Genomic DNA, 56,040 nt, shown 5'->3' with positions numbered 1-56,040 from the left:
GCCCTTCGCGCGGTTCGCGGGCGCGGGACGCTCGGCCTCGGCGGGCAACCCGTCACCGGACTGCCGACCCCATGGGGCCAGCAACGGCACCTCGGTCCCGTCGATGCGTTTGATCGTGTCGCCGATGTCCATGGCCATGCGGGCCGAGATGTTCAGATCATCGCGCCCGGCCTCGTGGTCCGTCAAAGACGTCAGCCCACCCGCAGGCTCGGAGGCATAGCGCCCGTTCTGCGGCCCCGGTGTCGGCACCTCCCCGCGCGCCATGGCGTCGATAATCCCGGCGAAGCTTTCCGCCGTCAGATCCTCGTAATAATCCTTGCCAATCTGGGCCATCGGCGCGTTGGAACACGCCCCCAGACACTCGACTTCTTCCCACGAGAACTTGCCGTCGGCGCTGATCTGGTGCGGCTTGGCGGCGATCTTCTCTTTCGCCACGGCCACCAGGTCTTCCGCGCCACAGATCATGCACGACAGCGTGCCGCAGATCTGGATGTGCGCCACCGCGCCCACGGGGGCAAGCTGGAACATGAAGTAGAACGTCGCCACCTCCAGCGCGCGAATGTGCGCGAGGTCCAGCATATCGGCCACGTGTTCGATGGCGGGGCGGGTCAACCAGCCCTCTTGCTCCTGCGCGCGCCACAGCAGCGGAATGATCGCAGACGCCTGTCGCCCCTCGGGGTACTTGGTGATCTGAGCTTCCGCCCACGCCTGGTTGTCAGACGTGAAAGCAAAGCTATCGGGTTGCTCGGGGTGGAGGCGTCGCAGCATCAGTGTCGTCCCTGGCGGTCATTCGTTGGGGGTGGTTTCGCGCAAACGGGCCGGGATGTCCATGCGCGCCCCAGCCGCAGGCTGGAAATCTGGCCGTTGGGCCGCAGGCTGGAAATCGGGCAGCCAAGCCGCAGGCTGGAAATCGGGCTGTCACGCCGTCACCGCTCGGACCCATGGTGTGGCCTATGGCGCTGGCCTACCCCTCCGCCGTCCGCCCCGCACCCTACTGTGTGCCGATGAGGTAGGGGCGCAGATTGATTTGGTGCGATGTCGGTGCCGGCTCGCAATCGCGCGCCAGCCACATCCGGCCCTCAACCTCCACACGGCCACCCGTCACCATGTCGCCCGTGATTTCATCCACGATCAGGGCGGCATATCCTACCTCTGCGGCCTGTGGATGGGTCGAGGTTGACCCAAGCCGCCTGTCCGCCATTGCCACGATTGCCGCGTCGGGCCCCATCGGCAGCCCGCTGTCGGTCAGGATCCGGTCCAGCATCATCGCCTGAAACGCAAAGCCCATGTCCGACGGGATCATGCATTCGATCTGCGTGAAAAGCTCGGCCTCCACGGCGATCAATTCTTCCCGGCCGTAGCCAAACAGCGCCGCGTTGACGGCGGCCGTATCGATGACGGCAGGTGCTGCATCGACGCCCGTGCCGCCCATGCCCGCCGTGCAGCCGATCAGGCGATAGACGCCGGGCGTCGAATCGTCGATCCGGCCCGCATCATCCAGGTAGGCCCCGCCCCGGTTGCCCAATTCGTCGACCGCATCCAGAAACGCCCCGTAGGCATCGCGCGACAACGTCGCCACGGGCCCCGGCAGTTCGACACCATTGAAGATCGCGATATTGCGCGCCACGTTCTCTTCGAACGCCTCCGCCGTCTCATCCGTGATGGCACAGCCCACGGCGGCCAGTTCCAGCTCCAGAAACGCGGCGGCATCGGCCGCGCTCAGGGCGTTGGCCCACTGGGTTGCCACAAATACGTCGGCGGCCGCCCCGCTTGCCCCACCGGCGCACTCCCCGGTCGTCAGCAGCAGGCCATCGTCGCCCATCACCACATCGCCGGTTGCCATCATCGCTTCTACGGCGGCCCCGGCCTCATCTTCGGTCAGGCCCGCGGCCTGCAGGATCACGTCGCCGTTGGCCCCGTTGGCCAGGCATCCCGCAGCCGCCATCGCGGCGGCAAGACGCTGCACTGCGTCGCCCGATTGCGCGCTTGCCGGCCCCGCCAGGGCCAATGAAAGGCTCAACGAAAAGGGCATGATCAGGCGGAGGGAGAATGTCGAAGAGTGCATGCAATACCTATGGAAAATAACTGGAAAACAATGGGCTGACAGAAGTAGGGCGTCTTTCCTGACAAAATGCAAGAAAGACGCCCTCGCCCGGGTCGGACCCCTTCTTTCCGCCGGGCTAACGGGGCTGCGCCGAACCAACCGGGGAGGCGGCGGGCAAAGCACAGGGACTGATTTTGAGGAGGGCCTGTCGGATCGGCGCGGCAGGGAGGGAAGGCCGTGGTGATCCGGGAAGGGGGTGGCGTCTCCGATCAGCGGGATAAGGTCGATGTGTCTGTCACATCAATCTGCCGTCCGAGCCGCCGCACCACAACGGAGGGAATCCGTAGCTTACTCGGTCTCGGCTTCCGTGGTCTCACTACCCGGTTGGGCTGCCGCCTCTGCCAGGGCCTCACCAATGCACAGGCCCCAGTTGGTCAGCGTCATCGTGCCCTCGCCGCTGGGGCGCAGATATCCGTCGCGCATCAATGGCACGGCCATTTCCGGGAACTGCGCGTTCTCCAGCCCAGCCTCGGCCAACAAAGGGTTCACGTCGTCCTGATGCAGCACGCAGCCTTGGGCGGCAATCGCCTCGGCCAGCACGAAACCGGGATGATCGGCGGGCACAACCGCCTGCGCGCCCGCAGCAAAAGGGGCACCTGCGAGGAGCGCAGCGAGGAGGGGGGGAATAAATCGGGTCAAAGCGAAGCGTCCTTAGGTTGTTATCCCGCCAACACTATCACGCCGCCCCGATAGCAAAAGGGCAGGCAACCCACCGGCCCCCTGCCCCTTTTTATCACAAACCCGTGCGCGCCTTAGCGGTCGACTTCGCCAAACACGATATCAAGCGAGCCCAGAACCGCCGACACATCCGCCAGCTGGTGGCCCTTGCACAGGTGATCCATCGCCTGAAGGTGCGCAAACCCCGGCGCGCGCAGCTTGGCGCGATAGGGCTTGTTGGTGCCATCCGCCACCAGGAACACGCCGAATTCGCCCTTTGGCGCTTCGACACAGGCATAGATCTCGCCCTCGGGCACGTGGAAGCCCTCGGTATACAGCTTGAAGTGGTGGATCAGCGCTTCCATCGAGGTCTTCATGTCGCCCCGCGTCGGCGGCGCCATCTTGCCGCGTGCCATGACCGGGCCCGGCTCATTGCGCAGCTTTTCCACGGCCTGATGGATGATTTTGGTCGATTCGCGCATCTCTGCCATGCGGCACAGGTAGCGATCATAGCAATCGCCGTTCTTGCCCACGGGGATCTGGAAATCGAACTCGTCATAGCATTCATAGGGCTGCGCGCGGCGCAGGTCCCAGGCAAGGCCCGAGCCGCGGACCATGACGCCCGAAAAACCCCAATCCTGAATGTCTTCTTCCGTGACCACGCCGATATCGACGTTGCGCTGCTTGAAGATGCGGTTCTCAGACAACAGCCCGTCGATATCGTCGAGCATGTTGGGGAATTCCGTCGCCCATTGATCGATGTCCTCGATCAACTGCGGCGGCAGGTCCTGATGCACCCCGCCGGGGCGGAAATAGGCCGCGTGCAGGCGTGCGCCGCTGGCCCGCTCGTAGAAGATCATCAGCTTTTCGCGTTCTTCAAAGCCCCAAAGCGGCGGCGTCAGCGCGCCCACGTCCAAGGCCTGCGTCGTGACGTTCAGCAGGTGGTTCAGGATACGCCCGATCTCGCAGTACAGCACGCGGATCAACTGGGCGCGGCGCGGCACTTCCGTGCCCGTCATCCGCTCGATCGCCAGGCACCACGCGTGTTCCTGGTTCATCGTACCCACGTAATCCAGCCGGTCGAAATACGGCAGGTTTTGCAGGTAGGTCCGGCTTTCCATCAGCTTCTCGGTGCCACGGTGCAGCAGGCCGATGTGCGGATCACAGCGCTCGCAAATCTCGCCGTCCAGCTCCAGCACCAGGCGCAACACGCCGTGGGCGGCGGGGTGCTGGGGGCCAAAGTTGATGTTGAAGTTGCGGATCTTCTGCTCGCCGGTCTCGAAATCGGTCGAGCCGTCGTCGTAGGTATTCACCCGGATATCGCCGTCCATCATGCTTCATCCCCCGGCCATTTTTTCAGTGCCAATACCCACAACAGTACGAATGGCACGAACGGAAGTATTGCGAAGAGGGCGACCCAGGAAGCGATCCCGGCACGCGGCAGAATCTTCCAAAACGGAACCACGATCAATACCAGCATGATCAGAAGGATCAGGCCTGATGGACCAATATTATTCAGCATTATGCCTTCTCCCCCGCCTTTGCATCGGCCTTCTCATCGCCCGGAAGCACGTATTGCGCGCCTTCCCACGGGGACATGAAATCGAACTGGCGGTATTCCTGAACCAGGCTCACCGGCTCATAGACCACGCGCTTTAGCTCTTCATCGTAGCGCACTTCGGTGTAGCCCGTCGTCGGGAAATCCTTGCGCAGCGGGTGGCCGCGGAAGCCATAGTCCGTCAGCAGGCGGCGCAGGTCCGCGTGGCCGGTGATCAGGATGCCGAACATGTCGTAGATCTCGCGCTCGTACCAGCCAGCGCCCGGATGCACGTTCGAGATCGAGGGTAGCGTCTCATCCTCACGGATCGCCGCGCGGACGCGGACCCGGTGGTTCTGGTACATGCTGAGGAAGTGATACACGACATCGAAGCGCCGATCGCGTGAGGGGTAATCCACCGCCGTGATGTCGATCAGGGTCGAGAATCGGCAGGTCCGGTCGGTCTTGAGGAACTCGATGAACTCCACCAGTTGCGCGGGCGCGACGGTGACGCTCAACTCGCCCATGGCGTTGATGTCCGTGGACACCACATCATCGGGGCGCTTTTCCGTCAGGTACTCGGCCAGTTCTTGCAGGGCTGCACTCATGTTGCTGTCTCCACTAGGACCCGATCATGAAACGTGGCCCGGGTGTCATAGTCTGGAAAGAAAGGCTCCATGAAATCCGGCAAGACCGTCTGTGCGGGGTCATCCCCGGCAAAGGCCCGGATCGCGTCCATGTCATCCCATGTCATCAAAACGGTTACTCGGCAGGGGTCATCGTCACGCTCCGCAAGGAAGGTGACGTCCTGAAACCCCGGCACGGCGCGCACGTGGTCAAGCACCCGGTCGCGGTAGGTCTTCACCCATCGCGCAATGTCGGCGCGTGCGATGGAAGCTTCCCATTTCCGAACGACCGGACCACTCATCGCGCAATCGTCCCGGTGCGGCGGATCTTCCTCTGCAACTGCAAGATGCCATAAAGCAGCGCCTCTGCCGTCGGCGGGCAGCCGGGCACATAAATGTCAACGGGCACGATCCGGTCACAGCCCCGCACGACACTGTAGGAATAGTGATAATAGCCGCCGCCATTGGCGCAGGACCCCATGGAGATCACGTAGCGCGGCTCGGGCATCTGGTCGTAGACCTTGCGCAGCGCGGGCGCCATCTTGTTGGTCAGCGTACCCGCCACGATCATCACGTCCGACTGGCGCGGAGAGGCGCGCGGCGCGATCCCGAAACGCTCGGCATCATAGCGCGGCATGGAGGTGTGCATCATCTCGACCGCGCAGCACGCGAGGCCGAAGGTCATCCAGTGCAAGGATCCCGTGCGGGCCCAGTTGATGATGTCCTCGGACGAGGTGACGAGGAAGCCTTTGTCCTGAAGCTCTGCATTCAGAGCCTGAGTGGCGACCTCCCGGTCGGCCCCGGCATGGTTCGGAGTGGTTGCAACGCCCATCGTGGCTGATCCCTCAGTGTGGTTCGCTATCGGAGATACGTCTGCAAGGCGTCGGGGTCAACGTGAGCGCGCCATTTGAGCGGCGTGACCTTGTCGCACCCAAAAGCAATGCGCAGCATTGCGAAGGGCCCAAAAGCAATGCGCAGCATTGCGAAGGGCCCAAAAGCATCGCACAGCCGTGCGTTGGGCCCCATTCCTCATCCGAACAAACTATTCAGCGGGCGTTACCGGCTCTTCTCTTGACGTCAGCCGCAGGGCGATATCCTCCAGCAAGCTCGCTTGCCCGGCCGAGCGGTTGGCCCGCAGGGTACGTTCCTCGGCCCGGTCGATCTCGTCGATCAGGTAATCCGTCCCGTCATCCTGCCACCAGAAACCCAGGGCAAACCCCCTTGCCATGGGCGCGCTGCGCTCTTCCATGGTGACAAGCGTGCCCTTGCCCTTGGGCGTGAACGTCATCCGTGTGGCCGTCGTCTCCCGGGTGTTTTCATCCAGCACGATCACGTCGTGACTTGTCGCGTCGGAATGGCTGACGATACCGATCAGGTGCAGGTCATGGGCGCCCTCATCGGGTGGGGCGGCCTCAAACGAAATCTCGATGTCCTCGGCCCCGATCTCCTGCAATTGCGCGCTCATCTCGGCCATGGCGGCCTGGATGTCGGCCTCGTCTTCCACATGCACATCCACATCCACGTCGAAATCGGCGCCCTCGTCCCCCATGGCACAGGCAAAGGTGGGGCCGTCCAGATGCATCGTCACCTCGAAAATGCCCTCCTCATTGGCAGGCCCGCAGGTGATCTTGTCGTCCTCGCGTTCGGGGTAAAGCGTCACCGCCCGCTTCAACGCCACTGGCGACAGCCGCGACCAGCGCCGCGCGCGGGTCGTGATCGGTTGCGCCGGTCCCGCTGAAATCGCACCGAATCAATACGGTGGAGAACGCCAGGACCAACAAGCCCCCCAGAACCGCAATACCCGCAAGGCGCAGCGCCAGGCCCACCAGGCCCACGTCCGGCCCGATCATACCCCCCAGGATCAGCACGAAGCTCAGGCTGATCGAGACGGGCAGCGTCTCCATCCGGGCATTGGGATACCATAGCACATGGGCGACCGGCACCAGCACCGCGATCGGGGCCAGCGCCAGCGCCACCGGTCCCTTCAGCAGATAGACGATCGCAACGCTCAGCATCGGCAGTAGGATCGCCACGCAGATCAAACGACGCAGGCGGAACAAACGGTAAAGCAAAGCATGCATGGCGAAAGGTCCTGATGAATACGGTCAACCTTCGCGCTATCGGGGGAGTTGAGATTTTTATGGCGCGCAGGGCAAAGGACTTCCTGCGGTGACGGTCCCTTGGCCCTCCGATACGCATGCCAAAGCCCCCTTCCACAGGCCAATACCCCATGATGTTCACCTTCGCGCCCCCCCCTTTCGAGACCCCGTTCAAGGTCGCGTTCAAGGGCTATGCAAACAACCCCGAAGGCGCGAAAACCTTCCTGACCGACGCGATGCGCTCCTGAAGATCGGCCGACACCATGGCCAAGGCCTCGGCGCAAATGCCTATGTCGCCGGATTTCAGAGAAATTCCTGCTACAAGGCACGCCACGCGCCATTCATCGGAAATGTCTGCTAAGCGGACTTTGTTAGCTTTCGCTGCGGCTGCTCCAAGGTCGGCTCCACCGATAGACATAAAGAACCCCATGTGTCACTAAAGGTGCATGAATACTGTCGTTCAGAACTTTGGTCGTCAGGACCAAAATCGAATTACCTTCCCGGTCTGATTACCGGGCCGGGCTAATTCGGATTTGAACGTCAACTGCGCGCGTCGCGCTGAACAAGGGTATTCATATGTCCTCGACGACACCAACTCTGCACTTGTTGTGCGGAAAAATTTCTTCTGGAAAATCCACTCTGGCTGTCCAACTTAGTCGCACGGCTGGAACGATTGTGATTGCTGAAGATGAGTGGCTGTACGGTCTTTTTTCTGAAGAAATGGCATCGATTTCGGACTACATGCGGTGCATGTCAAAGTTTCGCGAGGTCATGGGACCACACGTCGTCTCATTGCTAAATGAGGGAATCTCAGTTGTTTTAGACTTCCAAGCAAATACAATTGCTTCGCGTGATTGGATGCGGAGCATCTTGGAACAGACAAAGGCTGCACACAAACTTCACGTTTTAGATGTCCCTGATGAAGTCTGTATCGCACGGCTTCATGCTCGCAACGCGCAAGGTGATCATCCGTTTGCGGCAACAGAAGAGCAATTTCGACAGATTTCGAAACACTTCGTTGCCCCTTCATCCGAGGAAGGATTCAATTTGGTGATGCATCATGTTGACACGAAACTCTGAGTTGACCGGACCTTCGTTGATGGTGCAGCAGTCGGTAAAATGGGCTCACAGCTGCCGCTCTGTGCACTTGGCCGCGCTCTGGCGCTTTGCCTCTCCGGGGCAGGCGTGTAACGCGCTGGTCATCCCCATGCCGCGGCTTGGTCGCGCAGGCCATCATGGCATTGGGGCGGGATCGGTTGCACCCCATGGGCCCACAAGCCGATTTGGGATTAAAAAAACGTAAACGAAATCGGCTTATTCGTTTTCAATCAACTACTTGGCTACTATGCTCAAGCTTGAGCACTAGAGCCCCGGACCAGTTATTCCCAGTCCAGCGCGCCCTTCTTCCACTCATAGGCGAAGCCGATCGTCAGCACGCCAAGGAAGACCATCATCGACCAGAACGCGAGGTCACTCAGCCCCGGAAACGCCGTGGCCCAGGGGAACAGGAACGCGATTTCCAGATCAAAGATGATGAACAGGATCGCCACCAGGTAGAAGCGCACGTCAAACTTCATCCGCGCGTCATCGAAGGCGTTGAACCCGCATTCATAGGCGCTGACCTTTTCCGGGTCCGGGTTGCTGACCGCAACCACGACCGCCGCCAGGATCAGCACCAGCGCCAGGCCAATGGCCAGACCCAGGAAGATCAGGATCGGGGCGTATTCTGTCAGAAGCTCGGTCATGGTCGCGTCCGTCGTTTGTGTCTTCCCGAGGTCTACGCCGCCGCCGCGCAGCGGTCAACGGGCCAAGGCTGCGGCAAAGGCGTGCGGTGACAGAGGCGAGTGGCGGGTTTGAGCCCGAGGTCCCCGACGCTGCAATCTGAATGAACGGCTGCTCCTCGGTTCCTGTAACACAGCAGAAGTCGGTTCACCGAATACGGAAGCAGGACCAGCTGCGGCGGGTATCACCGCAGCTTGCCTTGGATCGACGCTGTGGTGGTTATTCGTTTTTCATTGGGCAGGTGCTGATCCCCAGAATGGAATACACTGGGCAACTGCCCATCAGCCCGGTCACCAAGGGCACAAGGCCGATCAGACCCCACCACGATTGTGGTCCAACGAATACGAGTGACAATAGCACGAGACCAAGAACAACGCGTAGAACGCGGTCAATGGTACCTTCATTTTTGGACATCGCTTGGCCCTCCATTCATGAGTTTCATGCCCAATGTTATCGCGATATGACGGCGCTACGCGGTGACAATGTCACCGCAAACATGCGGCAACTTGCTCCAATTCGCGCAAGTTCAGGATTTCGATACCGTCATCTTTCTGTTTGACCCAGCCCTTCTTCGCGAATTCAGCAAGTTTGCGTGTCACATACGCCCGCCCCGAGGCCGTCTCCGTCGCCAAAGCCGCGTGCGTTGTCTCGACCACGCCTGTGGGCCCGACCATCCGTAGAAGCACATTGGCAAGCCGTGCATCGAAGCCTGTCAAAGCGATTTCTTCCACGAGTTGCTGGTATTCGGCGAACCGCGTCGCGACAGACGACATGATCCCGTCGCGAAACACCTGATCGTCAGCGAGTTTCTTGTGGAAATCGCTGGCAGGCACCAATTGGCCGGCAATCTCTGTCTCGGCAACACCCTCGGCACCATAGGGTTGGTCATTGATCAAGCAGGACAGTGTTTGCAGACAAACCTCTCCGGGGCGAACCCTGTACAGAACGACTTCGCGACCACTTGAGCCTGTCAGCGTCACCTTGATCGAACCCTTGGAAAGGACAATGAATCCAGGACAGGATTGCCCAGGCTGGAAAATCACTTTGCCCTTCGGCGCCACCAGACTTCGGACCACTGACATTTTTTTCCTTCAACGCAAAGTGTTCAGGTGCGTCGGAGTCTAGTCACCCTCTGGATCAAACGGAATACCGTCGGTCGCATTCGACAGGGGGTGATCCAATAGCGGCCATTGACATGGGCGCAACCAAAGTCCGCCCCGTCCCGTACAGCCGTCATTGGCCTTTACCGCAAGCCTGCGCCCCCCTCACAGCTTGTCGCGCAATTCCCGGCGCAGGATCTTGCCGCTGGCGGATTTCGGAACGCTGTCGACGAACCGATAGTCCACAGGATGCTTGTAGTGGGCCAGGCACCCCTCGCAATGGGCGCGCAGCGTGGCCTCTTCCACCTCGGGGGCCACGACGAAGGCGATCGGCACTTCGCCCGCCTCTGCATCGATGCGCCCGATCACGGCGGCATCGGTGACACCCTCACAGGCGCACAGCGCGGCCTCCACCTCGGCGGGGGCCACCTGGAAGCCCTTGTATTTGATCAGTTCTTTCAGGCGGTCCCGGATGTACATGAAGCCTTCTTCGTCGATCTCGGCCAGATCGCCGGTGCGCAGCCAGTCGCCCTCTGCCATCGTCTCTGCCGTGGCGTCGGGATTGTTCAGGTAGCCTTTCATCACCTGCGGGCCGCGAATCCACAGCTCTCCTTCCAGACCTGCGGGCAGGTCCTCCAGTGTCTCCGGATCCACGATCCGGCATTCGGTCGAGGGCACCGCCTGCCCGCTGGAGCCATGGCGGATGCTGTCGCCCTGTGTCATGTGGCTGATCGGGCTCAGCTCCGTCATGCCGTAGCCCTGCACCGAATTTGCGCCAAATCGCGTGCCCACGGCCGCCTCGATCTCGGCCCCCATCGGGGCGGCGCCCGAGAAGATCTGTTTCACCGAGGACACGTCGTAATCATCCACCATCGGGTGTTTCGCCAGCGCCAACGCCACCGGCGGCACGATATAAAGCCGCGTCGCGCGGTGCTCCTGGATCAGGCGCAGATACATCTCCAGATCGAAGCGCGGCATGGTGATGATCATGGCGCGCTGGTTGAGGAACAGGTTCATCAGCACGGTCATGCCGTAGATGTGGAAGAACGGCAGGAAGGCGATGGCCTTGTCGTCCGGGGTGATGTCCGCCACGGCGGCGGATTGCGTGACATTCGCCACCAGGTTGCGGTGGGTCAACATCACGCCCTTGGGCCGCCCTGTCGTGCCGCTGGAATAGGGCAGAACGACCACATCCTTCGCCCAATCGCCGGGCGCCTGCTCGGGCAATTCCGCGCCCATTACGTCGGCCATCCCCAAGGCGCCATTGCCGCCGCCGTCCAGCACAACCAGATCGCGACAGTCGGTGCCGACCATGGCCGTGCGCGCGACCTCCTCGAACATCGAGATCGTGACAAGCATCACCGCGCCCGCATCCTGCAACTGGTGCTGGATTTCAGGCGCCGTGTAGGTGGGGTTGATCGTGGTGACGGTCCCCCCGCCCCAGGCCACACCATGGAAGACGACGGGGTATTCGGGAATGTTGGGGGCCAGGATCGCAATGGTGCCGCCGGGCAGGATGCCCCGTGCCGTCAGCCCGCCCGCAAGCGCCTTGATTTGCGACATCAACGCCCCCGCCGTCACCGTCCGCCCCGAAGGACCGTCGATCACGACAACTTTGTCTTCACGGCCTGTCAGCCCCTCGAAGAGGGTCTGGGTCACCGAGGTATCGGGCACCGAAACAGGCGCGCGGGGGCTTGCGAATATGGCCATGTCAAATCTCCCTGGTACGGCAGCTCTGACGGCGCCGCTAAGGGCTACGATGGGCGATATTCCCGCACCCTGTCCAGAGGGTGCGCCCGCCGCAGCGCGGCATGAACCCGGCGCAGGCCCTGTGCCACCCTCACCAGCTTGGCTTGCGTTTGTCGAAGAACGCCGCGATCCCTTCGCCCGCTTCGTCGGATTCCCACCGCGCCACCAGCGCGGTGATGGAGGCCTCTACATCCGCCGCGCTGACGCCGCCTCCCAAGGCCGCAACCAGGGCCTTGCCCTCGGCGACCGCGCCGGGGGCCGCGGCCAGATAGGGCGCGATTTCGGCCTCCACCGCGTCATCCAGGGCCTCCGGCGCCACGACCTTGGCCAGAAGGCCAAGGCCCGCCGCCTCCGCCGCACCAAACAAGCGCCCCGAGAAGAACACCTGCCGCGCCCGCGCGGCGCCCATGCGCGCCACCACGTAGGGCCCGATGGTCGCCGGGATCAACCCAAGCCGCACTTCCGTCAGCCCGAACTTCGCGCCCTCGACACCCACGGCCACATCGCAGACCGACATCAACCCGACACCGCCCCCAAAGGCTTGCCCCTGGATCCGGCCGATCAACGGCTTGGGCAGGCGATCGAGCGTCCCCAGCATCGCCGCCAGGGCCCGCGCCTCCCGCGCGCGCGTCGGCCCATCGGCAGCCATTTGCGCGCGCATCCAACCCAGATCACCGCCCGCGCAGAAGCTGGCCCCCGCCCCTGTCAGCACTACGACCCGCACCGCCGGATCGCCGCCCAACGCCTCGGCTGCCGCCGTCAGATCCGTAATCATCGCAGCGTTCATGGCGTTGTGCACATCGGGGCGGTTCAACCGCACCGTTGCGACACCCCTTTCGTCCCGTGTCACTTCCAGCGTGTCCATGCTCAGCCCTCCCTCAGGCGCCGCGCCATGTCGGCGGCCTGCGCCAGTATTTCGGTGTCGAGGCCCGTTTCGAAGCCGCGTTTGCGCAGATGTGCGTCCAAAGCTTCCGTCGCGACATTGCCCGCCGCCCCCGGCGCATAGGGACAGCCGCCAAGCCCGCCGACAGCCCCATCGAAGACCCGCAGCCCCCGCGCGAGGGCGACATCCACATTCTCCAACGCGCGCCCGGCGGTATCGTGGAAATGCCCGGCCAGCTGCGCGGCGGGCAGTTCCTGCAACACCGCTTCCAACATCGCATCGACCTGCGCGGGCCAAGCATGCCCCAAGGTGTCACCAAGCGAGACCTCGTAAGCCCCCATGTCCCGTAGCGCTGCCACGAGGCGGGCGACCTGTGCGGGCGCTGTCTCTCCATCAAAAGGGCATTGCGTGACGCAAGAGACATAGGCCCGCATCGGCATGCCATCGGCCCGGGCGGCCTCCGCCACCTCCGCGAACCGCGCGAGGCTCTCTTCGATGGTCGCGTTCAGGTTCGCCTTTGAAAACCCCTCCGAGGCACTCGCGAAGATCGCGATCTCGCTGGCCTTGGCGGCAAGGGCCCCCGCGTAGCCCCGCATGTTGGGCGTCAGCGCCGCGTAGCTCACACCGTCCATGCGCGTGATACCTGCCAGTACGTCGGCCCCGTCCGCCATCTGCGGCACCCATTTCGGGGACACGAAGGACGCAACCTCGATCCGCGCAAACCCCGCGCGCGCGAGATGGTCGATCAAAGCGACCTTGTCCGAGGTCGCTATCATCCGCGCCTCGTTCTGCAACCCGTCGCGGGGGCCAACCTCGAAGATCTCGGCGCGCTCAGGCATCGTCGCGCCCCCCTGCCCTCTTTGTTCCCTGAAAATGCAATCCTGCCACCAGCCACACATCCCTACGCATCGGTCGGCACCTCATAGAAATCACGGGCATAAAACACTTGCGGCCCCTCGATCGCGGCGGCGGCCTGAAACGCCGGGCGCGCTTGCAACCGCGCCCAATAGGCCTGCAGCTTCGGCCAGGAGTCGAGGCGCACGTAGAAGGGCGCGGCGAACAGGTTGAACCCCATCATCGCATCCGCCGCCGAAAAGCCCGACGGCAGAATATATTCGTCCGCGATCATCCCATCCAAGGCGCGCAATGTGTCCGCCAGACGCAGCGTGTTCAGCTTGATGACCGTGGCCGAGGGCTTGGCAGGCGGGCGCAGGAACAGGTGGTTCAGGTTGAGCTGTTCGATCAGCGAGGCCATCGTTTCTGCAAACCCCATGGCTTCCAGGTAGGCGACCCGGTCCGGGTGGCCCGGAGGGCGGCCAAAGCCGAACGCGGGACGGCTTTCGCAGAGGTACTGAAGGATCGCAGCGGACTCGAAAACGGTGATCCCGTCAATCTCCAAAGCCGGGATCCGACCGGCGGGGGACCGCTCCAGGAATTCGGGCGCTCGCATGCCCCGACTGCCGATCTGATAGCGCAGGACCTCTGGGGTGATCCCCATCTCCTGCAGCAGCCACAGGACCCGGAACGACCGTCCCCACGGCACATGATGTAGACGGATCACGGCGCTGCCCCCACGCTTGAAGAAAATTCCTTGCAAGGAATTTGACAGAGCCTTGCAAGGCTCTGCGCGCGCCCCGGCGCGCCCGCAAACCTTTGCAAAGGTTTGCCCAGACTTTTGCAAAAGTCTGTTCCCCCGCTCATCCCTCGTCCTCCAGCACGATCAGCGTCGCCCCCGCATCCACCTGTGCGCCTGCCACCGCCAGGACCTCCGCCACCACACCATCGCGCCCTGCGGTCAACACATGCTCCATCTTCATCGCCTCTAGGATTGCCAAGCGATCCCCGGCGTGCACCTCGGCGCCGACTTCCACGAAGACTGCTTTCACCAGCCCCGGCATCGGCGCTTCGATCCGGCCCGCCAAAGCCCCCGGCCCCACGGCCACATCAAGCGGATCGGGCAGGGTGAAATGGTAGTTGTTGCCCCAGAACACCGACACGCCCGCAGAATGTCTGACAACCTCGGCCGAAACCGGTGTGCCATCGACGGCCCAACCTCCGCGCCGCAACGTGACCTCATGGGTCCCGTCTTCACCGCGCACCACGGCCGTGCCGGGGCCATCCACGGACACTTTCAGCACCTCGACCCCATCGCCATGGCCCAGTGTGACCGAGCGTTCCAACGGCGCCCAAAGGCTGAACCCTTCCGCCTCTGCGCCGTCCATGCTCATCGCCGCCGCCGCGACCGCGCGGCAGCGCGTGCAGGGGGCCGGGCTACGCGACAGGGCCTCGACCTCCCGGTCGATCAGGCCCGTATCGACCTCTCCCCGCCCGAAGCCCTCATGGCGCGCCAAGGCCCGCAAGAACGCGAGGTTCGTGACAGAGCCCGCCACCTGAGTACCCGACAACGCCTGATCCAACCGGGCCAACGCGATCGCGCGCGTGGGGCCGTGAACGATCAGCTTGGCAATCATCGGATCATACCAGTGGCTGATCTCATCACCCAGCCGCACCCCCGTATCGGCGCGCGCATCATCGGGAAACGCCAGATGGGCCACGGTTCCCGTGGCCGGAAGGAAGCCCTTAGGGACGTCCTCCGCATACAAGCGCGCCTCGAACGCATGGCCGTCGATGGACAGATCCTCCTGTGCGCAGGGCAGCGCCTCTCCGCTGGCCACCCGCAACTGCCATTCAACCAGGTCGATCCCCGTGATCGCCTCCGTCACCGGATGCTCCACCTGCAAACGCGTGTTCATCTCCATGAAGTAGAACCGGTCGGCGCGCAGGCCTTCGCTGGCATCCACAATGAACTCGACCGTGCCCGCGCCCTTGTAGCCAATCGCCTCCGCCGCGCGCACGGCGGCCTGCCCCATGGCGGCGCGCATCTCGGGCGTCATGCCCGGCGCCGGGGCTTCCTCGATCACCTTCTGGTGGCGCCGTTGAAGGGAGCAATCGCGCTCGAACAGATGCACCGCCCTCTCGCCATCGCCAAAAACCTGCACCTCGATATGCCGAGGGGTAGCGACGTATTTCTCCACCAAGACCGCGTCATTGCCGAACGCCGTTGCGGCCTCGCCCCGGGCGCTGGCCAGTGCCTCGGCAAACCCTGCCGCAGAATCCACGCGGCGCATCCCCTTGCCGCCGCCCCCTGCCACGGCCTTGATCAACACCGGGTAGCCGACCTCTTCGGCGCGCGCGGCCAGATCATCCTGCGCCGCGCCGTGGTAGCCCGGCACCACGGGCACGCCCGCCTCTTCCATCAGGGCCTTGGCCGCGTCCTTCAAGCCCATCGCCCGGATCGCCGCCGCGCTTGGTCCGATGAACACCAGTCCCGCCGCCTCCACAGCCTCAACGAACTCGGGGTTTTCACTCAGGAACCCATAGCCCGGATGAACCGCTTCCGCGCCCTTCTCCAATGCCGCCGCGATGATCACATCGCCGCGCAGGTAGCTGTCCTTGGGGGCGGGGCCGCCGATCCACACCGCCTCATCCGCCATCTCCACATGGCGCGCGCCCGCGTCGGCGTCCGAGTAGACCGCCACCGTCCGCACACCCATCGCGCGCGCCGTGTCGATCACCCGACACGCAATCTCGCCGCGGTTTGCGATCAGAATCTTCTTAAACATCACAACATCTCGCTTGGCGTAATCATCAGGCTTGCACCGATGTTCGCCCCTATGAATTCATCAATCTCGCCATCCACCTCAAGCCCCCATGACAGGGGGCGATCAAGGCACCCGACGCGTCGGATCACCCGCGCCTTAGGGGGTGGCATTCCCCGGGGACAGGTCAGTTCCCCAAAAGCGGCGCTGTCCCCAACCTCGATGCGGCCCGGGTCCCCATCGACGATGATCAACGTCCGTCCCCCATCAAGGGGGCTGGCATGCTGAATGCGCGTGAAAAACCTGTCACGGCGCTGCGTCTTGGTCATCACGATCAACCGCCCCCAAATCCTCGACCACCTCGAACCGCTCCCAGATCAATTCCATCTGCGGCTCGAAGATCCCCAGCCGCCGGTAATACCGCTCATGGCCAGCTTTCCACCCGGCCAGATCCTCATCCTCGCCCTCGGCCAGCGCCATCTCTTCCGTCATGTCGCAGAACCGCACCAGCCGAAGCTCCATGGTCCGGTTCACCAGCGCGGGCCACCCGTCGAAGGTTGTGGCGATGTCACACCGTCCGATCTGCGGCACCACCTCCCCGCCCGCGACCTCGGCCATTGACAGGCAGGTCGCCCGCTTCTTCCCCGCCCGCACCAGTGCCAGCAACGCTGCTGACAATTGCGCGCTGTCCCCGAAGATATAGGTCTGCGCGTCCGGATACCTCTCTCTCACCGCTTCAAGGGTCACGCCGCCTCCCCCTTCATCTTGCCCAATACAACTCATTCCCACATCCGCCCCCATCACATCCGGAAGACACCGAAGCGCGTTTCCTCGATCGGCGCATTCAACGCCGCCGCCAGGCTCAGCCCCAACACTTCGCGCGATTTCCTTGGATCCACGACCCCGTCATCCCAAAGCCGCGCGCTCGCGTACAACGGATGCGATTGCTCTTCGAACATCTCCACCGTGGGCCGTTTGAACTCTGCCTCGTCCTCCGCCGACCACGCCTCTCCGCGCTTCTCCATCGCGTCGCGCTTCACGGTCGCCAGAACCCCCGCCGCCTGCGCGCCGCCCATCACGGAAATCCGCGAACTGGGCCATGACCACAGGAAGCGCGGCGAATAGGCCCGCCCCGCCATGCCATAGTTCCCGGCCCCGAACGATCCGCCCACCAGCATCGTCACCTTCGGCACCGCCGTGGTGGCCACCGCCGTCACCATCTTGGCCCCGTGACGGGCAATGCCTTCGTTCTCGTACTTCCGGCCCACCATGAAGCCGGTGATATTCTGCAAGAAAACCAACGGGATCCTGCGCGAGGCGCACAGCTCCACGAAATGCGCCGCCTTCTGAGCCGCCTCAGAGAACAACACGCCATTGTTGGCGATGATGCCCACCGGCAGGCCCATGACCTCGGCAAAGCCGCAGACGATCGTCTCGCCGAACCGCGCCTTGAACTCGTCGAAATAGCTGTCGTCCACCACACGGGCGATGAGCTCGCGGATATCGTAGGGCGTGGTCAAGGCCGCAGGCACCACGCCCAGTAATTCCTCCGGGTCATAGGCCGGGGGACGCCCGCCCAACGTCACGCCATACCGCTCACTGAACCCATCCAATGATCCCACCGCGCGCCGTGCAAGCGCCAGCGCGTGTGCGTCATCTTCGGCCAGGTAATCGGCCACACCCGACAAACGCGTGTGCACCTCTCCGCCGCCCAGATCCTCGGCCGTCACGACCTCTCCGGTTGCCGCTTTCACCAAGGGCGGGCCGGCCAGAAAGATCGTCCCCTGCTCCTTCACGATGATGCTCACGTCTGCCATCGCAGGCACATAGGCCCCGCCCGCCGTGCACGAGCCCATCACCACCGCGATCTGCGCGATGCCCTTGGCGGACATCTGCGCCTGATTGTAGAAAATCCGCCCGAAGTGGTCCCGATCCGGGAACACCTCGTCCTGGTTCGGAAGGTTCGCACCGCCCGAGTCCACCAGATAGATACAGGGCAGCCTGCATTCCTCGGCGATTTCCTGGGCGCGCAAATGCTTCTTCACCGTAATCGGGTAATACGTCCCGCCCTTCACCGTCGCATCATTGCAAACGACCATGACATCGCGGCCCATGACCCGGCCGACACCGGCGATGACGCCGCCACAGGGTGCTGCGCCATCGTACAGGCCATGGCCCGCCAGTGCGCCCACCTCCAGAAACGGAGACCCCGCGTCCAGCAAGTTCGCCACCCGCTCGCGCGGCAGCATCTTGCCCCGTGACAGGTGCCGCTCCCGCGACCGCGCCCCGCCGCCCGCCGCCGCCAGATCCGCCGCCTCCCGGACGACACGCAAGGCGTCCAGATGCGCGTCACGGTTGGCGCGGGCGTCCTCGGACCCCGCCACAAAGGAGGATTTCAACTTCATTGCAGTCTCTCCAGATCAATCGGGTCATGGCCGACCAGATCGACCGCCCCCTCCCGGCGCGCCATGCGCCACGCCCCGTAGGCATCTTCCAATGCGACGCCCTCGGACACGATCTCGCAATAGCGCTCCCGCTCCGCGTCACTCATATGATCGCATGTCGTCGTGTCAGCCTCTGCCCCGGCCCGTGCCAGGGCAGCGGGCTCGGATAAGGTGACGTCCGCCAGACGCGCCACGATCGCGGCGCGATGCGTCCGCACCCATGCGGCCAGATCGCCCAGACACGCCACGCCCGCCTCCTGCCATTCGCAGATCTCCATCGACAGGCCGAGGCACTCGAACGTGGCCTGCTCGAAGGTCTCCACAAGCACCGCCTGATCCGCCTCCGCCAGATCGTCGGCCAGGGACTGCTCGATCGCGGCATCGCTCAGGCGCAGGCATTCCTGCGCGATCCCGCTGGCAATCGCCGCCGGGCGCGGCCCGTCCTGCGCCACGGCCCCGCCCGCCGCAAAAGCCGCCATCACAACGCCCAGGATCCCCCGTGCGCAAATCCCCTGTGCGCAAATCATCGGTGCGCAAATCATCGGTGCGCAAATCATCGCGCATCCCCCAAATCCGCCAACGCGTCCCAATCCAGCGGCCCCATGACCCCCATCAGCCGCGCCAACTGCCAGGCCCATACCGCCTCTTCGAACTTCAGCGCCGCCTGAAAACTGTCGCACCAAAGACCGCGTCGATAATCCCACCCGGCGCAATCATCCCCCGCATTCGTCCCATGGGCCAGCGTGTGAACCCTTGCGTACAAGGGCGCCAGCGGCCCCTCGACCCCGTCCGGCGCGGACAACAGCGCCCGCATCTGCGCCGCACGCGCCTCGAACGCGGCGCGCAGGCGGCGCTGGCAGATCAGCGAGTTGTCCGAGACCTGGCAGATCCCCATCGCCAGATAGCCGCAATGCTGCACCCAATGGACATTGATCGAGCCCACCGCCCAATCCGCCCCATAGCCGGGCGTCTGCAAGGCCTGCTCGAAGGCGGCCATCTGCTCGGGCAGGCACACCTCGAAACGCGGCGTATCCGGCGCACCGTCGCCCCAGCTTTGCGCCGCCAGAGGGCCTGCCAGCAGCGTCAGGATCAGCGCCAGCGCCCTCATGTCGTCCCCTCCTCGAACAAAACCGCCGCATCGACCGGCTCGCCGCGGTCGTCGACGGCCACGAACCAGGCCTCGGATCCTTCCGCCTCGCAAATCACGATCATCCGCACCCCCTCCACACCCGCAGGCACCGCGTAGCAATCTGTCCGCGCGCGGCCCGTCTGCGCCACGTAGTCCGCTGCGTGACGCTCGATGATCTCGCTTTCGCTCAAGGGTGCCGAGGCCACGCCCAGGTACAGCCCGACCACGCCCGCCAGCGTCAGGATCAAGGCCAACGGCAAGGCGATCTGGCGCATCATGCCCAGGCCCCCGCGCGGCCCTCACACAAGCGCGCCGACGCTTCCCCTTTCATCTTGCTCAAAAAACTCAAATCCCCACACCCGCCAAATCTCACATCATTCCCATCAACTCGCGGCCGACCAGCATGCGCCGGATCTCGGACGTGCCCGCCCCGATCTCCATCAGCTTGGCGTCGCGGAACATGCGGCTGACCGCCGAGTCGTTCATGAACCCCGCCCCGCCCATCGCCTGCACGGCCTGATGGGCGACCTTCATCCCCCCTTCCGAAGCATATAGCACGCAAGCCGCCGCGTCCTGCCTCGTGACCTGCCCCCGGTCGCAGGCCTTGGCGACCTCATAGGCATAGGCGCGGGCCGAGTTCATCGACGTGTACATATCCGCGATCTTGCCCTGCATAAGCTGGAAATCCCCGATCGGCTTGCCGAATTGCTTGCGCTCTTTCAGGTAGGGCATCACCTCGTCCAGGCAGCCCGCCATGATGCCGATGTTTACCCCCGACAGCACGACGCGCTCGTAATCAAGGCCCGACATCAGCACGCGCACGCCGCGTCCTTCTTCGCCGAGGACATTCTCGAACGGCACTTCCACGTCCTCGAACACCAGCTCTGCCGTGTTCGACCCGCGCATGCCCATCTTGTCGAAATGCGGCGAGGTGCTGAACCCCTGCATCTCCTTCTCGATCAGAAACGCCGTGATCCCCTTGGACCCGGCCTCCGGGTCGGTCTTGGCATAGACCACCAGCGTATCGGCATCCGGCCCGTTGGTGATCCAGTATTTCGTGCCGTTCAGCACATAGCGGTCGTTCCGCTTTTCGGCCCGCAAAGACATGCTGACCACGTCCGAACCCGCGCCCGCCTCGCTCATCGCCAGCGCACCCACATGCGCGCCACTGACCAGCCTCGGGAGGTACTTCGCACGCTGCTCATCCGTGCCGTTCAGCTTGATCTGGTTCACACAAAGGTTGGAATGCGCCCCGTAGGACAACCCGATGGAGGCCGACACGCGAGAGATCTCTTCGACCGCCACCAGATGCGCCAGGTATCCCATCCCCGCGCCGCCATATTCCTCGTCCACCGTGATGCCCAGAAGGCCAAGCTCTCCCATCTCGGGCCACAGCTCGTTGGGAAAGGCGTTGTCGCGGTCGGTTTGGGCGGCCAGCGGTTTCACCCGCTCCTGCGCCCACGCATGCACCAGGTCGCGCAACGCGGCGACATCTTCCCCCAGATCAAAGTTCATCGAGCCCAGAAACATCGCCATCCCTCCCGGTAATTGAACGCTTGTTCATTTAAACTGAGCGCACGGCCCATGTCAAAGCCAATCCCTTGCCGCTGCTTGGCCTGCACCACGCTTGACGGCGATCAGTTCGGTCCCGGTTTGCCGGGTCCACCCGCAAGACATGTCATCGCTTCGTCGAAGATCTCATCCACGATTTCCGCCGCCCCTTGCACTTCACGCACAAGCGCCACACCCTGGCCCGCCCAAAGCGACATCGCTTCGACATCGCCGGTCGTTCCGGGCAACGGCGTGTAGCTTTGATACCTGACAACCGGATCGCCGCCGGGACGCGTCCCGATGATCTCGTGCTCGTTGGGACGCTGGCCCGGGGGCGCCGCGCCAGCGTCCCGCCACGCCCGAGCGGTCGAGTTGCTCAAGGCCCGGTGCGGCGCGTTCGGCCATGCCACGTCATATAGGTCGTGATACCATTCCGTCTGCGCCTCGGATGCCCCGAGGACGTGGGTCAGATAATCAGGATGGATCGTCGCCTCCCGGCTGGCTAAGAAGCGTGTGCCGATCCAGACGCCAGAGGCCCCCAACATGAAGGCCGCCGCCATGCCGCGTCCGTCTGCGATGCCGCCCGCCGCGACCACGGGCACCCCCACGGCATCGACCATGGCAGGCACCAGCGCCATCGTGCTGACCTGCCCCCAGACATGCCCGCCCGCCTCCCACCCCTGTGCGATGATGATATCGGCACCCGCCGCCTCTGCGGCCTGGCCCTCGGCGACGGAGCCGACACTGGACATGACCACGAGACCGCCCGCCTTGGCGCGCGCGATCGCCGAGGGCTCCATCCCCCAAAACAGCGAAACGCCATGGACACCAGCCTGGATGCAGGCCTCCAGCGCGTCTTCATAGGCAAACGACAGGTTCAGGTTCACGGCAAAACGTCGATCCGTCAGCGCCCGGATCTGGTCAATGCCCGCCGCCACCTGATCTACCGGTTTGCCCCAAAGCGGAATGACGCCGTAAGCCCCCGCATTGCAGACCGAGGCGACAAGATCAGGGCCAGCCGCGCCTCCCATCGGGGCGGAAAAGATCGGCTTTTCGATGCCAAGCAAACTGCACAAATCTGACCGCATGTCTCACGCTCCCCGCTGTTTCAGGGTCAAGTGGGTCGAAACCCGGGCGACGTGTCAACTCTTGCGGGCCACATTTCAGGCTCTTTGCACCAAGCGCCGCCCTCCCACCGCGCGCACCTGCGCGTTTTCGCGCAACACCCCTGCGACCCGCGCTATACCCTCGCCTCGATGATCATCACCGCCCGACGTGACCCCTCAAAAGGCACCTTGGGCAAAGCCAGACGGATGCGGCGGGCGCCTCAGACCACCTCCAACAAGGTGCAGGCCCCCGTCAGGATCGCGCAACACGTCCTTCCCACCGGCTTCACACCCCGGCGGGTTGCCCTTCCGTTGTCTCAAGCGGCGCCGCTTACTTACCCTTGGCCCCTTACGACACGCCACGATCACGGGCCCCACAACGGCCCATCACAGATCGTCATGCGAACCGCCCTTGTCCTCCGGACCACGGACGCGCACCCTTGTTTGCATCCATGCAAACGGGGCCAAAGCCATGCTCGATTTCCACATCTACGACGTCTTCACCGACACGCCTTTCACTGGCAATCCCCTGGCGATTGTCGAAGGGGCCGATGGCCTGAGCACGGCGCAGATGCAAACCATCGCGCGCCAGTTCAACCTGAGTGAGACGATCTTCGTGCAGACCCCCGATGATCCCGCCCATACCGCCAAGGTCCGCATCTTTTTCCCCACGGCAGAGATCCCCTTCGCAGGTCACCCCACCATCGGCTGCGCCCTGCACATGGCGGGCAATGCCTCCGAGGTGATCCTGGAAGAAGTCGCGGGCCTCGTGCCGGTCACGATCGCAGGCGGCATGGCGGAATTCACCGCCCCCAAGCTGCCCCGCGCCCTCCCCTCCGCTCCGGATCGCGCCACCCTCGCCGCCGCCCTGGGGCTGGCGGACGAAGACCTCGCCCCCACCCCTTTCGGCAATTTCGAAGGCGGCCCCAGCTTCCTGTATGTAGAGGTCACGTCCCTAGAATCGCTGGCGAAGATCACGATCCAGGAGCCTGCCTTCACTCAAACGCGACAGACCGCAGGCGATACAGGGGCGATCTACGCCTATGTCCTCACGGGCCCGGACAGTATCCAGGCCCGCATGTTCGATCCCCCCGCAGGCATCGCCGAAGATCCGGCAACCGGCTCTGCCACGGCGCTTCTGGCGGGCCAACTCCACGCCAACGGCGCCTTGCCTGCCTCCGGCACCACGACCTTTCACCTCAAGCAAGGCGTCGAAATGGGCCGCCCTTCGGACCTGCGCCTGACCGTCGACACCGACGGTGCGCAGATCACCGCCATCCGCGTGGCGGGTCAGGCCGTCAAGATCGCCCAGGGCCAGATCCGCGTGCCCCCGAGCTGAGTCCGGTGCCCACGCGTCGGCCCAAATCCTTGCAAGGATTTGTACAGAGCCTTGCAAGGCTCTGGGATCTTTCCTTGCAAGGAAAGAAGAAGGCTTTTGCAAAAGCCTTCCCCCCCGGCGCAGCCGGCGATATACCGGTCGGATGATCGCAGATATCCTCAAACGCCTCGCCGCGCCCGCCCCGGAACCGCTTACGCCTGCTGATGCGCGCCTTGCGCTTGCCGCGCTTCTGGTCCGCCTTGCCCGCTCCGACGGCGACTATGCCGCTGTCGAAATCGCCCGCATCGACGCCTTGCTGGCCGACCGCTACGGCCTTTTGCCGGGCCAAGCCAAGACCCTGCGCGCCCAGGCCGAGGCGCTGGAGGCACAGGCCCCCGACACCGTTCGCTTCACCCGCGCCATCAAGGATGCCGTGGACCACGACGATCGTCTGGATGTGATCGAGGCCCTGTGGGAGATCGTCCTGGCCGATGGGGCCCGCGACGAGGATGAGGATGCGCTGATGCGCCTCGTGGCGCCGATGCTCGGCATCACCGATCGCGACAGCAATCTGGCCCGCCAGCGGGTCGAGGCAAACCTGTAAGCCCCAACACCATGCTCGCCACCTTGCCCATGTACCTGCGTCCCGAGACGCGGGCCGCCCATGATGCGCTCTGGGCCCTGGTCCGCGACGCCCTGCGCGACCATGGCCAGGACGCGCCTGCCGCGCTCGACCATACCATTGCGCACACGCAAACCTGGACCCGGCCCGATCTGCTTCTCGGCCAGATCTGCAACCTGCCCTACCGCACCCACGTCCATGCCCACACACACCGCATCGGAACCTGCGACTATGGCCTGCCGGACACGCCACGGGGCCACTACGTCTCGTATTTCGTCACCCGCAAGGACGACCCGCGCGATGCGCCCGCAGCCTTCGTCACGGCCCGCCTTGCGGTGAATGAGGCCGACAGCCATTCCGGCTGGGGCGCGGCCTGGGCCTACGCCCACAACCGTGGCTTTGCCTTCACCCATGCCCTCCTGACAGGCGCCCACAGCGCCTCGGCCCGTGCCATCGCCGAGGGGCACGCCGACATCGCCGCGATCGATGCGATCAGCTGGCACATGATCCAGCGCTACGACGCCTCCGCCGGACACCTGCGCATCATCGCCAGCACCGATGCCGCGCCGGGCCAAACGCTGATCACCGCCCGTACCAACGATCCCGCCCCGCTCCATGCCGCCGTGACCCAGGCCCTCGCGGCCTTGCCCCCGGCCCATCAGGACACGCTCCTGCTGCGCGGTCTCGTGGCCCTGCCCGATGCCGCCTACTTTGACCTGCCCCTGCCCGATCCGGCGCCAATCGCCCCAAACGCCGCCGAAAACGCCAGGGAAAACGCTTGAATCGCCCGCATTCCCCTAGGGAAACTACACCATGACCGTTGCAATCACGCGCCGCTTGCGCACAAATCTCTGTGATACGTGAGGGACCTGCACCCGTGACCACCACTCCCCCCCCGGTGATCGAGATCACCGGCCTGCACAAAAGCTTCGGCGCGCTCGAAGTGCTGAAGGGCATCGACCTGACGGCCTGCTCCGGTGATGTCGTGGCGCTGATCGGCTCGTCGGGGTCCGGCAAGTCCACGCTTCTGCGCTGCGCCAACCTGCTGGAAGACAGCCAACAGGGCGAGATCATCTTCGAAGGTGACCCGATCCGCTGGAAAGGCACCGGCCACCACCGCCGCCCGGCGGATGCCGAACAAGTCCGCCTGATCCGCACCAACCTGTCGATGGTGTTCCAAAGCTTCAACCTCTGGTCCCACATGACCATCCTGCAAAACGTGATGGAGGCCCCGGTCACGGTTCTGGGCGAGGACCGCGCCGAGGTCGAGGACCGCGCCCGCAAGATCCTCGACAAGGTTGGCATCGGCGCGAAATGCGACGCCTGGCCGTCCGAGCTGTCGGGCGGGCAACAGCAACGTGCCGCCATCGCCCGCGCGCTCTGCATGGAACCCCGCGCGCTGCTGTTCGATGAGCCGACCAGCGCGCTTGACCCGGAACTGGAGCAAGAAGTGATCCAGGTGATCCGCGGCCTCGCCGAAGAAGGCCGCACGATGATCCTCGTCACCCACGATATGCGCATGGCCCGCGATCTCTCGTCCCACACGATCTTCCTGCACCAGGGCCTGATCGAGGAACAGGGCCCGCCCTCGCAGATCTTCGGCAACGCGGAAAGCGCCCGCTTGCGCCAGTTCCTCAGCCACTCCGGCACGGGGTAGTCGATGATCCGCGCGTTCCTCCTGCTTGCCACCCTCGCCACCCTCGCCGCCCCGGCCAACGCCCAGGAGGTGGTGATCGGCACCTCCTCGACCTACCCGCCGATGATCATCCACACCGGCCGCGCCCCCGTCACCGGACTGGAGGGGGACCTGTTGGCCGAGCTCTGCACCCGCGCGGGCTGGACCTGCCGGTGGGAGTTCATGCCCTTCGACGTCATCTTCCCGGCCCTGGAAGCGGGCCGCATCGACATCGCCGCCAATGCCCTTGGCTATTCCGAGGAGCGGGCGGCGCGGGTCCATATGACCTGCCCCTACCGCCCGCTGTCCCCGGGCGGGATGCATGGCACGTTCTTCACGCGCGACCCGTCCCACGATCCGCGCTCTGGCCCCATCGCCGTGCTGCGGGGCACGCTGCACCACGCCGCCCTGGCCGAGGCCGGGCTGGACCTGCGCCTGTTTTCCGAGGATGACGCCGCCATGGATGCCGTCGTCTCGGGCGCGCTGCAGGCCTATTTCGGCCCCACCCCGGCGGTGGAAAACTACCCCAACCGCGCCGCCCTGATCCCCGCCGGAGAGATGCCGATCCGCAGCGGCGGCACGTCGATTGCGGTATCGCCCGAACGCCCTGACCTTGCGGCAGCGCTTGACGCCCAGCTGATCGACCTGTCCCATGACGGGATCATCACCGCGATCACCCGCCAATGGTTGAGTGACGCCGTAGACGACCCGATCGCCCTGTGCGACACAGGCCCACCCCTGAGTTAACCCCTCAAGAACCAACCCAACGGGAGATACCAAAATGAAAAAACTGATCCTTGCCACCACCGCCCTGACGCTCACCGCAGGCATGGCGTTTGCCGACGCCCACTCGGTCGTGCGTATGGGCACCGAAGGTGCCTATGAGCCCTATAACTTCATCAACGACGCAGGCGAGCTTGACGGGTTCGAGATCGTCCTCGGCAACGAGCTCTGCGCGCGCGCCGAACTGACCTGCGAATGGGTCAGCAACGATTGGGACAGCATCATCCCGAACCTGACGTCCGGCAACTACGACACGATCATGGCCGGCATGTCGATTACCGCTGAGCGCGATGAAGTCATCGACTTCACCCAGGGCTACACGCCGCCCGCCTCGTCGCTGTTTGTCGGCATGGACGACGGCATGTCCATGGAAGGCGCCGTGATCGCGGCCCAGACCAACACGATCCAGGCGGGCTATATCGCCGGGCTCGACGGTGTGACGCTGGTCGAATTCGCCACCCCCGATGAAACCGTCGCCGCCGTGCGCAACGGCGAGGCCGACGCCGTCTTCGCCGACGGTGATTTCCTCGTGCCGATCGCGGACGAAGACGCGGACCTGATGGTGATCCTCGACCCCGTGCAACTGGGCGGCGGCATCGGCATGGGCCTGCGCGAAGGCGATCCGCTGATCGCGCAATTCGACGCGGCCATCACCTCGATGAAGGAAGACGGCACGCTGAACGCGCTGATCCTGGAATGGTTCGGCGAAGACGCCGCGACCTGGTAAAGCGGTGACGGAACGCACCCGTTCCATCTACCGGCGCGGCGCCCTCACCTGGGGCGCCGCGTTCTGCATGGCGGCGCCGATCTGGCCCGGCCTGCATCTTGGCCTGAAGACCCTGGAGTGGCACAATCGCAACTTCGCGGGCTATTTGACGGTCCAACGCACCATTGTGGACTGTCTGGAACCAGAGACGCTGCCACCACCCTGCGTCGACGCCTTCGCGGCAACGCCTGCTTGGGCCAGCGAAAACATGTTGCGTGTTGCCCGCCTCAGCCTTCGCGACGGACCTCCCTATTCTCCTTGGGTGACGCATATCTCTGCCGCCCTATACCCGCTCTCGATACCCGTCCTTTTCTTCTCGACACTGGCCATTGCCCTCGACACGCGCCGCCAGACCCACGCGGCACAACCTCCTGAGCCCAACGACACCCCTTGACCCCGGTCCCCGCCTCGCACCACGCTCTCCCCTTCATCTTGCCAAATACAACTCAATCCCAAGGCCCGCCCCCCCACACCCCATGTTCAGCTTTTGCTCAGACCCCTCCACTCTCGCCACTTTCCAATGGTTCAGCTGCTACCTGACCAATGGCGTGCATATGCTGTTCTACCAGTCGTTCCTGACGGTATTCGCCCTGCTCGCCATCGCCGCTCCGCTGTCGCTGGCCATGGGCTTCGGCGCCGCCTCCGCGTCGCGCGCGCGCACCCTGCCGCTGCGCCTGATCGGTAAGGGCTACACCGCCATGGTGCGCGGCGTGCCGGACATCGTGTTCTTCCTGTTCTTCGTGCTCGTCCTCGACCAGGGGATCGAGTTCCTCCGCCACTCGATCAATTGCCCCGACTGGGACGAGCCGATCCGCCAGGGCGCCAATTTCCTTGTCTGCGACGCCGGCCGCACGCCCCAGGGCAGCGCGCCGCAATGGGTGCACGAGGCCTATAACTTCGGCCTTGCGGCCTTCACCTATGCCATCGTCTTCGGCGCCTTCTGCGGCAACGTGCTCTACGGCGCCATGGGGGCCGTGCCCAAGGCGCAACTGGAAACGGCCGCCGCCTACGGCATGTCCCAGCGCCAGACCTTCTGGCGTATCCTGGTGCCGCAGATGTGGGTCTACGCGCTGCCGGGTCTTTCCAACATCTGGATGATCCTGATCAAGGCGACGCCGCTGCTGTTCCTTCTGGGGATCGAGGATATCGTCTACTGGGCGCGGGAAATCGGCGGCTCGCGCAATTCCCGCTTCGCCTATCCCCACCCCGATTGGCGGTTCTGGTACTTCCTGGGCCTGCTGGTCTTCTACCTCTGCTTCACCCGCGTCTCGGAAATCGTGCTGACCCGCCTTACCGCGCGGCTCTCCAAGGGCCAGGCCACCGCAGGCGGTGAAGCCATGCGAAAGGCCCCGGCATGACGCACCACAACCGCCCCACGCCCAAGACTTTTGCAAAAGTCTTGCCAGAGCCTTGCAAGGCTCTGATCACGCCCTTGCAAGGGCGTGGGAAAACCCTTGCAAGGGTTTTCGCCCCGGAGGCGCAGTCATGAGCTGCCTTGACACCATCCAGTCCTACGCCCTGCGCGCCATCGGCATCGGCGAACGTGCCCTGCCCCAGGGCGAGGTCACGCTCTGCGAGCAGGTCACCCTGATCGGCTCCGGCATGATCTGGAACGTCTACTTCGGCGCCCTCGCCCTGTCGCTCGGCTTCTTTTTCGCCGTCGCCCTCGCCGTGGCCAAGGCCTCCCCCCGCGCAATCGCCCGCAAACCGGCGGAGTGGTTCATCTTCCTGTTCCGCGGCTCGCCCCTCTTCATCCAGTTCTTCATGGCCTACGAGGCCTTCGTGATGCTGCCGCGCCTGGGCTATGAATTCGAGATCTTCGGCATCGCCATCGAGGCCGAGACCCGCTGGCTCGCCCGCGCCTGGCTTGGCGCGTTGATCGTGCTGTTCCTCAACACCTCCGCCTATGCCGCCGAGATCTTCTACGGCGCGCTGCGCACCGTGCCCAAGGGCGATCTGGAGGCCGCCGACGCCTATGGCCTGACCGGCTGGAAGAAATTCCGCCGCATCACCTTCCCCACGACGATGCGGCTGGCCTGGCCCGCCTATACCAACGAGGCGATCTTCCTGTTCCACGCCACGGCGCTTGTCTTCTTCAGTTCTTTTCCCGCCTTCCAACAACGCGGCGACGCGCTTTACTACGCCTCCTATTTCGCCGACCGCACCTATAACCCGTTTATCCCCTACCCGATCGTGGCGGTCTATTTCGTCATCCTGACCCTCGGCGTCATCGCGCTGTTCGGGGCGATCAACCGCCGCCTGAACCGCCACCTGCCCTCGGACGCGCGCCCCCGCCTGCGCATTCGGCCCAACCTGATCCGGTAGTACTTGCGAGGGGGCGCGGGCGGGCGTAAGCCCACTGCGAAACAACGCCGTGTGTCCCATGACCTCCCCTCAAAGCCCGTCCGACTTCCTTCACGACAATCCGCAAATCAAATCCATCCGCATGGTCGCCTCGGACCTCAACGGGCAGGCGCGTGGCAAACGCGTGGCGCGGCGCTTTGCGGGCAAGGCGATCAAGGACGGCACGCGCTTTCCCTATTCGGTCCTGAACCTCGACATCTGGGGCGAAGACATCGACGACAGCCCCCTGGTGTTCGAGGCGGGCGACCCCGACGGCATCCTGAAACCAACGGAACGGGGTTTCGTTCCCGTCCCCTGGCTGGACACGCCCACGGCGATCCTGCCGATCTGGATGTTTCACGAGGACGGTACACCCTACATGGGTGACCCGCGCCATGCGCTCGCCCGCGTGGTCGACCGCTACAAGGCGCGCGGGCTGACGCCGGTTGTGGCCACCGAGCTGGAATTCTACATCATCGACGATCGCGGCCGAGAGCTGCGCGTGCCCCCCTCGCCGCGGTCGGGCATCCGCCGCCAACAGGCGGAAATCCTCGCGCTCCGCCAACTCGATGCCTTCGACACCTTCCTGACGGCGCTTTATGACGCCTGCGAGGCGATGGACATCCCCGCCGACACGATGATCTCCGAGGCCGGCCCCGGCCAGTTCGAGATCAACATGGACCACCAGCCCGACGCGATGAAAGCTGCCGACGATGCCTGGCTCTTCAAGGTGCTGACGCGCGGCCTTGCGCGGTCCCACGGGTTTGCCGCCAGCTTCATGGCCAAACCCTATCCCGATTACGCGGGCAATGGGCTGCACACGCACTTCAGCGTGCTCGACCACGACGGCAACAACATCTTCGACAACGGCGGCGCGGAAGGATCCGAAGCCCTGCACCACGCCATCGCAGGCTGCCTTGCCGCCATGCCCGGCTCCATGCTGGTCTTCGCGCCCCACGCGACCAGCTATGACCGCTTTGTGCCCGGCGCCCACGCCCCCACGGCCGCCGCATGGGCCTATGAGAACCGCACCACGGCCCTGCGCATCCCCGCCGGAAATCCAGCCGCCCGCCGGATCGAGCATCGCGTGGCAGGCGGCGATATCAACCCCTACCTGTTCCTCGCCGCCGTCCTTGGCGCAGCGCTCGACGGGATCGAGCAAGGCAAACCGCCGGCCCCCGCCGTCACCGGCAGCGCCTACTCGGCAGACCTGCCGCAACTGCCTCTGACCTGGGCCGACGCGATCAAGGCCTTCGATACCTCCGATGAAATCAAACGCATTTTCGCCCCCGAACTGCGCGAAACGTTCCTGGCCACAAAGCGCCAGGAACTGCGCTACATGGCCGAGCTCAGCCCGGAAGAGCAGCAGGAACTCTACCTCGATACCGTGTGACGCCCACACACACGCGCGGCCCAAGACTTTTGCAAAAGTCTTGGCAGAGCCTTGCAAGGCTCTGGTCCACGTCCTTGCAAGGACGTGTGCAAACTCTTGCAAGAGTTTGCGTGCCCTTGCCGCGCGCCCCGCGCGCCCATACCTTCGCCGGAGCCCTAGCCACATGAGAATTTGTTCATGTCCTACCGCTCCGCTACTTGAGGACTCATCCATGTCCTACCGCTCCGCTACTTGAGGACTCATCCATGTCCTACCGCTCCGCTACTTGAGGACCAGATCCATGCACCTCGGCATCCTGCAAACCGGCCACGTCCCCGCTGAAGTCGCCGCCACCGACGGCCCCTACGCCACGCTTTTCGGCAACCTCTTCGCGCATCGGGGTTTTACGCAAACCCTCTGGTCCGTTGTCGATGGGGAGTTCCCGCCAGGCCCCGAGGCCGCCGACGCCTGGCTTGTCACCGGCTCCAGACATGGCGCCTATGAAGATCACCCCTGGATCCCCCCGCTGGAAGAGCTGATTCGTGCCATCCGCGATGCGAATATCCCCCTCGTCGGCTCCTGCTTCGGGCATCAGATCATCGCCCAGGCCCTTGGCGGTACGGTCGAGAAATTCAAGGACGGCTGGTCCGTGGGTCGCACCGATTACACGGTCGGCGACCGGACCCTGTCCCTGAACGCCTGGCACCAGGACCAGGTCACTCGCTTGCCCCCGGGCGCAACGGTCCATGCCTCCTCGGACTTCTGCGCCAATGCCATTGTCGCCATCGGCCCGCGCATCCTGACGACGCAACCGCATCCAGAGTTCGAGAACACCGTGATCGAAACCCTCATCACGCTGAAAGGCGACGCGGTGGCACCCGATCGCGTGGCCCACGCCAAGGCGCAGCTACCCCTGCCCAACGACAACCGCCTGATCGCCGATTGGTTGGCCGATGTGCTGGAAGGCGCGGATGCCACCCAAGCCCCGGCCTTTGCCCGAAAGATGCCCGCATGATCCCCGCCGAGTTCATCGCCAAGCTGCCCGAGATTGCGCGAAAATACCTCGACGGGCGCACCCTGGATGAGGTCGAATGCATCGTCGCGGACCTTGCAGGCGTGGCGCGGGGCAAAGCCATGCCCGGCGCGAAATTCGCGCGGCAGGCGCAATTCTACCTGCCCAACTCGATCTTTTTCCAAACCATCACTGGCGATTGGGCCGATACCGTCGCCGATGGTTTCACCGAGCCCGACATGATCCTGACCCCGGATTTCGATACTGCCCTGCCCGCGCCCTGGACCGCCGACTGGACGCTGCAGGTGATCCACGACATCACCGATCAGAAAGGCGACCCGGTCAGCTTCGCGCCGCGCAACGTCCTCAAGCGCGTGGTCGCGCTTTACAACGCCAAGGGCTGGCAGCCGATCGTCGCGCCCGAGATGGAGTTTTACCTCGTCGCCCCCAACACCGACCCGGCCCGTGAAATCGAGCCGCCCATGGGCCGCTCCGGCAGGCGTGCCGCCGCGCGGCAGGCCTATTCCATGTCTGCCGTGGATGAATACGGGCAAGTCATCGATGACATCTACGACTTTGCCGATGCCATGGGGTTGGAGATCGACGGCATCCTGCAGGAAGGCGGCGCCGGACAGATCGAGTTGAACCTGCGCCACGGCGATCCCGTCAAGCTGGCCGATGAAATGTTCTTCTTCAAGCGGATGATTCGAGAGGCCGCGCTCAAGCACGACATGTACGCCACCTTCATGGCCAAACCCATCGCCGGAGAGCCGGGATCAGCCATGCATATCCACCACTCCGTCGTCGATGCGGCGACAGGCCAGAACATCTTCTCGGACGAAGGGGGCGCGGAGACGCCGGAATTCATGCATTTCATCGGCGGGATGCAACGCAACATGCCCGCCGTGATCGCCCTTCTGGCGCCCTACGTGAACAGCTACCGCCGCTACGTCCCCGATTTTGCCGCGCCGATTAACCTTGAATGGGGGCGTGACAACCGCACCACCGGGCTGCGGGTGCCGGTTTCGGACGCCTCTGCGCGGCGGGTGGAGAACCGGCTTCCGGGGATGGATTGCAACCCCTACCTCGGGATCGCGGCCAGCCTGGCCACCGGGTATCTGGGCTTGATCGAGGGCGAAGGCCCCTCCGATGAATTCACCGGAGACGCCTATTCGGCGGAATCGGGCGTGCCGCGCGGGCTTGGCGATGCGCTGGGACTTCTGGAAACCAACCTCGGCGTTCAACAAGTTCTGGGCGCGGAATTCTGCCGCATCTACGCCGCCGTCAAGCAGTTGGAATATACCGAGTTCCTCCACGTCATCAGCCCCTGGGAGCGGGAGCATTTGTTGCTGAATGTCTGAACCGGGATCCCTTCGCTGGTGGCAAAACACCGCGCTGATCACCTTGGCGGGGGCGGCGCTGGCGGTGTGGCTCTGGGATGGGTGGCCGGTTGAGCTGGTCTGGTTCCCCGTCGATACCGTTGTACTTGGCGCGCCACGGTCCGAGCCTGACCTGGGCGACTACCTGGACGCAGGCTGTTTGACCGCCGACAACCTGCGCGCCATGGCCGAGGGGCAGCCCACGACCATCGCCTGTCCGGTGCGTTTGGTGATCGAAACGGAGCAACCATGAGCGCCCTCTATCGAAACGACCGCCCCGGCCACCATGCGCCCTCGGTCTATGCCGCCGAGTTGGAGCCGCCCGAGCATCTGCCGCTGACAGGCTCCGTCAGGGTCGATGTTGCGGTGATAGGCGCGGGTTTCACCGGGCTGTGGGCGGCGCTGACGCTGGCGCGCGCGGGGCGCAGCGTGGTCGTTCTGGATGCGCACCGGGTTGGATTCGGCGCCTCGGGGCGCAATGGCGGGCAGGTGCAATCCGGCTACAACATGGGGCAAAGGGCGCTGGAAGAGCGGTTCGGCAAGGATCGTGCCCGCGCCCTGTGGGACCTTTCGGAAGCCGGGAAGGCGCAACTTCGCGCGATCTGCGACACCGCGCTCAAAACGCATTTTCGCCCCGGCATCGCGCACGGCGAATACGACAAACTGGCCCTTGCCGATGCCAGGTTCGAGGCCGAGCACATGGCCCGTCATTATGACGTCAACATCGAGGTCATGGGCCAGGCGGCCTTCGCCGACCTGGTCAGGGCGCCCGCGTATGTGGGCGGCACACTGGATGAAAGCGGCGGGCATGTGCAGCCCCTGGCCTATGCCCTGGCCCTTTCCCGCGAGGCGCACGCGGCGGGCGCGGTGATCCACGAGCGGACGGAAGTGACCGACTTGGAAATGGGGCATCGCGCGGTCCTGCACACGCCACGGGGGCGCGTGGATGCGGGCCATGTGATCGTGGCGGGCAACGGCTACCTGCCCAATATCCTGCCGCAGGTGAACCGGCGCGTTATGCCGATCAACTCGTTCATTGCCGCGACCGAGCCCCTGCCCGAGCGTTGGCAAGAGGTTCTGGCCCGCGATATCGCCGTGTCCGACAGCAGGTTCGTGGTGAACTACTATCGCTTCGACCATGAAAAGCGGTTCCTGTTCGGCGGCCGCGAAAGCTACTCCATCGGCTTCCCCAGCGACATCCAGACCGCCCTTGTGGCGCGGATGGAGCGGCTGTTTCCGCAACTGTCGGGCGTGCGAGTTGACCATGTCTGGGGCGGATCGCTTGGGATAACGCCGTCACGCCTGCCCCATGTGGCGCGGGTGGCGCCCAACGTCTTGTCGGGGGCCGGTTTCTCGGGCCACGGGGTGGGTTTGTCCGGCATGGCGGGCCGCGTGATGGCCGAGGCCGTTCTGGGCCAGGAAGACGGCCTTGCCACATTCGAGGCGCTGAAAATCCCTGCGTTTCCAGGGGGAACAGCGCTGCGCGCGCCGATCCTGACCCTTGCGATGTCGTGGTTTGCGTTGCGCGACCGCATCGGTTTCTAAGCGAAATTCCGACTGTTCAGGCCTGACGCGACGTTGTCGCTTTGCAGCCACGACCATCTGACTTAATAAGAAAATCAAAATATCATATTTTGAAATGGTGAAACAATGTCCCCGACCGCGCCAAACGTCTACGACGCCGAACCCATCCCCGAAGCTGCCCGCGCCGAGATTGACCGGCTGCTGCAAAGCGGCGACCTGTTCCGTTATACCGCCCCCGAGGATGCGCCCGTGGCCCTGTTGGAGCGGGAATTCGCAGTAATGATGGGCACGAAATACGCGCTGGCGGTGTCCAGCTGCTCGGCCGCGCTGTTCCTGTCGCTGGAGGCCCTGGGTCTGCCCAAGGGCGCGCGCGTGATGATCCCGGCCTTCACCTTTGCCGCTGTGCCATCGTCCATCGTCCATGCGGGCATGACGCCGGTGCTGTGCGAAGTGGGTGAGAATTACCGCGTGGATATGAATGATTTCATGGCGAAGTTGCCGGGCATCGATGCGGTGATGATCAGCCATATGCGGGGCCACACCTCGGACATGGACGCGATCGAGGCCGCATGCAACGCGGCCGGTGTGCCTCTGATCGAGGATGCGGCCCATTCGTTGGGGACCGAGTGGCACGGCCGCAAGATTGGCACGATTGGCCGCGTCGGCTGCTTCAGTTTCCAGTCCTACAAACTGGTGAACGCGGGCGAAGGCGGCATCCTGATCACCGACGACGCAGACCTTGTGGCGCGTGCGGTGATCATGTCGGGCGCCTATGAGCATGCGTGGAAGAAGCACAAGGGCCCGCAAGGCCAGAACGATCCAGAGTTGGAACTGGCCTTCGGGCGCTGGCAGAACAAGCTGCCGCTGTACAACCTGCGGATGCAGAACCTGAGCGCGGCGGTCATCCGCCCGCAGTTGCCCGAAGTGGCGCGCCGCGTGCGCGATGGGCGCGCGAACCACGACTATGTGGCGGGCGTGCTGAACACCTCTCCGTGGCTGACGGTTCCCGACCCGCTGGGGCCGGAAGAACGCGCGCCGGATTCGATCCAGTTCAACCTGCAAGGCTTCGAGACAGACACCGAGGCCCGCGCCTTTGCCGAGGCCGCCAGCGCTCGTGGCGTAAAGGTGCAGATCTTCGGCCTGTCCACCGACAACGCGCGGGCCTTCTGGAACTGGCAATTCATTCCAGGCGACACACCCGACCTGCCACAGACCCGCGCCATGCTGATGCGCGCCTGCGACGTGCGCCTGCCCGCACGGCTGAGCCGCGAGGACCTGGACTTCATCGCAAGCGCCCTGCTGGCGGCAGCCGAGGACGTGAAATCCGAGGTGCGCGCCTACGGCACCTGAGGGCATCGTGAATAAATAACGGGGCACAAACGAAAAGCGGGGGCACAATGGCCCCCGCTTTCCCGTGTCAGAACAGACTGGTTCAGTACCAGTTTTCTTCGACTTCTTCCATGTTCTCGAACTGCTCTTCGGTGATGTTCGTCACCCAGTGGATGTCACCGGAGCCGTCGTCGATCATGCGCAGGCTGCTCATCTCGATCAGAACGCTGTCGTCCCCGAAGCCCAGGAAACCGGCGTCTTCCACGACGAAGCCCGTCAGTTGGCCGTCACGCGACAGCACGACATCTTCGACCGTGCCGATCATTTCCCAACCATCACCGACGCCGTCGTACATGTTGATCTCAAACCAATCGGTCTCGCCCATGGCGCCTTCGCCGGTGGCGGTGTAGACCGTGCCGCCGATCAGGTTGGACGAGCGGATCAGGTTTTCCATCGTGTCGGCACCGACGCGGCCAGAGTTCATCTCGGCAGGCGCATGGGCATCGGCAAGGGCGAAACCGGGGGCCATCACGGTGGCGAGGGCGGCGGTGGCGGCGAGTGTCTTGAAGCGTGTCATATGTGGCTCTCCTCTTTGTGAGTTGGTAGTGAAGCAACGCGAGGTTTGCTGTGCGGGTTCCCTAAAAATCCGTTTCTTTGCCTGAAACCGGCCTTGCCCTGGCGTAAGGTGAGGCGGCCTTGCAAATGCCAATTGTGTGGCGGCGCAGGCAGGCGTAGCGTTCCCGACACATCGCGCATGGAGAGCCCGACATGACCCACTACGCCCCCAATTCCTGGGAAGCCCGCGCCGAGGAATTCTCGCTTTACGGCTTCACCGACCTCCCCTCGATCCGCGACCGCGGCACCGTGGTCGTCACCCACGGCGAGGGGCCTTATATCTTTGATACCAATGGCAAAAAGTACCTCGACAGCAATTCCGGGCTTTGGAACATGGTGGCGGGGTTTGACCACAAGGGCCTGGCCGAGGCCGCCAAGGCGCAATACGACCGCTTCCCGGGCTACCACGCGTTTTTCGGGCGCATGTCCGACCAGACGGTGCAACTGTCCGAGCGGTTGATCGAGGTCAGCCCCTGGGATCGGGGCAAGGTGTTCTACACCAACTCGGGCAGCGAGGCGAACGACACCATGGTGAAGATGCTGTGGTTCATGGGCCGCGCAGAGGGGGCACCAAAGAAGCGCAAGATCCTGACGCGCGGCAATGCCTACCACGGGGTGACAGCGGTCAGCGCATCGATGACCGCGAAGCCCTATAACGAGGTCTTCGGGCTGCCCCTGCCCGGTTTCATCCACCTGACCTGCCCGCACTACTGGCGCGAAGGGCGCGACGGGGAAAGCGAGGCCGACTTCACCAAGCGGCTGGCGCAAGAGTTGGAAGACGTCATCGCCCGCGAAGGCGCTGACACGATTGCGGGCTTCTTTGCAGAGCCCGTTCTGGGCGCGGGCGGGGTGATCCCGCCGCCTGCCGGCTACTTCCAGGCCATGCAAGCCGTGTTGAAGCGCCACGACATCCCACTGATTTCAGACGAGGTGATTTGCGGTTTCGGGCGTACCGGGAACACCTGGGGGTGCCAGACCTATGACTTCATTCCCGATGCCATCATCTCTTCCAAGGCGTTGACGGCGGGGTATTTTCCGATGGGCGCCGTGATGCTTGGGCCGCAGATGACGGACCGCCTGCAAGCGGCCATCGACCCGATCGAGGAGTTCCCCCACGGCTTCACCGCCTCGGGCCACCCGGTGGGCTGTGCGGTGGCGCTGAAGGCGATCGACGTGGTGCTGGAAGAGGGCCTGATGGACATGGTCCACGCGGGCACGGGCCGGATGGAAGCGGGGCTGCGAGAGATCGCCAAGCATCCCAACATCGGCGAGCTGCGCGGCGTGGGCTACATGTGGGCGCTGGAAGCGGTGCGCGAGGGCAAGACGCCGTTCGAGGGCACTCTGTCCGTCAGTGAACGCATCGCCAACACCTGCACCGACCACGGGCTGATCTGCCGTCCGCTGGGACAAGCGGTGGTCCTGTGCCCGGCGTTCACCCTGACCGACGCGCAGATGGACGAGATGTGCGAAAAGCTTGATGCAGCCCTGCGCAAGGTCTTCGCAGAGATCACCTGAGGACGCCTGTCGCGGCGGGACGCCCCTGGCTTTCAAAGGCCAGGGCACCGTCGTGGCTGTCGCGGCAGGAGAAGCAGCGCCCTAGCGCGATGACAGGACGGCCTGACAGCGGTCGTGGGCGGCCACGACCCGATCCATCTCGTAGAAATGATCCGTGTTCGACGGCTGGCTGACCGAAGACATCGTGCCCGCCGCGGCGGCAAGGCGGGCGGCAGCGGCGGCGCGCTCGGCCTCGCTGGAGGCCGTTTCGCACAGCGAGAAATCCGCCATGGCGGCGGCATAGGGGCTTGCGTCCTCGGCCCGGTCCCCGCCGCCGAAAAGCGGCGCAAGGATGGAACAGGAAGCAGTGGTGGAAATCACGAGAACGGCGGAGAGAATGCGAAGCACGGGCATCACATCTTGCTGAGTTTGTTCTGCAGGTCCGCAAGTTGTCGCTTGATGGCGTCAAGCTCTTCCGACGGGGACGCGTCGTCCGGGGTGGCCTCTGCTTCTGGATCGGACGGGGACGGCATCCCCCCGGTCATGGCAGCGAAAAAGGCCTGTTGCTGCGCGCGCATGGCATCGAAGCCGGGCATGGAGGCCATGGGATGGATCGCCGCCATATTGTCCATCATCTTGGATTGCCCCTGCTGCAACATCTCGAAGCTGGAGGCGAGGAATTCGGGCACCACAGATTGGGCCTGGGTCGTGTAGCTGCGCACCAGATCGGTCAACACGGCAATCGGCAGCACCGATTCCCCGCGTGATTCGTGATCGGCCACAATTTGCAGAAGATACTGGCGGGTCAGGTCATCGCCGGACTTGAGATCGACGATCTGAACCTCGCGCCCATCGCGGATGAAACCGGCGATATCTTCCAACGTCACATAGTCCGACGTCTCTGTATTATAGAGCCGCCGACTGGCGTAGCGCTTGATGAGAAGCGGCTTGGGTGTATCGGTCATCGCGCTGGCCCTCCTCTGGTGCCCTCTCTGGGCGTTTTGCGGTGCAGCATTGCCAGCCTACGCTGCTTGTACAGAAATGCAAACGGGCGTTTTGAGGGCAGTTCTTATAGAAGGAAAAGGCCTGCGCTGCGCAGCCTCCGAGAATCAGAAAAGGCGGGCCGATTGCGTGGAGGCCCGCCTTTTCCAAGGCCCGCGACGGTCGGGGGGGAGGACCCCTTCGTCGCGGTATGTGAAAGCTGTCGCGCATGGGAGGCGGCGCGATCCGCGCTTACTTGGCGGTTGCGGCTTTCTTGGCAGCAGTCGTCACGTCAGCAGTTGCTTTCTTGACGGCGGCGGTTGCTTCTTCGGAAGCTTCTTTGCCGGCAGCCATCATCAGCTCAACCGTTTCCATCTGCACTTTTTTCGCGATCTCGGCGAAAGCGGCCATGTTCTCGGCAGCCATCTCGGCCTGAGCGGAGGCGAAATCGGTCATGGATTTGGTGTAGTCGGCGGGCTCGTCCTTGGCGGAAGAGATGTCACCAACCTTGGCGATGGTGTCTTTGGTCCACTTGGAGGAAATCTCGGTGGATTTCTCGGCGGCTTCGAGAACCACTTTGGACATCTTCTCGGACACGGCGGCCTGGGATTTGAAGGCTTCGGTCATGGCGGACATGTCCATCGGGAACGATGCCATCATTTCGGTCATGTACTTCGAGAAGTCGGGGGTTGCAGCTTTTGCCATTGGAATTCTCCGATTGTGTTGCCCGCATCGGGCGGTGTGGTGATGGACCCAATATGAATGCTGCAATGCAGAAAGTCAAGGTTTTTTCTGCGCTGCAGCATAAGTCGCCGCCAACCGGAAAAACTGTTTTATATCAGTGTTTCTTGCCTTCCGACACGTAGGTACCGGGGGCCGGGGCCAGAATCTCGCGCCCCCCCTCACCCGGTGCACGTGCAGCAATCTGCGCCCCTGACCGCTTTGCAAGCCATGCTTCCCATTGCGGCCACCAGGACCCTTCGTTGAAGCTGGCCCCCTCAAACCAATCGGCGGCTTCCCCTTTCACGTCCGCATTCGTGAAGTGGCCGTATTTCTTCTTCGACGGCGGGTTCACGATCCCCGCGATGTGGCCGGATTCCGACAGGATGAACGTCTTGTTGCGCGATCCCATCTTGGTCACGCCCCGAAAGCAATCGACCCAAGGGGCGATGTGGTCCGTCTTGCAGGCCACCGCACACAGTGGCACGGTGACGTCCTTGAGCGACAGGCTTTCGCCGCACAACTCGAACCCCTCATCGGCAAGTTGGTTGCCCTGGCACAGGCCCCGCAGATACTGCTTCGTCATCTTGCCGGGCAGATTGGTGCCGTCGCCGTTCCAGTACAGCAGGTCAAACGCCGGCGGCGCCTCGCCCATCATGTAAGAGCGCACGGCAGGCTGATAGATCAGGTCCTTGGAGCGCAGAAACGACATCGTCTTGGACATGAAATAGCTGTTGAGCACGCCGTCCTGATTGATCTGGCGTTCAATCGCATCGACGAAATCATCCTGCAGGAAGGGCGTGAATTCGCCCTGCTGCGAAAAGTCGGTGAGCGTGGTGAAGAAGGTCGCGGATTTCACCGATTTGTCGCCCCGCTTTTTCATCAGCGCAAGCGTCAGGTTCAGCGTCGTGCCCGCGATGCAATAGCCCACGGCGTTGACCTGCTTTTGACCGGTGATCTCCTTCACCTGTTCGATGGCGGCCAGGTAGCCGTCCTCGACGTAATCCTCCAGGCCCACATCGGCGTAGCTGTCATCGGGGTTCTTCCAGCTGACCACGAACAACGTGTAGCCCTGTTCCACAATCCATTTGATCAGGCTGTTTTGCGGTTTGAGATCAAGGATATAGAACTTGTTGATCCAGGGCGGGAAGATGATCAGCGGGGTCTTGTGGACCGTCTCGGTGGTGGGGGCGTACTGGATCAGCTCCATCATGCGGTTGCGGTAGACGACGCTGCCTTCGCTGGTGCCGATGTTCTTGCCGACCTCGAAGGCATCGGGATCCGCAAGGGTCGGAAGGATTTCCCCGCCGTGGGCTTCGATGTCACGCACCAGGTTTTCCAGCCCGTGCACAAGGCTTTCGCCCTCGGTCTCGACCGCCTTTTCAAGCGCGTCGGGATTGGTGGCGAAGTAGTTGGTGGGCGAAAACAGCTCGATCACCTGGGTGGCGAAGAATTCGACGCGCTGCTTGTCCTTGGCGTCCAGCCCCTCCAACTCGGCCACCGCCTTGCGAATCGCGTCCGAGCCAAGGACGTATTGGTGGCGAACGAAGTTGAAGTAGGGATGCGTGCGCCAGAGCGGGTTGGCAAAACGCTTGTCGCCCGCAAGATCGGCGGGCAGGTCGTCATCATCCAGCAGGGGCATCTTGCCCGTGGCGATTGCGTCCTGCATCTCCATGAACTGGGTCATGGCTTGCGCCCAATACTGCGCCTGCTGTTCCAACAGCTTGGATGGGTTGGCGATGGCGTCGGCCCAATAGGCCGCACCTGCCTTCAGGTAAAGCTCTTGGCTGGGGCCCTGAAGCCCTTGATCCGAAGGCGCGCGCTGCCCCAATGCCGCCACGAGGCGTTTTGACAGCCCCTCGACCTTGGCAAGGTTTGCGTTCAGTCTTTCAAGGGCTTCCGCCCCATCCGGAGCGCCACCATCTGTCGCACTATTGTCTGTCTTGTCGTCTGGCACCTTGATTTCCCCGGCTCAATGCTGCATCTGCATAATAACGCAATTCATACGGGGACCTTGGTGAGGTGGTCCACGTGACGAAATGATCCGGCCTGACACCGCTGTGACAGCGGCAGGCCCGACGCTTGGAGTAACTATGCGACAGCTTCTCACCTATGACCTAATGGAATCAATGCGCGTCACCAACCAATGGATGGGCGCATCGGCCCGCGCGTTGTGCAGTTACCCACAACTGGGCCTTTCCGCGAACCCCTTCATCCAGCTTACCGCCGCCTGGGGCGAAGTGACCGAGCGCTCGTTCGCGCGCATGGCGGCCAAGCCCGATTGGGGCATCAGTTCGATCCCCGGCGACGATGGCCGTGACCACGTGGTCACCATCGAGACGGTGATGGAGCGCCCCTTCGGCGACCTGATCCGCTTCGACGTTCAGGGCCGAGAGCCCACGGGCCGCAAGATCCTGCTTGTTGCGCCAATGTCCGGCCACTACGCGACGCTGCTGCGCAAGACCGTGAAATCGCTGCTGCCCGATTGCGACGTCTACATAACCGATTGGCACAATGCGCGCGACATTCCGGTCAGCGAGGGCAAGTTCGATATCGAGGACTACACCCACTACCTTGTCGATTTCATGCGCGAGATGGGGCCTGATACCAATGTCATCGCCGTCTGCCAGCCCGCGCCCCTGGCGCTGGCCGCCACGGCCTACCTGGCCGAGGAAGACCCCAAGGCACAGCCCCGCACCCTGACCCTGATCGGCGGGCCGATCGACCCCGACGCCGCCGCCACGGATGTGACGGACTTCGGCCGCCGCGTCACGATGGGCAGCCTGGAGAAATTCGTGATCCAGCGCGTGGGCTTCAAATACGCTGGCGCGGGCCGCCTCGTCTATCCGGGCATCCAGCAGTTGGCGTCCTTCATGGCGATGAACGCCGAGACCCACGCCAAGGCCTTCACCGATCAAGTCGTCGCCGTGTCCAAGGGCGAGGCCAGCGACCATGACAAGCACAACATCTTCTACGACGAATACCTGGCGGTCATGGACATGACGGCGGAATTCTACCTCTCGACCGTGGAGCGGATCTTCAAGAACCGCGAGATCGCGAAAAACATCTTCGTGGTCGACGGCAAGCAGGTGGATATCGGCAAGATCACTTCCGTCGCCGTGAAAACGGTCGAAGGCGGCAAGGACGACATCTCGGCCCCCGGCCAATGCGTGGCCGCGCTGGACATGCTGACCGGTCTGCCGGACGAGAAGAAGGCCAACTACATCGAGCCCGAAGCCGGGCACTACGGTATCTTCGCGGGCAAGTCCTGGCGTAACAACATCCGGCCCCTGGTGCTGGAGTTCATTGACGCCAATTCCGGCGACGAGAAGCACGCCAAGCCCCACGCGCCGCGTCTGGTCGAAGATGACCCCGTCGAAAACGTCGCGGTCTAAGCTTCATGGCCGCCACCATAGCCCTGCCGTGGTCTTGTCGCTGCGGGGCGGTCCACGGGACACTGAGGGTTGAACGGGGCGCGGGCACGCCCGCCATCTGCCATTGCGAAAGCTGCGTGCGCGCGCAACGCCACTTCGGGGTAGAGGCCACACGGGCCGAGGGCGTCGCGCTGTTCCAGACCACGCCGGACCGCTTCTCGATTGTCGAAGGGACGGCGCATCTGGGCCTCGGGCGTTTGACGCCCAAGGGCAGCTACCGGTGGTTCACCACATGCTGCAACACACAGCTTGGCGTGTCCTCCACGACCCCGAAATTCGCCTTCTTCAGCCCGGTTCAAACCATCTTCGCGGACCCTTCGCCGCTGGGTCGCGCGCGCACCCACGCCTATGTGCCGCAGCCCGGTGGGCCGGACAAACACATCCGGCTAATGCCCGCGATCATCGCCCTGATGGCCCGCAGCGCGTCGGCGCTGACCTCTGGCAGGTGGCGCGACACGCCGTTCTTCGACGTGGAAACCGGGCAGCCCGTTGTGCCGCCGGTGGTGCTTCCCAAGGATGCCGGACACGCCTAGGACTATCGCTTTTGCGATATACTCACAGGGTTATCCACAGGATATTACTGCTTTCCTTGACCTATCCCCGCGCGTTCGCCAAAGCCGCGCCTTGGGCCAAGGCCTCCAGCTTGGCATAGGCGATCTCGGGATCGACCGCCCCGAAGCCCGCGAAAGTGCCGAAACCACAGTCGCTTCCGGCGATCACCCGATCCGCGCCGACGATGCCGGTGAACTTGGCAATCCGTTCGGCCACCAACTCGGGGTGTTCCACGAAATTGGTCGTCGTATCGACGACACCGGGCACAAGGATCTTGTCATCGGGGATCTCTGCCGCGCGGTCGCGGAACACGGTCCACTCGTGGGCATGGCGGGGGTTCGACGTCTCGAACAACAGCTGGTTCGCGCCCACCGACATGAAGGTGGAGAACACCGTGTCCATTGGCACGTCGCAGACGTGAGGCCCCTCGTAATTGCCCCAGCAGATGTGCACCCGCACCCGCGCCGGATCGATGCCCGACAGCGCGTGGTTGAGCGCCTCCACATGGGCGATCGCGATCTTCAGGAACTCTGCATCCGAAAGGTCATTGAACAGCATGTGCCGTGACAGCGCGAGGTCGGGGCAATCGAGTTGCAGCATCAACCCGGCGTCGACGATGGTGCGATATTCCTCGGCCATGGCATCGGCCAGAGCGGCCAGATAGGCGTCGCGGGTCGGGTAGAAATCGTTCTGTAGAAACAGCGAGATCACGCCGGGCGAGGCGGCGTTCATGAAGCCTTCCGTCGCCCCATGCTTGGCCATCGCGGCCTTCAGATTGGCGATGTCCTTGCCCAATTCCCCCTGCCCTTTCGACCGCACCTCCCCGGTGCACATGGGCCGCGCGTATTGCGGCGTGCCGCCGTCATCGGCCAGGCGCTTGAGGAACGAGGGGAACTTCTTGAGGTCCGCCGGGGCATTGCGCGGGCTGTCGCCCGAAAACCCGGTGTAGCGATCCTTCACGTAGGTCGCGTAGGAGATCTTGGAGGTTTCGCCGTCGGAGACGATATCGATGCCCGCCGCCACCTGCTTGGCCACGGTCGCATCGACCGCCTTCGTCATTGCGGCGTCAAAGGCGTCCGCGTCATAGCTTTCGGCGTTTTCTCGGGCGAAAATGAAATCCACGACCTCCTGCGTGCGCGGGAGGCTGCCGACGTGGGTGGTTTTGATGGTCATGTCAGAGGTCCAATTCAGTCTTTGGGAACAGTGGGTGTTGGGGCAGATTGCACGGCGCCCCCATCGAAGAGAACAAAGGACGTGCCATCCCAAACCTGCGGCCCCGGACACAAACCGTCCTGGCCGCAAAGCGAAAAACTGCCTGCAATCTGAATGCCCGTGCGTCCATCGGCGAGGGGGACGATCTCTGCTCCGATGCCAAGAAGCTCTCGCGGTTGCTGGTAGGCCAGCGACGACAAGAACACGTCGATCGAGCAATTTGCGGCACCGCAAAAGCCGCTCATGCCGTCCGTACAGGTGACGGAGGCGTGGTTGAGGATGAAATCCTCCTGCCCGTCACCGTCGAAATCAGCCGTTTGCAGATCCTCGCGGGTGATTGTGCCTGCGCCATTCATGCAAGACGCGGCCGCCTGTTGCACAATCGGGGCCGGTAGCGACGCGGAGGCAGGCGCGGAAGGGGCCAATGGCGCGTCGCCCATCACCGCCGCAAGGGCGGGCGGCATCGGCGTGCCAAGTTCGACCCAGCGCGCGTTGCAATAGCCGAAGGCCTCACGCAACCCGTCCGCCAGACCGTCGACGGGGTAGGCATAGGCCGTGCCTTGCCCGGTATCGAAGGTCAGGCTTTGCGCGGTGAACAAGGAGAGGATGAACGGATCCGTCATCGGCAGATAGATGGCTGATCCCTGAAGCTCGTTCAGTTCCAGCGGCGGCAGTTGGTAAGAGGTCCCGTCCACGGTGATCACGATGCCGCTGATCACATAGGGCGGCGACCATTCGAACAGCGGGTCGAAGAAACCGACCGTGGTCTCGAACGCCTCTGTCCGGTGGCTTTCATGGCTTCCGGTCTCGATCAGCGGTCGGTTTTCCGGCGCCGGAGCGGTGCAGCCGAAGTGCATCGAGGGCTCGGGCGGAGAGACACCGGCAAACAGAAGCGATTCATTCGCGAAGGTGTTGGCCGTCCAGGTCTGTGCGGTCAGGGGCGTGGCCGAAAGGGCGAGGGCAAGGCCGCAGGCGAGTTTCTTCATGACGCACTCCAGGTTGGCCCCGCCGCATCGTCGGTGCCGATGATGTGATAAAGCGCCGCTTCGCCGGTCATGGAGGGGACGGCGGAATGGTCGAGCCCCGCGGGCACGGACATCGTGTCCCCGGGGGCCAGGGTCGTTGTGCCGGCGCGATAGGTCTCGTTCGCAGACCAACTCACGCGCCAATGGCCCGTCACCGGCATCAGAACGGACTGGCGGTCATGGCGGTGCATCGCCTCCGTGGCAGAGGCGCGGGTGATCAGATCCACCTCGAACCCCGGCTTGTCGCGCAGCATGCCTGTCGCGCCGATGACCTTCACCGGCTTGCGATCGGCCAGCGCGACGATGTCCCAATAGCGGGCCACGTAATTCGGGATGACATCCGCCGTGGTGGGGGCCGGGTAGGCATCAGCCTCGGCATCGGACATCACCGGCATCGGGGCCACGCCTTCGGGCAGGCGTTCGCCCTTCTTGGTATCGTAGAGCTTGCCGGTCTCGGCCAGCACCAGCCCATGATCGGCGGCGTCGCGGATCACCTGCGGTGCCCAGATCACGCCGCCCCCCGCGTCGTCGCCCCCCAGCACGGCCATGATCATTCCGTAGTCATTGCCGATATTCTCGAACCCGCGAAAGATATCGGTGGGGATGTTGAAGATATCGCCACGCTCCAGCGTGACCTCTCCGGCGGTGCCGTGGCGGCCCCAGAAGAACCGCCAGCGGCCCGAGAGCACGAAGAACACCTCGGCCGTGCGGTGGGAATGGAGCGAGTTGCGACACTTGGGCGGCTGCCCCGCCGCGCCGATGTTGAAGCCGTGCGCCTCGGCGATATGCACATGCTGATCGGGTGATTCACTGACCCCGCCGCCGATGATCGTGAAGTTCTCCTTCTGGTCCGAGCCCGGCGTATGGGCATCGATGAAGGCGGTCTTGCAGGGCATCAGATCACCATATCGGACGATGCGGGATTCCATTTCAGCGGGGGTCATTTTTTCAATCTCCTCAGGGGGATAGATGCCAACATTCATGTGGCTTATCCCCAGGTAACTCACAAACTTATCCAGCCAGCAGAATCTGCTTCCACACGGACGTCTCGTCAAACAGCGTGTACTCGCGCCGCAGCTTCGGTTCGGCACTGCCGACCTGCCCGAACTCGGCATGGGTGATGCCGACGATATAGACCATCGCGCCGGTGGGCTGGCCGAAACCGCCCCAGCCCTCATGGGTGCCATGAAGGCTCCACCTTACGGCGGCGCGGGGGCACATGTGGGGATCGTCGCGGCCGATCTGGTGGTCGATGGTGAACGTGGCATTCGGGAAGGCGGCGCGTAGCGACATCCAGAACCTGTCCGCTGCGTCCGGCCCGTGGGCGGTGACATGGCCAGGGTATTCCAGGTGGCAGGCGCGGTCATAGACCTCGGGGATCGCAGCCATATCGGCGCCCATGATCCGGGTCAGCACATCCGCCAACTGCTGGCCCCAAGGGTTGTCGTTACCGCGCCCCTTGTAGGGGCCGGGCTTGTCCGTGTCGGGCGTCAGCGGTTGCACGCAGGCCCCTGGCCCGCCTTCACGCGCGATCAAATCGGCGGCGTAGTCGCGCGGGCTCCAACCCATCTGGCGCACGATGGCCCCCTGATCGCGGATCAGCCATTCATCGTCGATGGTGTTATTCTTCGCGTGGCAATCGGCGAGGATCCGGTATTCCAGCCGCTTGCCCGTGGCCGCGCCGTAAACGCCATCGCCCGCATGGGTCGCCTGGCTGATGATGCGGTGCGAGGACAGCATGCCGTCTTCCGGCGTGCCGGACCAGATCACATCCTCGCCCAAAAGCACGCGGTCGGGAAATTCGGCCAAGGTCGCCATGGTTGCGGCGATCACCCCCTGATTTCCCACCACGACCGAGGCAGGGGACCGCACGACGATATCATCGGCGTAATACTGGTGCAGGGTCGCGATGCCGCGATCTTCCCAGATCTCCTTGGTGATGCCGACGATATAGTCGGGAAAATCGCGAAACTTGGCGTCAAAACCCTTCATGGGGTCAGTCCTTTTGTCAGGCGGGCCGAGGTGCGGGGGATCAACTCTCCCTCGATCTCGATCCGGGTGCCGGGCGCGCGCCCGGTTTCGATTTCATCCAGCAGCGTGTCAATCGTGGCCTCTACCATCCGGTTCACCGGCTGGCGCAGGGTGGTCAGCGCATAGGACGGCCAAGCCGCCATCGGCACATCGTCATAGCCGATGATCGAGACATCGCCCGGCACATCCACCCCCATCTGATGGCGCAGGGTATCCATGACCGACAAAGCCATGTGGTCGTTGCCCACGAAAATCGCATCGGGCGGCGTGGGGCTTTCCATCATCGCGCGGGCGGCATCGGCGGCGGTGTGGCGGTTGAACATGCCATCAGCCTCGGCGTGCAACGATGCCCCGCGCGCGGTCAGCGCCGCCACGAACCCATCACGCCGGTCGCGCCCGGTCGACGCGCCCATCCACCCCGAGATCGTCGCGATCCGCCCATGCCCCGCGTCCAGCAAAGCGTCCGCCACCTTTGCCCCGCCAACGCGGTTGGCGGAGGTGACCGCACTAAGGCCCGATCCCTCGATCCCGCGATTGAACAGCACCACCGGCAACCGCGCCGCACGGCAGCGGTCTGTCAATTCTCCGCTAAGGTTGATGGAGGCGGTGATGATACCATCCACTTGATAATCCATCAGATCATGGATCACGCTGTCCACGTCATCGCCCGAATTTCCCGCCATGAAGATCAGGATGTGGTAACCCTTGGCCTGAAGCGCTTCGCTGAGTTTCTCCAGCGCGTCTGGGTAGAACGGGTTATCGAGGTAGGCCACGACAAGGCCGATGATCCGCGAGCGCCCGGTGATCAGCGACCGCGCCAGCACGTTGGGCCGATAACCCAGATCATCGGCCGCGGCCCGCACCCGCGCCGCCATCTTCTTCGACACGCTGGCCCCCGGGGTGAACACACGGCTGACGGCAGATTGGCTGACGCCTGCCCGCTGCGCCACGTCGATGGACGTGACCTTGCCGGATCCGGCACCGCTGGGGGCGCGTTCTGTCATCCCGCCGTCCAGCCGCCGTCGACCAGGATCGACGTTCCTGTCACCATCGCGCTGGCGTCCGAGGCCAGGAACAGCACCGCCCCCATGATATCTTCGACCTCGGCCACCCGGGGCAACTTGATCTTGGCCTCGATCCAGGCACGCTTTTCGGGGTCCGCGAAGGTGGGTGCCGACAGCGGCGTGCGGATGAACGTCGGGCACAGCGTGTTGACGCGGATGTTGCGGGGGCCCCATTCAATCGCCATCGACTTGGTCATGCCCTCCACCGCGTGTTTCGTGGCGCAATAGACCGCCCTTTCGATGCCGCCGACATGGCCCATCTGCGACGAGACCTGGATGATCGATCCCCCGTCCGTCATCGACCTCGCCGCTGCCTGGGCCAAGAAGTACGCCGCCCGCACGTTGATGTTGGTGACTGCGTCGTAATCCTCGGGGGTTGTGTCCATCGCCGCGCTGTGGCGCGCCAGACCGGCCGAATTGCACAGAACATCCAGCCGCCCCATGGCCGCGATGGCGGCGCGCGTGGCCTCGATATCGGTGATGTCCAGCGCCAGCCCTTCGGCCGAAAACCCAGCTGCGGTCATCTCGGCCACGGCCGCGTCAACAGCGTCTTGCCCGCGCGCGGCGATCACCACATGGGCGCCCGCCTCGGCCAGCGCCACGGCGCAGCCAAGGCCAATGCCGCGCGACCCACCCGGGACGAAGGCGCGCTTTCCCGCCAGCGAAAACGACGGCGTACGGGGCAGGGTCATGATAGCGTTCCTTCAGAAATTGGTTCCATATGTGTTATTCAGTCCGAAAAATCTGTGGATAAGCCTGTGAGTATCAGGCTTTTGTACAAGCAGGCCCCAGTCATCCAGCCACCTCCCGCATCCGTGCCAGCACGTCCACACCCAGTTGAGCGTAGACATGCAACAGGTCTACCAGAACCCAATTCTCGGCAATTCTGCCCGCGTCCACGCGCCAGAAATCAAGGCTCCGCATGGTGATCTCTTGCCCCGCGCCGGGGATCCCCAACCATGTGCCCCCCGACAACGTCATCGCCATCCCCGGCCAGGCGGTGAAGCCGACGTAATCGCCTTGGCCAAAGAAATGGCCCCGCTCCACAAAGCCCTGACGGTCCGGCATCGCGCCCAGGAACGGCGCCTGGTGATGCTTGCGAAACCCGTCGATGCCACGCGCTGTGCCAATGCCGGAGGGCCCGTACCACGAACATCCCTCGTGCCAGTACCGCGCCATTACCTCTCGTGGCGTGCCTGCCGGGTCATTGCCAAGCCCCGCCAGCATGTCGCCCACGATCCGCAAGGCCTCCGCCCCATCGCCAGCCACACGCAACCCGTCCTGCGTCGCGGGCCCCGGCACCTGCCACTCGCGCCCAAGCGACGGCGACAAAGGCCAGACGCCGGCCTGCATCATCAACTCCGGCAGATCCCACAGGGACTGCACCTCCAAGACCCGCCCGCCTTCGACGCGCAGGAAATCATGGAACCGCATCGCCGCCATCCGGCGCGTCGGCGGAATGTCCAGAAACGGCGCCTCGAACGCGCCGCACCAGTAGCCGCACTGACCGACCCACATTTGCCCGTGACCGTCGCGCCCCGCGAGTTCAATCGTCACGCGCCGCTCCAGATCCGGGAAGGCCGTCGCCAATTGATCCACCACACCGTGGTATTCCGCCACATCCAGCGTCTCGAACGGATGCGCCAACTGCACAACGCAGTCCGTCCCGGCCAAACCGTCCAATCGCCCGGTCCGGCGAAACGCGCTCACACATTCCTTTGCAGCAGCTTCAACCGTCGACATGCACCCTCTTTCATCTTGCGAGAAAAACTCCGGGGGTGTGGGGGCTGGCCCCCACTAAAAAGGGGTGGGCGGGCGGGGCCCGCCTCCCCCCAAACCTATTCCGCCGCCTCCCGGTAAGGCGCGCCCTCGCCGTAAGGCACATTCACGCCGCCGTAGCGTCGCACCCGGACGTTGCATTGCTCGGCATGGCCCACAAAGCCCTCCAACATGCACAACCTAGAGCCATATTCGCCCACCAGTGTCGCCGCCTCATCGGTCACAATCTTCTGATAGGAATGGGTTTTCAGGAATTTGCCAACCCACAGCCCGCCCGTATAGCGGCCCGCCTTCTTCGTCGGCAGCGTGTGGTTGGTGCCAATCACCTTGTCACCGTTGGCCACGTTGGTGCGCGGCCCCAGGAACAGCGCGCCGTAACTGGTCATGTTCTCCAGGAACCAATCGTCACGGTCCGTCATCACCTGAATATGCTCGGACGCGATCTCTTCGGAGACCGCCAGCATCTCGTCATAGCCGTCGCAGACGATCACCTCGCCATAATCCTCCCACGACGCCCGCGCGGTCTCGGCGGTGGGCAGGATCTGAAGGATCCGGTCAATCTCGGCCAGGGTCGCTTCGGCCAATCTGCGCGAGTTGGTGATCAGAACCGCCGGAGAATTATAGCCATGCTCTGCCTGCCCCAGCAGATCCGTGGCGCACATTTCGGCGTCCACGGTCTCATCGGCGATCACGCAGGTCTCGGTCGGGCCTGCGAACAGATCGATGCCCACGCGCCCAAAGAGCTGCCGTTTGGCTTCGGCCACGAAGGCATTGCCGGGGCCGACCAGCATATCGACGGGTTTCACCGTCTCCGTGCCAATCGCCATGGCGCCCACCGCCTGCACACCGCCAAGGCACAGGATCTCGTCCGCGCCGCCTTCATGCATCGCGGCCACAATCGCCGGATGCGGCGCGCCTTTCATCGGCGGGGCCGAGGCCACTACCCGCTTGACGCCCGCCACCTTCGCCGTCAGCACCGACATATGCGCCGAAGCCACCATCGGGAACTTGCCACCGGGCACGTAGCAGCCCACTGAATTCACCGGGATATTTTTGTGGCCCAGGATCACGCCTGGCATCGTTTCCACCTCGATATCCGTCATCGAGGCGCGTTGTGCCTGCGCGAATTGGCGGATCTGGGTCTGCGCAAAACGGATGTCGGCCATCTCTCGGGTCGACACCTTCTGCATCGCCGCCTCGATCTCGGAGGGGGTCAGGCGAAACGCGTCGGGGCAATAGCCGTCGAACTTCGCGGAGAGGTCGCGCACCGCCGCATCGCCGCGTGCCTCGATATCGGCAAGGATGCCCTCGACCGTGCCGCGCACCTTCGCATCGTCTTCGGCGCGCTCGTCCGCCGGTTTGCCCCGTTTCAGATATTCAGCCATTGCCGATCCTCCCCCATGATTGGGTGCAAGGATACTAGGGCTTCAACCCGCTTCAAGGGAAAACTGCATACGATTGCAAGTCCGTCTAGCGGATCGCCAACCCCGCCCCGTCGAAGAAGTGGCGTTTCTCCGGCGTGAAAGAAAGCCCGACCTCCGCACCAGGGCGCAGCTCATCTTCGCCATGGGTCCGCACCGTCAGCTTGCCCGCCGCACCACAATCCACGATCAGGAAGATATCCGCGCCAAGGTATTCGGCCACGTCCACGGTGCCGTCGATCTCGCCCTGGCCTTTGGAACCGATGGTTATCGCCTCGGGCCGAATGCCCAGATGCGCCGCGTTCGCAGGCGCGCCCTCCAGGCGCAAGCCGTCGCAGGGCAAGGCGATGACGTTCATCTTGGGCGAGCCGATGAACTGCGCGACGAACAGGTTATCGGGACGCTCATAAAGCGTCTTGGGCGCGCCCACCTGCTCGATGATCCCCGCGCTCAACACGACGATTCGGTCAGCCAGCGTCATCGCCTCGACCTGGTCATGGGTGACGTAGACCATCGTGGAGGCCAACTGCTGGTGCAGTTTGGCGATCTCGTAGCGCATTTCCACCCGCAGGGAGGCGTCGAGGTTCGACAGCGGCTCATCAAACAGGAACGCCGTGGGGTCGCGCACGATGGACCGGCCAATCGCCACCCGCTGCCGTTGCCCGCCGCTCAGGTCCTTGGGCCTGCGGTCCATGTAGTCTTCAAGCCGCAGCGCGCGCGCCGCCTCGGCCACCTTTTCCGCCTGCTCGGCCTTGGAGGCACCGGCGGTCTTCAGAGAAAACCCCATGTTCTCGGCCACGGACATATGCGGATACAAGGCGTAGCTTTGAAACACCATTGCCAGCCCGCGCTTGGAGGGCGGCTCTGCCGTCGCATCGCGCCCGTCGATCATCACCTGCCCGCGTGATGTCTCTTCCAGCCCGGCGATCATCCGCAGAAGCGTGGACTTGCCGCAGCCCGAGGGGCCCACGAAGATCACGAATTCGCCGTCCTGGATGCTCAGGTCCACGCCCTTGATGACCTGAACGTCACCAAACCATTTCTCGACGGCCTTCAGTTCTATCGCGCCCATGTCATTGCGTCCCTTCAGATCGGTCGACCGCCGACGGGCTGGCCCAGGCCAGCCACACCGCCGCCGTCCAGGTGAATGTCCCCCCGCCCGCGGGCGTGCCGTCCAGCGGGTCGAAATACTCGGCAAACCCATGGTCCGCGATCATCCGCGCGGTATCCCCGCGCACCCGCGCCGCAAGCTCTGCCTGCCCGGCTTCGGCCAGGCCGTTGCCCACCATGAAATTCATCACCGCCCAGACCGGCCCGCGCCAATAGCGCAGGCTGTCGAACTGAGGCCCCGCCGGGTCATAGCTGGGAACGGCATAGGTGCTGCGGTCCAGCACGTCGCGCAAAACCGGCAACGCGCGCTCATCGCGCAAACCGCCCCACCATGCCAGGAACCCGGCGTTCGATACCGATCCCGCGCGGTTGCCGGTGCGCAGGTTGATCGCATCATAGCTTCGCGTTTCGGGATTCCAGAGGCCCCGCGCCCCCTCTTCCAGTCGGGCGATCCAACCGTCGATCTCGGTCCGGTCTTCTCCTACAAGATCCGCCATCAACGCCAGATCGCGGGTCGAGCGCAGGGCGGTGAAGGTCATCGTCGGGTCCGCCACGCGGAACGGGCTTTCCGCCGCGATCTGCGAATCGTCCCACTTCCGGTCCCGCCCGAATTGCACCAGCCAGATGTAGCGGTCGTAGTCGTCCTTCGTGGGCCGCATCCGCGCATCCACATGGCCGGTGTCGCGGCGCGTGTAGGGCTGGACGCCCGCCGGGTCGATGCCCGCCATCGCCTCGTCCCAATCGGGCGCATTGTCGCGGCCCGCCTCCCACGGATGGGTGATCACGACGGCCCCCGTCTCGGCCCGCGCGTCCATGATCCAGCGGTGGTAGGCCAAAAGCTTGGGGTATAGCGCGCGCAGGCGCCCGTCCCCTGCCGCCGGGTTCGCCCTGTAGACCTCCCACGCCAAGGACGCGGCCACCGGCGGCTGAGAGATCCCCGAGGACGGCAGGGTGCAAGCCCCCCGCCCCACGGCGTCCGCCGTGCCCCAGGTGTCATAGCTTGGGAAATACCCCTCATCCATCACATGGAACAGGATGTGGGGCACCATGCCGTTATCCCACTGGCCACTGAACAGCGTCTCGATCTCGCGCCACGCGCGGTCGATGTCGAAGGTGGCAAAGCCCAGGGCGGCAAAGGCGCTGTCCCAGTTCCACTGGTAGGGATAAAGCCCCGCCGTCGGCACCGTGTAGCCGCCCTTGTCGTTGAGTTGCAGGATCCGCCGCGCCTCGGCGTCCAGCGCGGCGATGTCGCGATCTGACATGTCTTTCATCCTTTCACCGAGCCCGCCGTCAGGCCCTTTGTCATGAATTTCTCCAGCCCCAGGAACAGGATCATCACCGGCAGCGTGGCGATCACCGCGCCCGCCATCAGGTGCTGTCTGGGGATCTCGGACGAGTTGAGCGAGGCAATCCCCCGCGTCAACGTGAAGATCGACGGATCATCCAGCAACATGAACGCCAGCAGAAACTCGTTCCAGGCGATCATGAAGACGTAAAGCGAGACCGACACCATCGCGGGCAGCGATAGCGGCAAGGTGATCTTCCAGATCACCTGCAGGCGGTTGAGGCCGTCCATCAACCCCGCCTCCTCGACCTCCGCCGGAAGCCCCCGGAAGTAGCCTTGCAACATGTAAAGCGCCACGGGGATCGTCGTGACCGGGTAGATCATCACGATGCCCACGATCGTGTTGCGCAGGCCGGTCATGGAAAACGCGATGTAGATCGGCAGCGCCAGCACGATCATCGGCACCATGTAGACCAGCAGGATCGACCGGCTCAGCGCCTTTTGCCCCTTGAACCGCAGGCGCGCCACCGCATAGGCGCCCGGCACGCTGAACAAGAGCGTGATCAGCACGGTGATCACCGAGATATAGAAGCTCGTCCACATGTAACGGCCGAAATTGAAATCCGCGAACAGCTCCTGGTAGCTGCGGAACAGGCTCCACCCCTGGGTCAGATCGATGGAGTAATCGAGCGGATTGGCCAGCAACTGCCCTTGGGTTTTCAGCGAGGTCATCACCATGACGTAGAAGGGGATCGCCACGACGGCGGTAAAGAACACAAAGCCGAACCCGGTCAGGAAGCGGATCACCGCCTCCTCCCACTCATGGCG

61 protein-coding genes (2 of these 61 cut by a window edge) are annotated in these 56,040 nt (G+C 63.9%); 19 read left to right on the top strand and 42 right to left on the bottom strand.

Annotation, left to right across the window (positions count from 1 at the left end):
• From KUL25_RS20885 to KUL25_RS20840, 10 genes are all read right to left on the bottom strand, one after another.
• A protein-coding gene (locus KUL25_RS20885) for an NADH-quinone oxidoreductase subunit E (RefSeq protein ID WP_257894655.1) crosses the window boundary here: on the bottom strand, positions 1–768 show its 5' portion. It extends 345 nt beyond the left edge of the window; only the first 768 of its 1,113 coding nucleotides appear in the window; its start codon is at positions 766–768; the stop codon falls past the left edge of the window.
• A 223-nt stretch (positions 769–991) separates the two neighbouring features.
• Positions 992–2,032, bottom strand: coding sequence for a hypothetical protein (locus tag KUL25_RS20880; RefSeq protein ID WP_257894654.1), 1,041 nt, complete (start codon positions 2,030–2,032; stop codon positions 992–994).
• A 360-nt stretch (positions 2,033–2,392) separates the two neighbouring features.
• The gene (locus tag KUL25_RS20875; protein WP_257894653.1) at positions 2,393–2,743 is read right to left on the bottom strand and encodes a hypothetical protein; all 351 of its coding nucleotides are present in this window, start codon (positions 2,741–2,743) and stop codon (positions 2,393–2,395) included.
• A 113-nt stretch (positions 2,744–2,856) separates the two neighbouring features.
• A complete protein-coding gene (locus tag KUL25_RS20870) occupies positions 2,857–4,095 on the bottom strand; it encodes an NADH-quinone oxidoreductase subunit D (protein WP_257894652.1) in 1,239 nt (412 codons plus the stop codon).
• The gene (locus KUL25_RS20865; protein WP_257894651.1) at positions 4,092–4,283 is read right to left on the bottom strand and encodes a hypothetical protein; all 192 of its coding nucleotides are present in this window, start codon (positions 4,281–4,283) and stop codon (positions 4,092–4,094) included. Before KUL25_RS20865 ends, KUL25_RS20870 begins: the two co-directional genes overlap by 4 nt.
• A complete protein-coding gene (locus KUL25_RS20860) occupies positions 4,283–4,906 on the bottom strand; it encodes an NADH-quinone oxidoreductase subunit C (protein WP_257894650.1) in 624 nt (207 codons plus the stop codon). Before KUL25_RS20860 ends, KUL25_RS20865 begins: the two co-directional genes overlap by 1 nt.
• A complete protein-coding gene (locus tag KUL25_RS20855) occupies positions 4,903–5,226 on the bottom strand; it encodes a hypothetical protein (protein WP_257894649.1) in 324 nt (107 codons plus the stop codon). The genes KUL25_RS20860 and KUL25_RS20855 overlap by 4 nt, the downstream gene beginning before the upstream one ends.
• Entirely contained in the window at positions 5,223–5,756 is a 534-nt protein-coding gene (locus tag KUL25_RS20850) for a NuoB/complex I 20 kDa subunit family protein (RefSeq protein WP_068360244.1), read from the bottom strand. Before KUL25_RS20850 ends, KUL25_RS20855 begins: the two co-directional genes overlap by 4 nt.
• 210 nt (positions 5,757–5,966) lie before the next feature.
• A complete protein-coding gene (locus tag KUL25_RS20845) occupies positions 5,967–6,584 on the bottom strand; it encodes a hypothetical protein (RefSeq protein WP_257894648.1) in 618 nt (205 codons plus the stop codon).
• Positions 6,529–7,005 carry a hypothetical protein gene (locus KUL25_RS20840; protein WP_257894647.1) on the bottom strand — a complete coding sequence of 159 codons (477 nt, stop codon included), beginning with the start codon at positions 7,003–7,005 and terminating at the stop codon, positions 6,529–6,531. The genes KUL25_RS20845 and KUL25_RS20840 overlap by 56 nt, the downstream gene beginning before the upstream one ends.
• A 594-nt stretch (positions 7,006–7,599) precedes the next feature.
• On the opposite strand from KUL25_RS20840, the gene KUL25_RS20835 reads away from it, so the two are divergent.
• On the top strand, positions 7,600–8,103 hold the full coding sequence (locus tag KUL25_RS20835) for a P-loop nucleotide/nucleoside kinase family protein (RefSeq protein WP_257894646.1): 504 nt from the start codon (positions 7,600–7,602) through the stop codon (positions 8,101–8,103).
• A 299-nt stretch (positions 8,104–8,402) separates the two neighbouring features.
• Here KUL25_RS20835 and KUL25_RS20830 read toward each other — a convergent pair whose 3' ends face one another.
• The 16 genes from KUL25_RS20830 to KUL25_RS20755 form a co-directional block, all read right to left on the bottom strand.
• Entirely contained in the window at positions 8,403–8,768 is a 366-nt protein-coding gene (locus KUL25_RS20830; protein ID WP_011454278.1) for an NADH-quinone oxidoreductase subunit A, read from the bottom strand.
• 256 nt (positions 8,769–9,024) lie between these two features.
• Positions 9,025–9,219 (bottom strand): YgaP family membrane protein, encoded by a 195-nt coding sequence (locus KUL25_RS20825; protein ID WP_257894645.1) that lies wholly within the window; start codon positions 9,217–9,219, stop codon positions 9,025–9,027.
• A 71-nt stretch (positions 9,220–9,290) separates the two neighbouring features.
• Entirely contained in the window at positions 9,291–9,887 is a 597-nt protein-coding gene (locus KUL25_RS20820) for a Crp/Fnr family transcriptional regulator (RefSeq protein WP_257894644.1), read from the bottom strand.
• A gap of 183 nt (positions 9,888–10,070) precedes the next feature.
• Positions 10,071–11,615, bottom strand: a complete 1,545-nt coding sequence (locus tag KUL25_RS20815; protein ID WP_257894643.1) for an AMP-binding protein — start codon at positions 11,613–11,615, stop codon at positions 10,071–10,073.
• Between the two features lie 130 nt (positions 11,616–11,745).
• Positions 11,746–12,519, bottom strand: coding sequence for a crotonase/enoyl-CoA hydratase family protein (locus KUL25_RS20810; RefSeq protein ID WP_257894642.1), 774 nt, complete (start codon positions 12,517–12,519; stop codon positions 11,746–11,748).
• A gap of 2 nt (positions 12,520–12,521) precedes the next feature.
• Positions 12,522–13,376, bottom strand: a complete 855-nt coding sequence (locus KUL25_RS20805) for a hydroxymethylglutaryl-CoA lyase (RefSeq protein ID WP_257894641.1) — start codon at positions 13,374–13,376, stop codon at positions 12,522–12,524.
• A gap of 62 nt (positions 13,377–13,438) precedes the next feature.
• A complete protein-coding gene (locus KUL25_RS20800) occupies positions 13,439–14,098 on the bottom strand; it encodes a glutathione S-transferase family protein (RefSeq protein WP_257894640.1) in 660 nt (219 codons plus the stop codon).
• Between the two features lie 136 nt (positions 14,099–14,234).
• Positions 14,235–16,160, bottom strand: coding sequence for an acetyl-CoA carboxylase biotin carboxylase subunit (locus tag KUL25_RS20795; RefSeq protein ID WP_257894639.1), 1,926 nt, complete (start codon positions 16,158–16,160; stop codon positions 14,235–14,237).
• Positions 16,160–16,465, bottom strand: a complete 306-nt coding sequence (locus KUL25_RS20790) for a hypothetical protein (RefSeq protein WP_257894638.1) — start codon at positions 16,463–16,465, stop codon at positions 16,160–16,162. Before KUL25_RS20790 ends, KUL25_RS20795 begins: the two co-directional genes overlap by 1 nt.
• Positions 16,443–16,883, bottom strand: a complete 441-nt coding sequence (locus KUL25_RS20785; RefSeq protein WP_345791013.1) for an ASCH domain-containing protein — start codon at positions 16,881–16,883, stop codon at positions 16,443–16,445. Before KUL25_RS20785 ends, KUL25_RS20790 begins: the two co-directional genes overlap by 23 nt.
• A 53-nt stretch (positions 16,884–16,936) precedes the next feature.
• The gene (locus KUL25_RS20780; RefSeq protein WP_257894636.1) at positions 16,937–18,541 is read right to left on the bottom strand and encodes a carboxyl transferase domain-containing protein; all 1,605 of its coding nucleotides are present in this window, start codon (positions 18,539–18,541) and stop codon (positions 16,937–16,939) included.
• Complete coding sequence (locus tag KUL25_RS20775) at positions 18,538–19,059, bottom strand: hypothetical protein (RefSeq protein WP_257894635.1); 522 nt, start codon at positions 19,057–19,059, stop codon at positions 18,538–18,540. Before KUL25_RS20775 ends, KUL25_RS20780 begins: the two co-directional genes overlap by 4 nt.
• A gap of 74 nt (positions 19,060–19,133) precedes the next feature.
• The gene (locus tag KUL25_RS20770) at positions 19,134–19,688 is read right to left on the bottom strand and encodes a hypothetical protein (protein WP_257894634.1); all 555 of its coding nucleotides are present in this window, start codon (positions 19,686–19,688) and stop codon (positions 19,134–19,136) included.
• Entirely contained in the window at positions 19,685–19,987 is a 303-nt protein-coding gene (locus KUL25_RS20765; RefSeq protein WP_257894633.1) for a hypothetical protein, read from the bottom strand. Before KUL25_RS20765 ends, KUL25_RS20770 begins: the two co-directional genes overlap by 4 nt.
• A gap of 91 nt (positions 19,988–20,078) precedes the next feature.
• Positions 20,079–21,239, bottom strand: a complete 1,161-nt coding sequence (locus KUL25_RS20760; RefSeq protein ID WP_257894917.1) for an isovaleryl-CoA dehydrogenase — start codon at positions 21,237–21,239, stop codon at positions 20,079–20,081.
• A 107-nt stretch (positions 21,240–21,346) separates the two neighbouring features.
• Positions 21,347–22,348: an NAD(P)H-dependent flavin oxidoreductase gene (locus KUL25_RS20755; protein ID WP_257894632.1), complete on the bottom strand. Its 1,002-nt coding sequence runs from the start codon at positions 22,346–22,348 to the stop codon at positions 21,347–21,349.
• Between the two features lie 490 nt (positions 22,349–22,838).
• On the opposite strand from KUL25_RS20755, the gene KUL25_RS20750 reads away from it, so the two are divergent.
• The 15 genes from KUL25_RS20750 (at position 22,839) to KUL25_RS20680 (ending at position 36,510) form a co-directional block, all read left to right on the top strand.
• Positions 22,839–23,705, top strand: a complete 867-nt coding sequence (locus tag KUL25_RS20750) for a PhzF family phenazine biosynthesis protein (protein WP_257894631.1) — start codon at positions 22,839–22,841, stop codon at positions 23,703–23,705.
• A gap of 142 nt (positions 23,706–23,847) precedes the next feature.
• The gene (locus KUL25_RS20745; protein ID WP_257894630.1) at positions 23,848–24,288 is read left to right on the top strand and encodes a tellurite resistance TerB family protein; all 441 of its coding nucleotides are present in this window, start codon (positions 23,848–23,850) and stop codon (positions 24,286–24,288) included.
• An 11-nt stretch (positions 24,289–24,299) separates the two neighbouring features.
• Positions 24,300–25,088: a phosphate/phosphite/phosphonate ABC transporter substrate-binding protein gene (locus KUL25_RS20740; RefSeq protein WP_257894629.1), complete on the top strand. Its 789-nt coding sequence runs from the start codon at positions 24,300–24,302 to the stop codon at positions 25,086–25,088.
• A gap of 95 nt (positions 25,089–25,183) precedes the next feature.
• Positions 25,184–25,963: an ABC transporter ATP-binding protein gene (locus KUL25_RS20735; protein WP_257894628.1), complete on the top strand. Its 780-nt coding sequence runs from the start codon at positions 25,184–25,186 to the stop codon at positions 25,961–25,963.
• A 3-nt stretch (positions 25,964–25,966) separates the two neighbouring features.
• Positions 25,967–26,728 carry a substrate-binding periplasmic protein gene (locus KUL25_RS20730; RefSeq protein WP_257894627.1) on the top strand — a complete coding sequence of 254 codons (762 nt, stop codon included), beginning with the start codon at positions 25,967–25,969 and terminating at the stop codon, positions 26,726–26,728.
• A 34-nt stretch (positions 26,729–26,762) separates the two neighbouring features.
• Complete coding sequence (locus KUL25_RS20725) at positions 26,763–27,491, top strand: transporter substrate-binding domain-containing protein (protein ID WP_257894626.1); 729 nt, start codon at positions 26,763–26,765, stop codon at positions 27,489–27,491.
• A 4-nt stretch (positions 27,492–27,495) separates the two neighbouring features.
• A complete protein-coding gene (locus tag KUL25_RS20720; RefSeq protein WP_257894625.1) occupies positions 27,496–27,924 on the top strand; it encodes a hypothetical protein in 429 nt (142 codons plus the stop codon).
• An 82-nt stretch (positions 27,925–28,006) separates the two neighbouring features.
• Entirely contained in the window at positions 28,007–28,888 is an 882-nt protein-coding gene (locus KUL25_RS20715) for an ABC transporter permease (protein WP_257894624.1), read from the top strand.
• Between the two features lie 127 nt (positions 28,889–29,015).
• Positions 29,016–29,855 (top strand): ABC transporter permease, encoded by an 840-nt coding sequence (locus KUL25_RS20710; protein ID WP_257894623.1) that lies wholly within the window; start codon positions 29,016–29,018, stop codon positions 29,853–29,855.
• Between the two features lie 58 nt (positions 29,856–29,913).
• Positions 29,914–31,266, top strand: coding sequence for a glutamine synthetase family protein (locus tag KUL25_RS20705; protein ID WP_257894622.1), 1,353 nt, complete (start codon positions 29,914–29,916; stop codon positions 31,264–31,266).
• 280 nt (positions 31,267–31,546) lie between these two features.
• Positions 31,547–32,260 carry a type 1 glutamine amidotransferase gene (locus KUL25_RS20700; protein ID WP_257894621.1) on the top strand — a complete coding sequence of 238 codons (714 nt, stop codon included), beginning with the start codon at positions 31,547–31,549 and terminating at the stop codon, positions 32,258–32,260.
• On the top strand, positions 32,257–33,618 hold the full coding sequence (locus tag KUL25_RS20695; protein ID WP_257894620.1) for a glutamine synthetase family protein: 1,362 nt from the start codon (positions 32,257–32,259) through the stop codon (positions 33,616–33,618). The genes KUL25_RS20700 and KUL25_RS20695 overlap by 4 nt, the downstream gene beginning before the upstream one ends.
• Complete coding sequence (locus tag KUL25_RS20690; RefSeq protein ID WP_257894619.1) at positions 33,611–33,889, top strand: hypothetical protein; 279 nt, start codon at positions 33,611–33,613, stop codon at positions 33,887–33,889. Before KUL25_RS20695 ends, KUL25_RS20690 begins: the two co-directional genes overlap by 8 nt.
• Complete coding sequence (locus KUL25_RS20685; protein ID WP_257894618.1) at positions 33,886–35,181, top strand: NAD(P)/FAD-dependent oxidoreductase; 1,296 nt, start codon at positions 33,886–33,888, stop codon at positions 35,179–35,181. Before KUL25_RS20690 ends, KUL25_RS20685 begins: the two co-directional genes overlap by 4 nt.
• A 105-nt stretch (positions 35,182–35,286) precedes the next feature.
• Positions 35,287–36,510, top strand: coding sequence for a DegT/DnrJ/EryC1/StrS family aminotransferase (locus KUL25_RS20680; RefSeq protein WP_257894617.1), 1,224 nt, complete (start codon positions 35,287–35,289; stop codon positions 36,508–36,510).
• 82 nt (positions 36,511–36,592) lie between these two features.
• On the opposite strand, the gene KUL25_RS20675 is transcribed toward KUL25_RS20680, so the two are convergent.
• Entirely contained in the window at positions 36,593–37,066 is a 474-nt protein-coding gene (locus tag KUL25_RS20675) for a PRC-barrel domain-containing protein (protein ID WP_257894616.1), read from the bottom strand.
• A gap of 191 nt (positions 37,067–37,257) precedes the next feature.
• Between KUL25_RS20675 and KUL25_RS20670 the strand changes: the two genes are divergently transcribed.
• Positions 37,258–38,619, top strand: coding sequence for an aminotransferase (locus KUL25_RS20670; protein ID WP_257894615.1), 1,362 nt, complete (start codon positions 37,258–37,260; stop codon positions 38,617–38,619).
• Positions 38,620–38,700: 81 nt separating this feature from the next.
• On the opposite strand, the gene KUL25_RS20665 is transcribed toward KUL25_RS20670, so the two are convergent.
• The 4 genes from KUL25_RS20665 to phaC all read right to left on the bottom strand — a co-directional run bounded on the left by KUL25_RS20665 (position 38,701) and on the right by phaC (position 42,256).
• On the bottom strand, positions 38,701–39,006 hold the full coding sequence (locus KUL25_RS20665) for a hypothetical protein (protein WP_257894614.1): 306 nt from the start codon (positions 39,004–39,006) through the stop codon (positions 38,701–38,703).
• Positions 39,007–39,011: 5 nt separating this feature from the next.
• A complete protein-coding gene (phaR, locus tag KUL25_RS20660) occupies positions 39,012–39,563 on the bottom strand; it encodes a polyhydroxyalkanoate synthesis repressor PhaR (protein WP_257894613.1) in 552 nt (183 codons plus the stop codon).
• Between the two features lie 268 nt (positions 39,564–39,831).
• On the bottom strand, positions 39,832–40,284 hold the full coding sequence (locus KUL25_RS20655) for a phasin family protein (protein WP_257894612.1): 453 nt from the start codon (positions 40,282–40,284) through the stop codon (positions 39,832–39,834).
• Positions 40,285–40,417: 133 nt separating this feature from the next.
• The gene (gene phaC / locus KUL25_RS20650; protein ID WP_257894611.1) at positions 40,418–42,256 is read right to left on the bottom strand and encodes a class I poly(R)-hydroxyalkanoic acid synthase; all 1,839 of its coding nucleotides are present in this window, start codon (positions 42,254–42,256) and stop codon (positions 40,418–40,420) included.
• A 136-nt stretch (positions 42,257–42,392) separates the two neighbouring features.
• Here phaC and phaZ point away from each other — a divergent pair, with 136 nt between their 5' ends.
• On the top strand, positions 42,393–43,694 hold the full coding sequence (gene phaZ, locus KUL25_RS20645) for a polyhydroxyalkanoate depolymerase (protein WP_257894610.1): 1,302 nt from the start codon (positions 42,393–42,395) through the stop codon (positions 43,692–43,694).
• A 5-nt stretch (positions 43,695–43,699) separates the two neighbouring features.
• Positions 43,700–44,266, top strand: a complete 567-nt coding sequence (locus KUL25_RS20640; RefSeq protein WP_257894609.1) for a DUF6151 family protein — start codon at positions 43,700–43,702, stop codon at positions 44,264–44,266.
• Between the two features lie 61 nt (positions 44,267–44,327).
• On the opposite strand, the gene KUL25_RS20635 is transcribed toward KUL25_RS20640, so the two are convergent.
• The 11 genes from KUL25_RS20635 to KUL25_RS20585 all read right to left on the bottom strand — a co-directional run.
• A complete protein-coding gene (locus tag KUL25_RS20635; protein ID WP_257894608.1) occupies positions 44,328–45,458 on the bottom strand; it encodes a cobalamin-independent methionine synthase II family protein in 1,131 nt (376 codons plus the stop codon).
• A gap of 14 nt (positions 45,459–45,472) precedes the next feature.
• On the bottom strand, positions 45,473–46,483 hold the full coding sequence (locus KUL25_RS20630; protein ID WP_257894607.1) for a hypothetical protein: 1,011 nt from the start codon (positions 46,481–46,483) through the stop codon (positions 45,473–45,475).
• A complete protein-coding gene (locus tag KUL25_RS20625) occupies positions 46,480–47,466 on the bottom strand; it encodes a cupin domain-containing protein (protein ID WP_257894606.1) in 987 nt (328 codons plus the stop codon). The genes KUL25_RS20630 and KUL25_RS20625 overlap by 4 nt, the downstream gene beginning before the upstream one ends.
• Positions 47,467–47,533: 67 nt before the next feature.
• Complete coding sequence (locus KUL25_RS20620; protein WP_257894605.1) at positions 47,534–48,514, bottom strand: ester cyclase; 981 nt, start codon at positions 48,512–48,514, stop codon at positions 47,534–47,536.
• Positions 48,511–49,557 (bottom strand): LacI family DNA-binding transcriptional regulator, encoded by a 1,047-nt coding sequence (locus KUL25_RS20615; RefSeq protein ID WP_257894604.1) that lies wholly within the window; start codon positions 49,555–49,557, stop codon positions 48,511–48,513. The genes KUL25_RS20620 and KUL25_RS20615 overlap by 4 nt, the downstream gene beginning before the upstream one ends.
• Positions 49,554–50,309, bottom strand: coding sequence for an SDR family NAD(P)-dependent oxidoreductase (locus KUL25_RS20610; RefSeq protein WP_257894603.1), 756 nt, complete (start codon positions 50,307–50,309; stop codon positions 49,554–49,556). The genes KUL25_RS20615 and KUL25_RS20610 overlap by 4 nt, the downstream gene beginning before the upstream one ends.
• A gap of 100 nt (positions 50,310–50,409) precedes the next feature.
• The gene (locus KUL25_RS20605) at positions 50,410–51,360 is read right to left on the bottom strand and encodes an ester cyclase (RefSeq protein WP_257894602.1); all 951 of its coding nucleotides are present in this window, start codon (positions 51,358–51,360) and stop codon (positions 50,410–50,412) included.
• Positions 51,361–51,455: 95 nt separating this feature from the next.
• On the bottom strand, positions 51,456–52,781 hold the full coding sequence (gene hisD / locus KUL25_RS20600) for a histidinol dehydrogenase (RefSeq protein ID WP_257894601.1): 1,326 nt from the start codon (positions 52,779–52,781) through the stop codon (positions 51,456–51,458).
• A gap of 85 nt (positions 52,782–52,866) precedes the next feature.
• Entirely contained in the window at positions 52,867–53,889 is a 1,023-nt protein-coding gene (locus tag KUL25_RS20595) for an ABC transporter ATP-binding protein (protein ID WP_257894600.1), read from the bottom strand.
• 1 nt (position 53,890) lies between these two features.
• Positions 53,891–55,198, bottom strand: a complete 1,308-nt coding sequence (locus tag KUL25_RS20590) for an MGH1-like glycoside hydrolase domain-containing protein (protein WP_257894599.1) — start codon at positions 55,196–55,198, stop codon at positions 53,891–53,893.
• A protein-coding gene (locus tag KUL25_RS20585) for a carbohydrate ABC transporter permease (protein WP_257894598.1) crosses the window boundary here: on the bottom strand, positions 55,195–56,040 show its 3' portion. It continues 369 nt past the right edge of the window; 846 of the gene's 1,215 nt are visible here — the last part of the coding sequence; its start codon lies beyond the right edge, outside the window; its stop codon occupies positions 55,195–55,197. Before KUL25_RS20585 ends, KUL25_RS20590 begins: the two co-directional genes overlap by 4 nt.

It is taken from the genome of Gymnodinialimonas phycosphaerae, from assembly GCF_019195455.1.
GTDB classification, from domain to species: Bacteria; Pseudomonadota; Alphaproteobacteria; order Rhodobacterales; family Rhodobacteraceae; genus Gymnodinialimonas; species Gymnodinialimonas phycosphaerae.
Note: the sequence above shows the minus strand (reverse complement) of the source record. Positions and strands in the feature narration are given on the sequence as shown.

Coding starts and splice junctions, on each gene's coding strand:
- KUL25_RS20850 (WP_068360244.1), bottom strand. CDS start 5,756: ATGGGCGTTGCAACCACTCCGAACCATGCCGGGGCCGACCGGGAGGTC.
- KUL25_RS20770 (WP_257894634.1), bottom strand. CDS start 19,688: ATGAGGGCGCTGGCGCTGATCCTGACGCTGCTGGCAGGCCCTCTGGCG.
- KUL25_RS20835 (WP_257894646.1), top strand. CDS start 7,600: ATGTCCTCGACGACACCAACTCTGCACTTGTTGTGCGGAAAAATTTCT.
- KUL25_RS20620 (WP_257894605.1), bottom strand. CDS start 48,514: ATGAAGGGTTTTGACGCCAAGTTTCGCGATTTTCCCGACTATATCGTC.
- KUL25_RS20710 (WP_257894623.1), top strand. CDS start 29,016: ATGAGCTGCCTTGACACCATCCAGTCCTACGCCCTGCGCGCCATCGGC.
- KUL25_RS20745 (WP_257894630.1), top strand. CDS start 23,848: ATGATCGCAGATATCCTCAAACGCCTCGCCGCGCCCGCCCCGGAACCG.
- KUL25_RS20870 (WP_257894652.1), bottom strand. CDS start 4,095: ATGATGGACGGCGATATCCGGGTGAATACCTACGACGACGGCTCGACC.
- KUL25_RS20655 (WP_257894612.1), bottom strand. CDS start 40,284: ATGGCAAAAGCTGCAACCCCCGACTTCTCGAAGTACATGACCGAAATG.
- KUL25_RS20830 (WP_011454278.1), bottom strand. CDS start 8,768: ATGACCGAGCTTCTGACAGAATACGCCCCGATCCTGATCTTCCTGGGT.
- KUL25_RS20615 (WP_257894604.1), bottom strand. CDS start 49,557: ATGACAGAACGCGCCCCCAGCGGTGCCGGATCCGGCAAGGTCACGTCC.
- KUL25_RS20750 (WP_257894631.1), top strand. CDS start 22,839: ATGCTCGATTTCCACATCTACGACGTCTTCACCGACACGCCTTTCACT.
- KUL25_RS20635 (WP_257894608.1), bottom strand. CDS start 45,458: ATGACCATCAAAACCACCCACGTCGGCAGCCTCCCGCGCACGCAGGAG.
- KUL25_RS20780 (WP_257894636.1), bottom strand. CDS start 18,541: ATGAAGTTGAAATCCTCCTTTGTGGCGGGGTCCGAGGACGCCCGCGCC.
- KUL25_RS20625 (WP_257894606.1), bottom strand. CDS start 47,466: ATGACCCCCGCTGAAATGGAATCCCGCATCGTCCGATATGGTGATCTG.
- KUL25_RS20605 (WP_257894602.1), bottom strand. CDS start 51,360: ATGTCGACGGTTGAAGCTGCTGCAAAGGAATGTGTGAGCGCGTTTCGC.
- KUL25_RS20690 (WP_257894619.1), top strand. CDS start 33,611: ATGTCTGAACCGGGATCCCTTCGCTGGTGGCAAAACACCGCGCTGATC.
- KUL25_RS20685 (WP_257894618.1), top strand. CDS start 33,886: ATGAGCGCCCTCTATCGAAACGACCGCCCCGGCCACCATGCGCCCTCG.
- KUL25_RS20695 (WP_257894620.1), top strand. CDS start 32,257: ATGATCCCCGCCGAGTTCATCGCCAAGCTGCCCGAGATTGCGCGAAAA.
- KUL25_RS20795 (WP_257894639.1), bottom strand. CDS start 16,160: ATGTTTAAGAAGATTCTGATCGCAAACCGCGGCGAGATTGCGTGTCGG.
- KUL25_RS20755 (WP_257894632.1), bottom strand. CDS start 22,348: ATGCGGTCAGATTTGTGCAGTTTGCTTGGCATCGAAAAGCCGATCTTT.
- phaR (WP_257894613.1), bottom strand. CDS start 39,563: ATGACCGATACACCCAAGCCGCTTCTCATCAAGCGCTACGCCAGTCGG.
- KUL25_RS20840 (WP_257894647.1), bottom strand. CDS start 7,005: ATGCATGCTTTGCTTTACCGTTTGTTCCGCCTGCGTCGTTTGATCTGC.
- KUL25_RS20630 (WP_257894607.1), bottom strand. CDS start 46,483: ATGAAGAAACTCGCCTGCGGCCTTGCCCTCGCCCTTTCGGCCACGCCC.
- KUL25_RS20725 (WP_257894626.1), top strand. CDS start 26,763: ATGAAAAAACTGATCCTTGCCACCACCGCCCTGACGCTCACCGCAGGC.
- KUL25_RS20860 (WP_257894650.1), bottom strand. CDS start 4,906: ATGAGTGCAGCCCTGCAAGAACTGGCCGAGTACCTGACGGAAAAGCGC.
- KUL25_RS20775 (WP_257894635.1), bottom strand. CDS start 19,059: ATGGCGGCTTTTGCGGCGGGCGGGGCCGTGGCGCAGGACGGGCCGCGC.
- KUL25_RS20740 (WP_257894629.1), top strand. CDS start 24,300: ATGCTCGCCACCTTGCCCATGTACCTGCGTCCCGAGACGCGGGCCGCC.
- KUL25_RS20810 (WP_257894642.1), bottom strand. CDS start 12,519: ATGGACACGCTGGAAGTGACACGGGACGAAAGGGGTGTCGCAACGGTG.
- KUL25_RS20700 (WP_257894621.1), top strand. CDS start 31,547: ATGCACCTCGGCATCCTGCAAACCGGCCACGTCCCCGCTGAAGTCGCC.
- KUL25_RS20640 (WP_257894609.1), top strand. CDS start 43,700: ATGGCCGCCACCATAGCCCTGCCGTGGTCTTGTCGCTGCGGGGCGGTC.
- KUL25_RS20805 (WP_257894641.1), bottom strand. CDS start 13,376: ATGCCTGAGCGCGCCGAGATCTTCGAGGTTGGCCCCCGCGACGGGTTG.
- phaZ (WP_257894610.1), top strand. CDS start 42,393: ATGCGACAGCTTCTCACCTATGACCTAATGGAATCAATGCGCGTCACC.
- KUL25_RS20855 (WP_257894649.1), bottom strand. CDS start 5,226: ATGAGTGGTCCGGTCGTTCGGAAATGGGAAGCTTCCATCGCACGCGCC.
- KUL25_RS20670 (WP_257894615.1), top strand. CDS start 37,258: ATGACCCACTACGCCCCCAATTCCTGGGAAGCCCGCGCCGAGGAATTC.
- KUL25_RS20610 (WP_257894603.1), bottom strand. CDS start 50,309: ATGACCCTGCCCCGTACGCCGTCGTTTTCGCTGGCGGGAAAGCGCGCC.
- KUL25_RS20730 (WP_257894627.1), top strand. CDS start 25,967: ATGATCCGCGCGTTCCTCCTGCTTGCCACCCTCGCCACCCTCGCCGCC.
- hisD (WP_257894601.1), bottom strand. CDS start 52,781: ATGGCTGAATATCTGAAACGGGGCAAACCGGCGGACGAGCGCGCCGAA.
- KUL25_RS20595 (WP_257894600.1), bottom strand. CDS start 53,889: ATGGGCGCGATAGAACTGAAGGCCGTCGAGAAATGGTTTGGTGACGTT.
- KUL25_RS20675 (WP_257894616.1), bottom strand. CDS start 37,066: ATGACACGCTTCAAGACACTCGCCGCCACCGCCGCCCTCGCCACCGTG.
- KUL25_RS20590 (WP_257894599.1), bottom strand. CDS start 55,198: ATGAAAGACATGTCAGATCGCGACATCGCCGCGCTGGACGCCGAGGCG.
- KUL25_RS20705 (WP_257894622.1), top strand. CDS start 29,914: ATGACCTCCCCTCAAAGCCCGTCCGACTTCCTTCACGACAATCCGCAA.
- KUL25_RS20815 (WP_257894643.1), bottom strand. CDS start 11,615: ATGGCCATATTCGCAAGCCCCCGCGCGCCTGTTTCGGTGCCCGATACC.
- KUL25_RS20820 (WP_257894644.1), bottom strand. CDS start 9,887: ATGTCAGTGGTCCGAAGTCTGGTGGCGCCGAAGGGCAAAGTGATTTTC.
- KUL25_RS20865 (WP_257894651.1), bottom strand. CDS start 4,283: ATGCTGAATAATATTGGTCCATCAGGCCTGATCCTTCTGATCATGCTG.
- KUL25_RS20680 (WP_257894617.1), top strand. CDS start 35,287: ATGTCCCCGACCGCGCCAAACGTCTACGACGCCGAACCCATCCCCGAA.
- KUL25_RS20790 (WP_257894638.1), bottom strand. CDS start 16,465: ATGACCAAGACGCAGCGCCGTGACAGGTTTTTCACGCGCATTCAGCAT.
- KUL25_RS20715 (WP_257894624.1), top strand. CDS start 28,007: ATGTTCAGCTTTTGCTCAGACCCCTCCACTCTCGCCACTTTCCAATGG.
- KUL25_RS20825 (WP_257894645.1), bottom strand. CDS start 9,219: ATGTCCAAAAATGAAGGTACCATTGACCGCGTTCTACGCGTTGTTCTT.
- KUL25_RS20765 (WP_257894633.1), bottom strand. CDS start 19,987: ATGATGCGCCAGATCGCCTTGCCGTTGGCCTTGATCCTGACGCTGGCG.
- KUL25_RS20760 (WP_257894917.1), bottom strand. CDS start 21,239: ATGTTTCTGGGCTCGATGAACTTTGATCTGGGGGAAGATGTCGCCGCG.
- KUL25_RS20880 (WP_257894654.1), bottom strand. CDS start 2,032: ATGCCCTTTTCGTTGAGCCTTTCATTGGCCCTGGCGGGGCCGGCAAGC.